The sequence below is a fragment of the Candidatus Thiodiazotropha sp. AKIB8 genome, assembly GCF_058244675.1.
In genome coordinates this window covers 57672-115342 of record NZ_JBSYOO010000051.1, presented here as the reverse complement: position 1 = coordinate 115342, position 57671 = coordinate 57672, and the positions used below count along the sequence as shown (strand labels likewise).

59 protein-coding genes (2 of these 59 cut by a window edge) are annotated in these 57671 nt (G+C 47.8%); 16 read left to right on the top strand and 43 right to left on the bottom strand.

The genetic code is table 11. The features are described from left to right. Both AC4IFB_RS18855 and alaC read right to left on the bottom strand, forming a co-directional pair. Window positions 1–209, bottom strand: partial view of a homoserine dehydrogenase gene (locus tag AC4IFB_RS18855; protein WP_490778807.1) — the 5' end (the start) only. Its footprint begins 1105 nt before the window's first position; 209 of the gene's 1314 nt are visible here — the first part of the coding sequence; the start codon lies at window positions 207–209; the stop codon falls past the left edge of the window. A gap of 32 nt (window positions 210–241) precedes the next feature. Continuing rightward, window positions 242–1432, bottom strand: a complete 1191-nt coding sequence (gene alaC, locus AC4IFB_RS18850; RefSeq protein WP_490781037.1) for an alanine transaminase — start codon at window positions 1430–1432, stop codon at window positions 242–244. 351 nt (window positions 1433–1783) lie between these two features. Between alaC and AC4IFB_RS18845 the strand changes: the two genes are divergently transcribed. Beyond that, window positions 1784–2161: an Mth938-like domain-containing protein gene (locus tag AC4IFB_RS18845; RefSeq protein ID WP_490778808.1), complete on the top strand. Its 378-nt coding sequence runs from the start codon at window positions 1784–1786 to the stop codon at window positions 2159–2161. 101 nt (window positions 2162–2262) lie between these two features. On the opposite strand, the gene AC4IFB_RS18840 is transcribed toward AC4IFB_RS18845, so the two are convergent. Further along, entirely contained in the window at window positions 2263–2817 is a 555-nt protein-coding gene (locus tag AC4IFB_RS18840) for a hypothetical protein (RefSeq protein WP_490778809.1), read from the bottom strand. Between the two features lie 128 nt (window positions 2818–2945). Continuing rightward, window positions 2946–3089 carry a hypothetical protein gene (locus AC4IFB_RS18835; RefSeq protein ID WP_490778810.1) on the bottom strand — a complete coding sequence of 48 codons (144 nt, stop codon included), beginning with the start codon at window positions 3087–3089 and terminating at the stop codon, window positions 2946–2948. A 333-nt stretch (window positions 3090–3422) separates the two neighbouring features. Here AC4IFB_RS18835 and AC4IFB_RS18830 point away from each other — a divergent pair, with 333 nt between their 5' ends. Then, window positions 3423–4118, top strand: a complete 696-nt coding sequence (locus AC4IFB_RS18830) for a hypothetical protein (RefSeq protein WP_490778811.1) — start codon at window positions 3423–3425, stop codon at window positions 4116–4118. A 21-nt stretch (window positions 4119–4139) separates the two neighbouring features. Here the strand turns inward: AC4IFB_RS18830 and ccoS are convergent, their stop codons facing one another. From ccoS to surE, 14 genes are all read right to left on the bottom strand, one after another. Further along, the gene (ccoS, locus tag AC4IFB_RS18825) at window positions 4140–4346 is read right to left on the bottom strand and encodes a cbb3-type cytochrome oxidase assembly protein CcoS (RefSeq protein ID WP_490778812.1); all 207 of its coding nucleotides are present in this window, start codon (window positions 4344–4346) and stop codon (window positions 4140–4142) included. Window positions 4347–4370: 24 nt separating this feature from the next. Next, window positions 4371–6869, bottom strand: coding sequence for a heavy metal translocating P-type ATPase (locus tag AC4IFB_RS18820; protein WP_490778813.1), 2499 nt, complete (start codon window positions 6867–6869; stop codon window positions 4371–4373). Window positions 6870–6996: 127 nt separating this feature from the next. Further along, window positions 6997–7500, bottom strand: coding sequence for a FixH family protein (locus tag AC4IFB_RS18815; RefSeq protein WP_490778814.1), 504 nt, complete (start codon window positions 7498–7500; stop codon window positions 6997–6999). Between the two features lie 85 nt (window positions 7501–7585). Then, window positions 7586–9022: a cytochrome c oxidase accessory protein CcoG gene (gene ccoG, locus AC4IFB_RS18810; protein ID WP_490780990.1), complete on the bottom strand. Its 1437-nt coding sequence runs from the start codon at window positions 9020–9022 to the stop codon at window positions 7586–7588. A gap of 591 nt (window positions 9023–9613) precedes the next feature. Then, window positions 9614–10465 (bottom strand): cytochrome-c oxidase, cbb3-type subunit III, encoded by an 852-nt coding sequence (ccoP, locus tag AC4IFB_RS18805; protein WP_490778816.1) that lies wholly within the window; start codon window positions 10463–10465, stop codon window positions 9614–9616. Beyond that, window positions 10452–10625, bottom strand: coding sequence for a cbb3-type cytochrome c oxidase subunit 3 (locus AC4IFB_RS18800; RefSeq protein ID WP_490778817.1), 174 nt, complete (start codon window positions 10623–10625; stop codon window positions 10452–10454). The genes ccoP and AC4IFB_RS18800 overlap by 14 nt, the downstream gene beginning before the upstream one ends. 38 nt (window positions 10626–10663) lie before the next feature. After that, entirely contained in the window at window positions 10664–11377 is a 714-nt protein-coding gene (gene ccoO / locus AC4IFB_RS18795) for a cytochrome-c oxidase, cbb3-type subunit II (RefSeq protein WP_490778818.1), read from the bottom strand. Window positions 11378–11396: 19 nt separating this feature from the next. Beyond that, window positions 11397–12830: a cytochrome-c oxidase, cbb3-type subunit I gene (gene ccoN, locus AC4IFB_RS18790; protein WP_490778819.1), complete on the bottom strand. Its 1434-nt coding sequence runs from the start codon at window positions 12828–12830 to the stop codon at window positions 11397–11399. Between the two features lie 457 nt (window positions 12831–13287). Beyond that, the gene (locus AC4IFB_RS18785; protein ID WP_490778820.1) at window positions 13288–14031 is read right to left on the bottom strand and encodes a helix-turn-helix domain-containing protein; all 744 of its coding nucleotides are present in this window, start codon (window positions 14029–14031) and stop codon (window positions 13288–13290) included. 5 nt (window positions 14032–14036) lie between these two features. Continuing rightward, complete coding sequence (gene rpoS / locus AC4IFB_RS18780; RefSeq protein WP_490778821.1) at window positions 14037–15041, bottom strand: RNA polymerase sigma factor RpoS; 1005 nt, start codon at window positions 15039–15041, stop codon at window positions 14037–14039. Window positions 15042–15136: 95 nt separating this feature from the next. Further along, window positions 15137–16042 (bottom strand): peptidoglycan DD-metalloendopeptidase family protein, encoded by a 906-nt coding sequence (locus AC4IFB_RS18775; RefSeq protein WP_490780989.1) that lies wholly within the window; start codon window positions 16040–16042, stop codon window positions 15137–15139. Window positions 16043–16111: 69 nt separating this feature from the next. Then, window positions 16112–16687, bottom strand: a complete 576-nt coding sequence (locus AC4IFB_RS18770) for a YqaA family protein (RefSeq protein WP_490780988.1) — start codon at window positions 16685–16687, stop codon at window positions 16112–16114. Next, window positions 16687–17325 carry a protein-L-isoaspartate(D-aspartate) O-methyltransferase gene (locus AC4IFB_RS18765; RefSeq protein ID WP_490778914.1) on the bottom strand — a complete coding sequence of 213 codons (639 nt, stop codon included), beginning with the start codon at window positions 17323–17325 and terminating at the stop codon, window positions 16687–16689. Before AC4IFB_RS18765 ends, AC4IFB_RS18770 begins: the two co-directional genes overlap by 1 nt. Before the next feature lie 23 nt (window positions 17326–17348). Beyond that, window positions 17349–18092, bottom strand: coding sequence for a 5'/3'-nucleotidase SurE (gene surE / locus AC4IFB_RS18760; RefSeq protein WP_490778824.1), 744 nt, complete (start codon window positions 18090–18092; stop codon window positions 17349–17351). 184 nt (window positions 18093–18276) lie between these two features. Between surE and AC4IFB_RS18755 the strand changes: the two genes are divergently transcribed. From AC4IFB_RS18755 to AC4IFB_RS18735, 5 genes are all read left to right on the top strand, one after another. After that, window positions 18277–18828: a Smr/MutS family protein gene (locus tag AC4IFB_RS18755; protein ID WP_490778825.1), complete on the top strand. Its 552-nt coding sequence runs from the start codon at window positions 18277–18279 to the stop codon at window positions 18826–18828. A gap of 73 nt (window positions 18829–18901) precedes the next feature. Further along, complete coding sequence (locus tag AC4IFB_RS18750; RefSeq protein WP_490780987.1) at window positions 18902–19093, top strand: hypothetical protein; 192 nt, start codon at window positions 18902–18904, stop codon at window positions 19091–19093. A 67-nt stretch (window positions 19094–19160) separates the two neighbouring features. Continuing rightward, complete coding sequence (locus tag AC4IFB_RS18745; protein ID WP_490778826.1) at window positions 19161–19715, top strand: hypothetical protein; 555 nt, start codon at window positions 19161–19163, stop codon at window positions 19713–19715. 9 nt (window positions 19716–19724) lie between these two features. Continuing rightward, window positions 19725–20768, top strand: a complete 1044-nt coding sequence (locus AC4IFB_RS18740; protein WP_490778827.1) for an AAA family ATPase — start codon at window positions 19725–19727, stop codon at window positions 20766–20768. A 62-nt stretch (window positions 20769–20830) separates the two neighbouring features. Then, the gene (locus AC4IFB_RS18735; protein WP_490778828.1) at window positions 20831–22063 is read left to right on the top strand and encodes a vWA domain-containing protein; all 1233 of its coding nucleotides are present in this window, start codon (window positions 20831–20833) and stop codon (window positions 22061–22063) included. A 245-nt stretch (window positions 22064–22308) separates the two neighbouring features. Here the strand turns inward: AC4IFB_RS18735 and AC4IFB_RS18730 are convergent, their stop codons facing one another. Next, the gene (locus tag AC4IFB_RS18730; RefSeq protein ID WP_490778829.1) at window positions 22309–22878 is read right to left on the bottom strand and encodes a Tll0287-like domain-containing protein; all 570 of its coding nucleotides are present in this window, start codon (window positions 22876–22878) and stop codon (window positions 22309–22311) included. Window positions 22879–23336: 458 nt separating this feature from the next. Here AC4IFB_RS18730 and AC4IFB_RS18725 point away from each other — a divergent pair, with 458 nt between their 5' ends. From AC4IFB_RS18725 to soxZ, 3 genes are all read left to right on the top strand, one after another. After that, window positions 23337–24764, top strand: coding sequence for a M48 family metalloprotease (locus AC4IFB_RS18725; protein ID WP_490780986.1), 1428 nt, complete (start codon window positions 23337–23339; stop codon window positions 24762–24764). Window positions 24765–25580: 816 nt separating this feature from the next. Next, window positions 25581–26057: a thiosulfate oxidation carrier protein SoxY gene (gene soxY / locus AC4IFB_RS18720; protein WP_490778831.1), complete on the top strand. Its 477-nt coding sequence runs from the start codon at window positions 25581–25583 to the stop codon at window positions 26055–26057. 46 nt (window positions 26058–26103) lie between these two features. Then, window positions 26104–26418, top strand: a complete 315-nt coding sequence (gene soxZ / locus AC4IFB_RS18715) for a thiosulfate oxidation carrier complex protein SoxZ (protein ID WP_490778832.1) — start codon at window positions 26104–26106, stop codon at window positions 26416–26418. 475 nt (window positions 26419–26893) lie between these two features. Here soxZ and AC4IFB_RS18710 read toward each other — a convergent pair whose 3' ends face one another. From AC4IFB_RS18710 to AC4IFB_RS18700, 3 genes are all read right to left on the bottom strand, one after another. Then, the gene (locus AC4IFB_RS18710; protein ID WP_490780985.1) at window positions 26894–28000 is read right to left on the bottom strand and encodes a hypothetical protein; all 1107 of its coding nucleotides are present in this window, start codon (window positions 27998–28000) and stop codon (window positions 26894–26896) included. Continuing rightward, window positions 27997–29868: a vWA domain-containing protein gene (locus AC4IFB_RS18705; protein WP_490778834.1), complete on the bottom strand. Its 1872-nt coding sequence runs from the start codon at window positions 29866–29868 to the stop codon at window positions 27997–27999. Before AC4IFB_RS18705 ends, AC4IFB_RS18710 begins: the two co-directional genes overlap by 4 nt. A gap of 203 nt (window positions 29869–30071) precedes the next feature. After that, a complete protein-coding gene (locus tag AC4IFB_RS18700; protein ID WP_490778835.1) occupies window positions 30072–30956 on the bottom strand; it encodes a lysophospholipid acyltransferase family protein in 885 nt (294 codons plus the stop codon). 160 nt (window positions 30957–31116) lie between these two features. Between AC4IFB_RS18700 and AC4IFB_RS18695 the strand changes: the two genes are divergently transcribed. The 3 genes from AC4IFB_RS18695 to AC4IFB_RS18685 all read left to right on the top strand — a co-directional run bounded on the left by AC4IFB_RS18695 (window position 31117) and on the right by AC4IFB_RS18685 (window position 33396). Then, a complete protein-coding gene (locus AC4IFB_RS18695; protein WP_490778836.1) occupies window positions 31117–31545 on the top strand; it encodes a rhodanese-like domain-containing protein in 429 nt (142 codons plus the stop codon). A gap of 424 nt (window positions 31546–31969) precedes the next feature. Further along, entirely contained in the window at window positions 31970–32374 is a 405-nt protein-coding gene (locus AC4IFB_RS18690; protein WP_490778837.1) for a hypothetical protein, read from the top strand. Window positions 32375–32409: 35 nt separating this feature from the next. Then, a complete protein-coding gene (locus AC4IFB_RS18685; protein WP_490778838.1) occupies window positions 32410–33396 on the top strand; it encodes an outer membrane lipoprotein-sorting protein in 987 nt (328 codons plus the stop codon). A gap of 403 nt (window positions 33397–33799) precedes the next feature. Here the strand turns inward: AC4IFB_RS18685 and AC4IFB_RS18680 are convergent, their stop codons facing one another. From AC4IFB_RS18680 to pepN, 5 genes are all read right to left on the bottom strand, one after another. Then, entirely contained in the window at window positions 33800–34576 is a 777-nt protein-coding gene (locus tag AC4IFB_RS18680) for an ABC transporter permease (RefSeq protein WP_490778839.1), read from the bottom strand. Further along, window positions 34573–35505 carry an ABC transporter ATP-binding protein gene (locus tag AC4IFB_RS18675; protein WP_490780984.1) on the bottom strand — a complete coding sequence of 311 codons (933 nt, stop codon included), beginning with the start codon at window positions 35503–35505 and terminating at the stop codon, window positions 34573–34575. Before AC4IFB_RS18675 ends, AC4IFB_RS18680 begins: the two co-directional genes overlap by 4 nt. A gap of 288 nt (window positions 35506–35793) precedes the next feature. Beyond that, window positions 35794–36537, bottom strand: a complete 744-nt coding sequence (locus AC4IFB_RS18670) for a ParA family protein (protein WP_490778841.1) — start codon at window positions 36535–36537, stop codon at window positions 35794–35796. Beyond that, window positions 36537–38090: a CHAD domain-containing protein gene (locus AC4IFB_RS18665; RefSeq protein ID WP_490780983.1), complete on the bottom strand. Its 1554-nt coding sequence runs from the start codon at window positions 38088–38090 to the stop codon at window positions 36537–36539. Before AC4IFB_RS18665 ends, AC4IFB_RS18670 begins: the two co-directional genes overlap by 1 nt. Window positions 38091–38373: 283 nt before the next feature. Continuing rightward, window positions 38374–41022, bottom strand: a complete 2649-nt coding sequence (pepN, locus tag AC4IFB_RS18660; RefSeq protein WP_490780982.1) for an aminopeptidase N — start codon at window positions 41020–41022, stop codon at window positions 38374–38376. A gap of 404 nt (window positions 41023–41426) precedes the next feature. Here pepN and grxC point away from each other — a divergent pair, with 404 nt between their 5' ends. Genes grxC through AC4IFB_RS18645 form a run of 3 tightly spaced genes read left to right on the top strand, consistent with a single transcriptional unit; the run spans window position 41427 to window position 42540 of the window. Beyond that, a complete protein-coding gene (gene grxC, locus AC4IFB_RS18655) occupies window positions 41427–41690 on the top strand; it encodes a glutaredoxin 3 (RefSeq protein ID WP_490778844.1) in 264 nt (87 codons plus the stop codon). Continuing rightward, window positions 41687–42088 (top strand): RNA-binding S4 domain-containing protein, encoded by a 402-nt coding sequence (locus AC4IFB_RS18650; RefSeq protein WP_490778845.1) that lies wholly within the window; start codon window positions 41687–41689, stop codon window positions 42086–42088. The genes grxC and AC4IFB_RS18650 overlap by 4 nt, the downstream gene beginning before the upstream one ends. 2 nt (window positions 42089–42090) lie before the next feature. Continuing rightward, entirely contained in the window at window positions 42091–42540 is a 450-nt protein-coding gene (locus tag AC4IFB_RS18645) for a hypothetical protein (RefSeq protein WP_490778846.1), read from the top strand. A 41-nt stretch (window positions 42541–42581) separates the two neighbouring features. Here the strand turns inward: AC4IFB_RS18645 and AC4IFB_RS18640 are convergent, their stop codons facing one another. The 16 genes from AC4IFB_RS18640 to dsrA form a co-directional block, all read right to left on the bottom strand. Continuing rightward, complete coding sequence (locus AC4IFB_RS18640; RefSeq protein WP_490780981.1) at window positions 42582–43529, bottom strand: calcium-binding protein; 948 nt, start codon at window positions 43527–43529, stop codon at window positions 42582–42584. 382 nt (window positions 43530–43911) lie between these two features. Then, window positions 43912–45015 (bottom strand): sulfur reduction protein DsrS, encoded by a 1104-nt coding sequence (locus AC4IFB_RS18635; RefSeq protein WP_490780980.1) that lies wholly within the window; start codon window positions 45013–45015, stop codon window positions 43912–43914. A gap of 43 nt (window positions 45016–45058) precedes the next feature. Next, window positions 45059–45379, bottom strand: a complete 321-nt coding sequence (locus tag AC4IFB_RS18630; RefSeq protein ID WP_490780979.1) for a HesB/IscA family protein — start codon at window positions 45377–45379, stop codon at window positions 45059–45061. Further along, window positions 45372–46787, bottom strand: coding sequence for a cobyrinic acid a,c-diamide synthase CobB (locus tag AC4IFB_RS18625; protein WP_490780978.1), 1416 nt, complete (start codon window positions 46785–46787; stop codon window positions 45372–45374). Before AC4IFB_RS18625 ends, AC4IFB_RS18630 begins: the two co-directional genes overlap by 8 nt. 166 nt (window positions 46788–46953) lie before the next feature. Continuing rightward, window positions 46954–48141 (bottom strand): NrfD/PsrC family molybdoenzyme membrane anchor subunit, encoded by a 1188-nt coding sequence (nrfD, locus tag AC4IFB_RS18620; RefSeq protein ID WP_490778851.1) that lies wholly within the window; start codon window positions 48139–48141, stop codon window positions 46954–46956. Between the two features lie 22 nt (window positions 48142–48163). After that, complete coding sequence (gene dsrO, locus AC4IFB_RS18615) at window positions 48164–48916, bottom strand: sulfate reduction electron transfer complex DsrMKJOP subunit DsrO (protein WP_490778852.1); 753 nt, start codon at window positions 48914–48916, stop codon at window positions 48164–48166. A gap of 2 nt (window positions 48917–48918) precedes the next feature. Further along, window positions 48919–49395 carry a sulfur reduction protein DsrJ gene (locus AC4IFB_RS18610; RefSeq protein WP_490778853.1) on the bottom strand — a complete coding sequence of 159 codons (477 nt, stop codon included), beginning with the start codon at window positions 49393–49395 and terminating at the stop codon, window positions 48919–48921. An 8-nt stretch (window positions 49396–49403) separates the two neighbouring features. Next, window positions 49404–51350 carry an NAD(P)-binding protein gene (locus tag AC4IFB_RS18605; RefSeq protein ID WP_490778854.1) on the bottom strand — a complete coding sequence of 649 codons (1947 nt, stop codon included), beginning with the start codon at window positions 51348–51350 and terminating at the stop codon, window positions 49404–49406. An 85-nt stretch (window positions 51351–51435) separates the two neighbouring features. Next, window positions 51436–52977 carry a sulfate reduction electron transfer complex DsrMKJOP subunit DsrK gene (gene dsrK / locus AC4IFB_RS18600; protein WP_490778855.1) on the bottom strand — a complete coding sequence of 514 codons (1542 nt, stop codon included), beginning with the start codon at window positions 52975–52977 and terminating at the stop codon, window positions 51436–51438. Window positions 52978–53005: 28 nt separating this feature from the next. Beyond that, window positions 53006–53728, bottom strand: a complete 723-nt coding sequence (locus AC4IFB_RS18595) for a respiratory nitrate reductase subunit gamma (RefSeq protein WP_490778856.1) — start codon at window positions 53726–53728, stop codon at window positions 53006–53008. 77 nt (window positions 53729–53805) lie between these two features. After that, window positions 53806–54138, bottom strand: a complete 333-nt coding sequence (locus AC4IFB_RS18590; RefSeq protein WP_490778857.1) for a TusE/DsrC/DsvC family sulfur relay protein — start codon at window positions 54136–54138, stop codon at window positions 53806–53808. Window positions 54139–54181: 43 nt separating this feature from the next. Then, on the bottom strand, window positions 54182–54487 hold the full coding sequence (tusB, locus tag AC4IFB_RS18585) for a sulfurtransferase complex subunit TusB (protein ID WP_490778858.1): 306 nt from the start codon (window positions 54485–54487) through the stop codon (window positions 54182–54184). Between the two features lie 15 nt (window positions 54488–54502). Beyond that, complete coding sequence (gene tusC / locus AC4IFB_RS18580) at window positions 54503–54913, bottom strand: sulfurtransferase complex subunit TusC (protein ID WP_490778859.1); 411 nt, start codon at window positions 54911–54913, stop codon at window positions 54503–54505. Window positions 54914–54928: 15 nt separating this feature from the next. Beyond that, complete coding sequence (tusD, locus tag AC4IFB_RS18575; RefSeq protein WP_490778860.1) at window positions 54929–55321, bottom strand: sulfurtransferase complex subunit TusD; 393 nt, start codon at window positions 55319–55321, stop codon at window positions 54929–54931. Window positions 55322–55361: 40 nt separating this feature from the next. Continuing rightward, the gene (gene dsrB, locus AC4IFB_RS18570) at window positions 55362–56432 is read right to left on the bottom strand and encodes a dissimilatory-type sulfite reductase subunit beta (RefSeq protein WP_490778861.1); all 1071 of its coding nucleotides are present in this window, start codon (window positions 56430–56432) and stop codon (window positions 55362–55364) included. 101 nt (window positions 56433–56533) lie between these two features. Next, window positions 56534–57671, bottom strand: the 3' portion of a protein-coding gene (gene dsrA, locus AC4IFB_RS18565; RefSeq protein WP_490780977.1) for a dissimilatory-type sulfite reductase subunit alpha. It continues 107 nt past the right edge of the window; 1138 of the gene's 1245 nt are visible here — the last part of the coding sequence; its start codon lies beyond the right edge, outside the window; the stop codon is at window positions 56534–56536.

Genomic DNA, 57671 nt, shown 5'->3' with positions numbered 1-57671 from the left:
TTATCCACCACGGCGAAAGCATCATCACTGATTTCAACCTGCTCAAGGCCAATCAATTGGGAGGGGTCATAGGCCTTTGCGGCTGCATGGGTAATCTGAATACCTCGTCCAGCACGACGGGCGATCTCATCTGCGTTGCGAGTCAGGACATTGAGCGTACCGCCTCCTACAGTGCCAAGCCCCAACAGACCAACTTTAACTGGATTCACGTGATTACTCCTACAGTAGAATTCTTATTGTCTCAAGATTCGATCAGTCCGTCTTTACGGAACATGTCACGAATACCTCGTACCGCTTGACGTGTACGATGCTCATTTTCAATCAGGCCAAATCGAACATGATCATCACCATGTTCACCAAAACCAACACCAGGTGATACGGCAACCTTGGCCTCGCTTAAAAGTTTCTTGGAAAACTCAAGTGAACCCATGGAACGGTAGGCCTCTGGAATTGGCGCCCAGACAAACATCGTCGCCTTTGGCTTCTCGACATACCAGCCAATGTTATTGAGCCCTTCGCAAAGTACATCCCTTCGGCTTTGATACATGCCACAGATATCCCGAACAACATCCTGTGGACCCTCCAGGGCCGCAATAGCCGCAACCTGAATCGGCGTAAAGGTACCATAATCAAGATAGGATTTTATCCGCGCAAGGGCTGCAACCAGGGTCTTATTGCCGGACATGAAGCCGACTCGCCAACCGGGCATATTGTAGCTTTTCGAAAGGGAAAAGAACTCCACCGCAATCTCATCAGCACCAGGAACCTGGAGAATCGACGGGGCAACATAACCATCGAAGACGATATCGGCATAAGCAAGATCATGTACCACCCAAATATTATATTCCTTGGCGATTTCGACTATCTTTTCAAAAAACTCCAGCTCAACACACTGGGTTGTCGGGTTTCCAGGGAAGTTGAGCACCAACATTTTAGGACGAGGCCAGGAGTCTTTAATCGACTTGACCAACTCATCGAAAAAGTTGCCCCCCGCAACCATCGGCACATGACGCACATCTGCGCCAGAGATGATGAAGCCGTAGGGGTGTATTGGATAGGCCGGGTTAGGTACAAGTACCGAATCCCCAGGCCCCATACAGGCCAAAGCCAAATGAGCCAAACCCTCTTTTGAGCCTATGGTTGCAATAACCTGGGTCTCTGGATCCAGATCGACCTGATAGCGGTTCTTATACCAGTTACTCATCGCCCGTCTTAATCTGGGGATGCCTTTTGACATGGAATAACGGTGCGTATCCTTGCGATTCGCCACCTCGCATAACTTATCTACGATATGTTGTGGCGTCGGTTGATCAGGGTTACCCATGCCAAAATCGATGATATCCTCGCCCCGCGCTCGCGCCGCCGCCTTGAGTTCATTAACAATAGCGAACACATAGGGTGGCAACCGCTTGATTCTGCGGAACTCTTCCATCTCTTGCGTGGACACGGATACCTCGTCTTTTCAATTAGGCCAAAGGGTACAAAGTTAACTGACCCACTATAAAAGATCAATTCAGGAAACCAGTACAAATGCAGGTATGGCGGATTGTAAGCGAAAAACAATCATCTATTCAGGCCAATCTGAGTAAATAGCCAGATTATTATCAGCAACGACAACTTTCAGGGCGGAAATTATCGCCCGATTTCATATTATGATAAGGAACCTTTGAGTAAGCCTGAGCCGAACAGGATCTCTATAGACGACTTGTTCAGAGGTTCCTTTAGCCGTTTCCACTCAATTTCGTCACTTTTTTGTAGTGCCCGATTAAGGTAAGGTCGGGTTATGAAATTCATACTTGATGATGCCAATAGTGGCTACGCCATTCAACACTACACGGTCAATGAGATCACAATCAATGGGAATGTATATCGCGAAAGTCTGGTACTCATGCCCGATCGAATCATCCCCCAATGGCGCCCGACCAGTTTCGATGAGTTGAAGGTGGAAGATTTCATACACATTGCAGCATTTTCACCAGAGATTATTGTCCTTGGTACTGGTTCGAAGCAGCATTTCCCATCGCAAGAGCTGCTTCTGCCGCTGATCGAAAAGCAAGTGGGTCTAGAGGTTATGGCCACAGACGCTGCTTGTCGTACCTACAATATTCTGATGTCTGAAGGCCGGCAGGTGGCTGCGGCTTTGCTGATGATCAGGGATTAAGCGGGATATTTCAGCTTGCCAGTTGCGATTTAAAGAAGTGTCAGGGGTACCAGCGACCAGGGAAGCGCAATCAAGAAGCCCTGCTGCCAAAATGTACCTGATCAAGCAGAAGGAGCATCTGCCTCATCGGTTTGCTCCATTTCATCTTCCAACACCACGATATTCTCTGGATAGGGGTATTTTTCAGCCATTCGTTTGCTCAATTTCCCCTGGGCGGCCTGATGCAGGGCATCAGATTCCATCAGAATAAGTATCAACACTGTCACCATGATTGGCAGCAGTCCAATACCACCAATCAGTGCCATAACCGCCACTTTCTGCATACCCATGTAGGCGTATCCCAACCAGCCCAGAAAAAACACCGTTAACACAGCCAACAACATATAGATAAACAACCGGCTACGCTCAGCGGCAATCTGCCAATGTGCATAGACATACCATTCATCCCGTGATTTCGACTGCTTTGCTCTCCATAGCGTATAGACAAGCATCACTAAGGAGACAACAGGCACAAGGGCCATAGGCTGCCAAAAGGAACGCACGAGTCCCAGTGCAGCCACGAACCATAAAATATGGTTACCAATCAAATTTGTCAGAAATATATCGTGAGGGAATTTGGCCTTTTGGACCAACTCATCGGAGATTTCGAATTTCATCGATAGTCAATACCCAATCTGTTACCAATAGCAGGCATCTTCCCATGATGGTTTAGATACCACAACAACGGCCTTCAACAATAAGTTCAAATACTTAAGCCCAAATACTGAAGAAAATAATTAGCTAATCAACTCTCCTCTTCACTACCCATCATCTTTTTAACCAACCATTTCTTCATCATAAACATCATTAAAAACAATAAGATACCCACTACAATCCCGATCCATGGGTTCTCTTTGAGAATTGTTATAAACCAAAGTCCACTTCCCATTGTAGAATCCTCACTTTATGAATATGGTGCCAAGAGAGTTTTAGCAAAAACCTCAGCTTGTACCCATAAACTACCTGACCTGAGAGAAGTAATCCATATGCATAAGATTCCACTATATGGAACAGGCTCAAAGCAGGTAAGATGGGCCTCAGCAATCATCCCCACAACTGATCACAATCTAAAAGCAGTCTCTACAAGGCTATCTCTTGTTAGATTGGAAATGTCAGAATGGCGTCTGGGTGATCAGGCATGGTTGTCGACCAGATCTATGAACAGGCTGGTCGACCCAATAAGCAACCAGTGCAAGAAGTAACCAAGCAGGACTGACTCTAAATGGAAAAAAAGATTATCTTTTGGGTTGTATCACTATCTGTGGTCGCTGTGGCCCTGGCTATACTATTGCCCGGTGGCCGACAGGTGGACACCAACCCAAGGCTCCCCTGGGATATTCATATATCACCACAGAATGAGATTCAGGTATTTGATTTAACGCTCAACAGAAGCTTACTACCCGAAGCGAGGGATATATTCCGGAATCAGGGAAAGTTGAATCTATTCATTGATGAGAGTGGAGAACCAGCCCTGGAGGCCTACTTTGAACGGGTCTTTTTAAGTGGTCTTAGAGCCGACTTCATTCTCGGCCTAAAAGCTGATGAGGCTCTGCTGGACAAATTGGTAGACAGGGGTTCCCGTATCAGTCGTACCTCAGACTCCACCCATAAAATAGTTTTGGACAGCGACGATATGATCCTGGCAGAAAATTTGCCAATTGAGATGATCAACTATATACCCGCCGCCAATCTGGACGAATCATTGATCAGCAGTCGTTTCGGTGAACCTGCTGATAAGATCACTGAAACTGAAACCGGGGTAACCCACTGGATTTATCCTGAACGAGGAATAACTATCGGCGTCAATCCTGAGGGTAAAGAACTCATCCAATATATGCCGCTGGATCGCATCGACAACTTAGTGGAGCAGATCAAGAACAGTAATATCGAATATGAAGCAAAGATGAATAATGGTTAGCTGAAAAAGAGGGGATCAGAGTTACTCCTGGTCTTCTGCATCCGGCATCATCTGCTTCGGCAAACCCTTTTTTTTCTGCTTCGGGGCGATATCATCATCCATCAGGATTCGATGGGCCTCCCCTTCCAGGTCATCAAACTGGCCACTGCGGGCAGCCCAAAAGAGCACGGCCACTGCAGCAAGCCCTAATATGATCATCCCTGGAATCAAGCCATAAATTACATCCATCCGTTTACTCCATCAGAGATAGTTTCAACTAATCTTAACACCTTTAAACAAGGTACGGATACGTGCGGAATTGCCGATAACAGCTAAAGAACTCAAAGGCATCGAGATCGCCGCTACCAAGGGTGTAACTACTGCAGCCATCGCCAATGGCACCATGACAATATTATAACTGATTGAGATACCTATATTTTGTCGAATCGTCAGCAGTGCCCTCCTTGAGAGTCCTATTGCTAGACGAACCCGCTCCAGCTCACTGCTCATGAGCACGATATCTGCACTCGCAATCGACACATCGGTACCAGAACCCATGGCGATGCCAACATCGGCCCGAACCAGAGCTGGTGCATCATTCACACCATCACCGACCATGGCGACACGCTGCCCTTCTGATTGCAACTGTTTGATAACCTGGTCTTTCTCTTCCGGCAACACCTCAGCGATAACATCCATACCACCAAGTCGCTCAGCAATGGCTTCAGCTGACTGACGCCGGTCACCACTAAGCAGGGTCAACTGCATCCCTTCAGCTTTTAGAGAAGCGATCAAATCTTTAGCATCGGGCCTGATCCTATCCTCTACAGCGACCAACCCAACCTCGTTGCCATTCACTGCTACACGAAACCAGCCGATACCCCGCTCATCCAGCTGATGTTCAAACATATTCAGGCGTTCAGATGATCGATAACCTTCTCTCTCCATCAATGCCGCACTGCCAATCGTAAAGTGATCTTCACCCACCCGCGCAGTCACACCAAGCCCAGGAATCGACCTGAAATCACGACAAGCATATCCAGCTTGATCTTTGGCAAACATCTCAACCCAGTTCACCACTGAATCAGCTGTAGGGTGTTCTGATTGCCGCTCTACCAGAGCCAGTTTCGCCATCAGGTCACGAACCGAGTCTGGGGGCTGTTCATCGCCTTCGTTCCACTGCTCATCATCGGTAAATACTGCAACCACTGAAAGGCCACCCTCTGTCAGGGTTCCTGTCTTATCGAAAATCACATGATTGATAGTTGAGAGTGTCTCCAATACCTCGCCATTCTTGACAAGAATGCCATATTTGGCACCTAGACCAGAGGCCACAGCAATCGACATAGGGGTTGCTAAACCAAATGCACAGGGACAGGTGATAATTAATACCGACGTCGCAGCCAATAGCGCTACTTCAAAATCACTATTGAACCAATATAGAAAGGTTAATGTCGCCAAGGCTAATGTTACAGCAACAAACCAGGGAACAATCTGATCAGCGAGACACTGGATGGGTGCTTTCGAGCTCTGAGCCTCTTCAACCAGACTGATAATCCGGCCAAGGGCCGTATTTTTCAATAATCCGGTCACTTCCACCTGTAATGCACCATGTCCATTAATCGTGCCGGCAGATACATGATCCCCAACTGTTTTATTGATCGCCAGTGACTCTCCAGTAAGCATCGCCTCATCGATAGTCGTCAGACCCTCTACGACAACCCCATCTACAGGCACACGCTCACCAGGCTTAATCAATACCCGCTCGCCGAGGGTAATGGCTCGAATGGGTACCACCTCTTCAGCACCGCCTGGTTCCAGACGTGTCGCGACTCGGGGTTGAAGATCGAGCAGACGCTGGGTGGCCGCCACAGCTTGCCGTTTCGACATTGCCTCAAGATAGCGACCAACAAGAATGACAAAAAGGAAATTGACCACTGTATCGTAGTAAACCTCACCCACTGTAGTGCCACTGAGGGTGATATAGAGCGAGTAGAGATAGGTGATTGAAGCACCGATAGCGATCGGCAGATCCATACCAAGATGTAAATTGCGCAACCCAGACCAGGCACCTCTGAAAAAGGGATACCCTGAATAGAGGAGTACTGGTGTAGCCAGGGCAAAACCAATCCAGTGGAACAGACTTCGAAACTCTCCTTGATTTGCACCGGCATAGAGTGCAATTGAGATCCACATCAGATTCATCATGCCAAATGCGGCGAAAGCCATTCTATAGAGTAGATGGCGATTCTGTTTCTTCAGGGTTCCCTCTGCAGCTTCAGGATCGTATGGCACTGCTGCATATCCAATCTGTCCCAAACGTTGAATGATTTGCGATAAGCTGATTGCACTGTTATGCCACTTAACATGCAGACGCTTTCCAGATAGATTGACCTGGGCGGAGACGATACCTGGTACAGGGTTCAAGGTGTGCTCGATCAACCAGACGCAAGCCGCGCAATGTATCCCTTCAATCAGGAGATGAATATCCCTCTCCTCCGCCAGTTCACCTACAAACTCGGCCTGCACATCATCCAGGTCATAGAGTGCCAACTCTGTGGGAATATCGGGTGGTGGAGCGAGATTAGCGCCTTCAGGTGTACGCTGGTAGAAACCTTCCAATCCAGCATCATAGATCGCTTCGCATACGGCTTTACAACCAAGACAACAGAAATGTTGGGTTTCACCCTCGATTTCACCGGTAACATCATCTTCCGGGGGAATGGGAAGCTGGCAATGGAAACAGCCTTCAGAGGCGTCTACGTGTGACACGGATTCTCCTGTAAAGAGGTGAAAATCGCTTTCCGGTTTAGCTGAAAACCATCAACCTCATCAGAATGACAGGTATCCTTGGCACAATCTCGAACATGGGTCTGACCTGCATCTCAAGCGTCCCAGACTAAGGCACCCAATCGATGCCTACACCGATCCTTTTAGGCACCTGGTATTCGTCCTCTCCATTGCGAATACTGACCAGCGTATCCCAAGCGCCTTTGAGGGGGAAACTGACCGTTGCCTCATACATTCCAGGGCCAACACGCTGCATGGGTACGGAGAAATCCTGGTCGGCATCAGAAGGGCGATACGCGTGGAAGGTAACTTCATCGCGGTCAATTGGCTCACCCTCTTTATCAGTCACACTATATTGGCAGAGCACAGGTTCGCCTATCCCAATCTTCGAGGGCAGCTTAACCTTCATTTTCCACTGGGGATCCCTTGCCTTACGCTTGAGCATGTTCTTCTCATAATCCTGCCCACGCTCATAGAAGTCATCCACAACCAGACCAGGATTGTTATCGATTGCCAGGTAAATCATGATCATATTCATGGTAAAGAAGATGACCACCATTGCCACCCAGGCAATGACCCAGGGACTTCTCCAAGCTGATTTTTTGTCTGTCATGGCGATAACTTATTTCGACTTCATTAAAAATGAAAAGGGCGGACATCTCTGTCCGCCCTAAGAATAGACCTTATTTTATCAATCTCTAACGCCGGGGGCCAATAAAAACACTCACACGTTTGTTTTCAAGCACCTCACCATCATACTCGCCCTGAACTTTGAAGGTAATTGGTAAGGTCTCCTTGGTTAGCAAGGTTTGAGGAACCCGCACAAAGACCGTGCGTGCAGTGACTTTACCGTGACGCGCATTGGTCACAACATCCTCATCCACAAATACCAACCCTTCTGGCCCCTCAGCGCTGAGGGTAACCGGGACATCCTGGGTCATTTTATTGAGAATTTTTACAGTATATTTATTCTGAATACTGCCATCACTCTGCAATACAAACAGGGGTTGCCGATCATGTATTACCTTGATCTCCAGTGGCGCCAGAGAGGTTAATCCATACGCAATACCTGCGAGTGCCAGACTCATTATTGCAGTGTAGACCCAGACACGAGGCCTTTTGTACAAGGGTACCGGTTTTTGCTGTGCCTCCAGTGATTCATAGGACTCATAACGAATTAAGCCCTTTGGCCGCCCGATCTTCTCCATGACCTCATCACAGGCATCGATACAGAGGGAGCACATGATACAGCCCTCCTGCTGCCCATGACGGATGTCAACGCCAGTCGGGCAGACCGCAATACACTGCTTGCAATCGACGCAATCACCTGTGGTTCTATCCTCTTCAGCCTCTCCTTTTTTGATGCGACCTCTTGGCTCACCCCTATGAAAATCATAAGAGGGCACCATGGTGGTCTTATCGATCATTACCCCTTGAATTCGAGCATAGGGGCAGAGCCAGAAGCAGGCCTGCTCGCGCATATATCCTGCCAGGACATAGGTCCCTGCTGTGAACAGTGCAATGGTGCCATAGGCAACTGAACTAGCCTGCAGAGTAAAAATATCACGCCACAGGTCAAAAACATCATAAAACCAGGCAACGAAGCTTACGCCGGTTAGTGCGGAAATCAGTAGCCAGACCAAGTGCTTAGTTACTTTGATTCTGACTTTGGTGGCACTCATTGGCGCTTTTTCAAGCTTGCGACGTTTTATTGGCGAGCCTTCCAGTTTCTCCTCCAGCCAGGTAAAAACATCTGTCCAGACAGTTTGAAAGCAGAAGAAGCCACAATAAACACGCCCGGCAAGTGCGGTGGCCACAGCCAATAGCAAGGCGAAAAAAAGCAGTGTCAGCGACAGCATCCAGAAATCCTGAGGAAGAATAGTTACACCCAGGATATGGAACTGACGGTTCGGAATATCAAAAAGGATAGCTTGACGATCTCCCCATTGAGCATAAGGACCGACAAAAAAGATAATCCAGAAAGAGGCGGCTAACCATTTAATATTGCGCCAATAACCACCCATGCGCTTGGCATGTATAGTCTCTTCACCTGTATTCAGATTCCAATGTGCCGATTCAGCGTATAGATCATCCACAACATTTTGCTTGGATGCGGTCGTCTCACTTGCGCTCAATTGCTCAACTCCTCTGAATCAGTGGGGGTAATTTAGAAAACCATGATATAGGTCACGTTGCTTACTAGCCAATGCGATTTATCAATACATTAAGGCCAATTAAACGACAGAAAGTTGCCATTTTACAGGCTTAACCGAGTTCTAAAAACAGATAAACAGACGCAGAATAGTACACTGATTTTCTGGAAGATGTTTAAGAATAGCCCTATCGAAGCAGGATAAGCAGTTTTTCAATGCTTATGAAGAAGCAGCATGAAAGCAGTGCTGAATCCCCCATAATTCATAGAGTTAAATAGAATATATCAGCACAAAAATCACAATTTGTTTCAGAAATAGAAAAGGGGGAGTATTAACCCCCCCTTCTCTAATAATCGCTTGTCAGCTTAGCTGTTGTGTTTTTCAGCATCACTTTTAATCAGCTTATTAACCTTAAAGCCCAAGTAGACAATGATTACAACGCAAATCACCACGCTAATAATGGAACCCCAAAATACTGCGTCTCCGTTCATAGCAATCCCCTTATTTTATAACCGTGCAAGAGCTCCCTTCTCACACGGCAATGATGAAAAAATGCTTCTACCAGAAGGCTGTTTATTGACCACCACCGAAACGGTGAACATATACAGCAATCTTTTTGATGTCATCTTCAGATAAGCGACCACCAAAAGCCGGCATCTCAGCATTACGAGTTTTTGGCTCAGTGGCATCATTCACGCCATATGCAATGGTGTATTTGATGCTATCTTTCAAGGTCTCACCTTCAGCTGGCATAAAACGATAGATACCATCAGTCAGGTTTGCTGAACCGAGTACAGCCATACCCTTACCGTCCATGCCGTGACAAGCGATACAACCTTTCTGAGTGAAATTTGCATCAGAGGTTGGATTACCTGCCATGATGGCTTCAGCCAAACTATCAACTTCAGCATCGGAGAGGATCTTGCCGTGAGCGGTCATGATCCCCTTGCGACCCATAGTGATGGTCTGTTGAATAGTCTCGATGGCACCGCCGTAAAGCCAATCATCGTCAGCCAACACTGGGTAGCCTGGGCCACCTTGTCCACCACCGCCATGACATGCCGCACAGTTGTCACCAAACAGCACCTTCGCAGAAGCTATGGTGTATTGAGTCAGAGCAGGTGTCGCCAGAATCTCTTTTGCCGACATGCCCTTGATCTGGGTTTCGAACTCGGCTCGAACTGCTTCGACCTCGTCTACACCAGCCTTATACTCATCCATCTGACTCCAACCCATGACACCCTGTGTAGGCTCTTGACCTACAGGCCACATTGGATAGAGCACACCGTAGGCTATCCACCAGATCACAGAAGCCCAGAAGGCAATCATCCACCACCGTGGTGGCGGGTTACTAAGCTCCCGGAGGTTATCGTCCCATATATGTCCGGTATTGTTCTCACCCGGAAAAGGATTATTGTCCGCCATTTTTGTCTCCGCTATCAATTGCATCATCGTCCATTGGAATAAAGCGGTTCTTCTCCAGCTTTTCCCGATTTTTTGGACGTAGCGCGTAGAAATATACGACTACCATTAGTAAGAAGGTGACCACCGTCATGATCATTCCGATCCAGTCGTTGGTGGTCATAGCCTCCCAATTAGTTTGAAAGTACTCTTTCATAACTATTACTGACGGTAGACCTTGTTCTCGTCTAGAGCCGCCATGGTGCCTAAAACCTGTAAATAGGCGACCATTGCATCTTCCTCAGTCTTGCCTGCCAACTCAGCATTAGCGCTGGCAATATCCTCTTCGGTGTAAGGAACACCAATGAGTTGCATGACTTGAAAGCGTCTTGCCATATCCTTGCCTTCAACTGTATTTTCAGCCAGCCAAGGGTAGTTAGGCATAACGGACTCAGGAACAACCGAACGCGGTGCACGTAGATGCTTGCGGTGCCAGTCGTCAGAGTACTTACCGCCGAGACGAGCAAAGTCAGGACCGGTACGTTTGGAACCCCACTGGAAAGGATGATCGTACATAGACTCCGAAGCCAGAGAGTAGTGACCATAACGTTCCTTCTCATCACGGAAAGGACGTACCATCTGAGAGTGGCAGGTGTAGCAGCCTTCCCTTTGGTAGATGTCACGACCAGCCAGTTCCAAAGCAGTATATGGACGCATGCCATCACCTGGTTTATGGTCCTGCAGGGTCTGTCCTGCTTGACGTTGCCAGATCAGCTCAGGAGCAGTGTTATGCTCGAACGTGTTCTTCATAGTGAAGAGTGGGACGATTTCCACCAAGCCACCTACAGAGAGGGCCAAGGCCAGAATAATCAGGAGAAGCCAGATGTTTTTCTCCATCTTCTCCTGAAAGCTTACAGATTGGTTATCATTCGCCATTTTGCGAAACCCCCTTAGATTAAGCTGTAGCCGCAGCGGTGCGGGCTTGTTGCAGACTACCTTCGCTGGACGCTTTCACGACTGTCATGATGACATTGATCAGCATCAGCACGGCACCGAGCAAGAAGATCATGCCGCCTACTGCACGCATTGCGTAGTAGGGATGCATCGCTTCAACAGATTCCGCGAAAGTGTAGGCCAGAGTTCCGTACTCATCGTAAGCACGCCACATCAGACCTTGCATGATGCCGGATACCCACATGGCTACGACGTAGACGACCGCACCGATGGTTGCTGTCCAGAAGTGAGCATTGATCAGCTTCATGGACCACATTTCGGTATGGAAGGTACGCATCATCATATGGTAGATAGCACCGATAGCAACCATGGCAACCCAACCCAGCGCACCAGAGTGCACATGACCAACTGTCCAGTCAGTGTAGTGAGAGAGGGCGTTAACAGTCTTCAGTGACATGACCGGACCTTCAAAGGTGGACATGGCGTAGAAGGCCAGAGACATGATCATGAAACGCAGGATGTAGTCGGTACGTAGTTTGTCCCAAGCACCTGAGAGGGTCATCATACCGTTAACCGCGCCACCCCAGGATGGGATAATCATCGCCAGAGATACAGCAGCACCCAGTGAACCAGTCCAATCTGGCAGTGCGGTGTATTGCAGATGATGAGCACCAAGCCATACATAACCGAACATCAGAGCCCAGAAGTGGATAACTGATAGACGATAGGAGTAGACGGGACGTCCAGCCTGCTTAGGTACGAAGTAGTACATGATACCCAGGAAGCCAGCTGTCAGGTAGAAACCTACAGCATTGTGGCCCCACCACCATTGAACCATCGCGTCTTGGACACCGGCGAAGACTGAGTATGATTTAAACAGATCAACAGGAACAGCCAAACTATTGACAACGTGCAAGTAGGTGATCATCACCATCATACCCAGGAAGAACCAGTTGGATACATAGATGTGGGATGACTTTCTGGTAGCGAGCGTCATGATGAAGTTGAAAGAGTAAGCCAGCCAGACGACAGCAATCGCCAGATCTATTGGCCACTCCAGTTCAGCATATTCTTTACCAGAAGTAAGACCAAGAGGAAGTGTAACCACCGCAGAAACGATAATCAGATTCCAACCAAAGAAGACAAACCAAGCAAGCTTGTCACTCCAGAGTCTCACGCCGCAGGTTCGCTGGACACTATAGTACGATGTCGCCATCAACGCACATCCACCAAATGCAAAAATTACAGCATTGGTATGAAGCGGACGAAGACGACCAAAAGTTATGTATGGAATATCAAAATTCAAAATCGGCCATGCCAATTGGGATGCGATTATCACACCCACTAATGCGCCTACTACAAGGTAGACAACGGCCATGACGGTAAACCAGCGCACAACATCAAAGTTGTATTTTTGCTCGGCTGCGGCGTCCATGTACCCCCCTTAAACAAATAATTGAACGAAACTTAAAAGACAACATTTTTGGGAATGTCCCAAAAATACAACTGTGTGAAATGACACAATTGCAGCGTGACATATATCACTCTTAATTGGATCAGATGTCAATACGAAAAAGCCTATAAGTCGGCAAGACGCATCTCACGTAACCTATTGTTTAATTAAAATAATATGGGCATATCCTAGAAATTGACTCAGATCAAAGAAAACGGAATTAAACAAATTTACCTAGACAGAGCTGAAACCTGCAACAACAGTTGCTGACAAAGAAGTTTAAAAAGTAATTGGAATAAAAAAGACAGAGCAAAACAGTCGGATTTATTTATTGATAATCACTCTCAATAAAACATTTTATTGATGGGCGCATTCAATCTGCTTCTAATAATTTAAACGGCGGAAGAGTATCGTCAAAAATATATAGAGTTGGGTATTTTCAACGTAAGGTTGTGACCTTCTCCAACTCCTCTGGATTGAGAACCCTTAGCATATGTTTTCTCAAGCCTATCAATCCGAAATTCTGAAACTTGGTCAATACACGACTCACAGTTTCTCTCGCTAATCCAAGATAACTGGCAATATCACTTCGCGACATGCTCAATGGAAGCTGATATTGAGGCATACCCCGTAGCCCGGAGCGCTTAGACAGGCTCAGTATAAAAGCAGCTATGCGTTGCTCTGCATTCTGTTGAATCAATGAGGTTGTCACCAGATGATTCACAACAACCTCCTGACCCAGCATGCGAATCAGTGCAGCTTGAAGCTTTTCCGTATCTTGACCGAAATGGAGTAGACGATTCACCTCTAATTTACAGACGCTACTCTCTTCCAATGCCCTCACAGCATATGAGTAGGCGTGATTGGCAATCCCTTCCGTACCAATCAAGTCCCCAGGCAGGAAAAAGCCAACCACTCTCTCCCTGCCTGAGAGATCCACACTTACCGCTTTGAATGCTCCGGATTTGATTGCAAATAGTGCGAAAAAGGGTTGGCCAGGTCGAAACAGTAGTGCACCGCGCTGAATCGGCTGGCGGCGCATGAGTATTGCTTCGGTTTGACAAAGCTCGTGCTTGCCGTAACCAAGCACTTCACAGAGTGGATCGAGGCCACAATCACGACAGGCAACCTCCAGGGCAGTTTTGTCATCCGCTCCAGCAGGTTCGCAGCATGACTGAACCATTGCTTCTACTTGAATATAGACTCAACGGAAAAACCATCCCGCTCGAGAATATCCCTTAAGCGGCGCAAAGCATCCATCTGTATCTGCCTGACCCGCTCCCGAGTAACTCCCAACTCGTTGGCAACCTGTTCCAGGGTGGAATTCTCATAGCCATGAAGACCGAATCGGCGCTCTACCACCTCTCTCTGCTTATCATTCAATTTGCTCAACCAACGGTCTAAATTGGCATTCAGACCATCATTCTGGATATCCACTGTGGGATCCAGATTCTTTTCATCTGCGATGGTGTCGAGTAAAGGCTTGTCAGCATCCTTACCGAATGGGGTATCCACTGAAGTGACACGCTCATTCAACCCAAGCATGCGTTTTACTTCGTCAATTGGACGATCCAGCAGATCAGCTATCTCTTCTGAACTCGGTTCGTGATCCAGGGTTTGGGCAAGTTTGCGGGCAGCCCTGAGATAGACGTTGATCTCCTTAACCACATGAATCGGCAGTCGAATGGTTCTGGTCTGATTCATTATGGCTCTTTCGATCGTCTGGCGAATCCACCATGTTGCATAGGTGGAGAAACGAAAGCCACGTTCCGGATCGAACTTCTCTACCGCTCTGATCAGGCCTAGATTTCCCTCTTCAATAAGATCCAGAAGCGCCAGACCACGGTTCATGTAACGTCTGGCAATCTTAACCACCAGGCGTAAATTACTCTCGATCATTCGTTGCCTGGCAGCTTGATCCCCTTTTTGAGCCAGTCTGGCGAAATAGACCTCCTCCTCAGCTGTTAGCAGCTTGGAGATACCGATCTCATTGAGATAGAGCCGGGTTGCATCCATCTGAGCATCACTGGCTTCAGCGCTCTTGGCTTTAATAGGTGCAGGGACATCAGGTTTCTCAACAACAGCCTCGGTCTCATCCTCCTCTTCAGGTAGGACGATATCAGTATCAACATCTTCCAGAACAGTATCGCTACCGCTCTCAGGTTCGTCCGATTCTTCAGGACTATTGCTCATCTCTCATCTCCATCGGTCAAATCATGCCTTCTGCGCTATTAACTTGCACCGTCGTACCCAGTTCAAACGCTAAGCAAGTCCACCTGTATAGTTATCTATTTTCTTGGTAACAGCGGCAGAGGATTTATCGGCTTCCCCTGTTTTCGAATCTCGAAGTGCAACACGGGTTGTCCTCCGCTGTTTGGTGAACCCATGTGTGCCACTATATCGCCTTTGGCGATTTTATCACCCTCTTTTACCAGCAGTTTTCGATTGTACCCATAGGCACTGAGGTAGTTCTGGTCATGTTTGACGATTACAAGGTTCCCATAACCCACCAAGCCACCGCCTGCATAGACTACTCTTCCTGACTCAGCCGCTTTAATCGGCTGACCCAGTCGCCCACTGATCCAGACTCCTTTTCTATTCTGATCTGAATTTGAAAAAGTTTGTGTCACTCTCCCCATGGTCGGCCAGGACCAGTCTAACTTGACCCTATTTTTCCGATGTGTGACTACAGTTTTCCTGGCAGGCGCCGGTTTGCTCTTAGTTTCTGTTTTTTGCGGCTGCTTTGGCGGTGTTTTTTTACCAGGGAGTGCGGGCTTCTTGCTTTTAGTAACTTTTACCACCGGTTTGGTAGCTGGTTGTTTTGGTCTCTTTGCAGATCGTGTTTCCGGCGGCTTTAAACGCAAGCGCTGTCCAGGATAGATTGCATACTTAGGGGCTCTAATCCCATTCCATGCCGCCAGCTGCTCATGCTCCAGATAGTAGCGCCAGGAGATGGAGTAAAGTGTATCCCCAGGCTGCACCAGATAGTAAGTCCGGGAAGACCTATGCCGCTGAGGCATTGATTGTTTTTTAGTGCTTAAGGCTGCTGACCGGTCTTGCGGATGGGTATTGATGCCCCGACTGTAAACTGGCGCGCTACCACTGGAAGAGCAGCCAATAAGAAGCATCAGCAAACTGAAGATCAGCGCGTGGAATGGAAAGATCAGATCAATCAATCCGAATCTGCTTTGCATAAGCAACCTAAAAGTTTGTCGCAAGACAGACTATCAGCCTCAATACCCTACCCATTCAGGATGACTCTGTCATTTCAAAAAAATGAACAATAAAACAAACGCCACTACCATAATCCAGCCCAGTCGATCTACATAGCGATGCAGCGCCCTCTCCATCCGCGCACCTCCCCAGGCCATCAGTGCAGCTACCAGGAAAAAGCGCGCGCCTCTACCGATACTGGATGCGATGAGAAAGGGCACCAGCGCCATAGCAACAACCCCGGCTGTAATGGTAAATATCTTGTAGGGGATAGGTGAAAACCCAGCGAGTAAAACTGCCCAGATCCCCCAACGCCCAAACCAATCCTTTGCGGCGAGATAGCCCTCCCAATAACCCCAATCCTGGAGTAGTGGTTCAACGAAATCGAAAGCAAAAACGCCGATAAAGTAACCAAACACACCGCCAATGACAGATGCCAGGGTAGTCAACCCTGCAAAAAACCAGGCTCTGGATGGCTCAGCCATACTCATTGGCGCCAGCATCACATCCGGTGGTATCGGAAAAAAAGAGGATTCGGCAAAGCTTAATCCAGCAAGATAGCGAGGTGCATTGGGATGCCTGGACCACACCATGGCCCGGGCATAGAGCGCTGAGAAGAGACGCACTAGATCATTCCTCCGACCAGAGGTACAAAATTTGCTGATTCCAACTCTTGCTTCTGAAAACCATCCTTTGTACGGATTATCCGAATCATTACTTGTCCCTGGTTGCTTTTAACTGGAATGATCAAACGCCCCCCAACAGCCAGCTGTTCAAGCAGACTCTGAGGCAATACTTCAGCTGCGGCCGTTACGATTATTCCATCATATGGAGAGTATTCCGGAAGACCAATCCCGCCATCGCTGTGTTTGAGACGGATATTTCTTATACCAAGTTCCCGAAATCTGATGCGGGCCTGCTCAAGTAAGGCTGATATTCTCTCAACACTATGAACACGCCGAACCAGTTGTGCCAGGATTGCACATTGATAACCGGACCCTGTACCAACTTCCAGCACCGTTTCGAGTGGCCCACCCTGTAATAAGGCTTCTGTCATCCGGGCAACGGTATAGGGTTGCGAAATAGTCTGACCATGGCCGATGGGGAGCGCCGTCTCTTCATATGCCCGACTGGCCAGCGCTTCATCCACGAAAAGATGTCGCGGCATATTGCGCACTGCCTCCAATACAGCCGTATTACGAATCCCCTTACTGCGCAATCTTTGCACAAGCCGCTCCCGAGTCCGTTGGGAAGTCATGCCGATTCCCTGGTGCTCTCGACGAATATTCATTGATTGAGCCACTCATCAACCTTTTCCAGCACACTATGCCGGGTGAGATCCACCTGTAATGGTGTCACTGAAACATAATCCTGACGCACTGCATGAAAGTCGGTTCCAGGCCCTGCATCCTGCTCTGCACCTGCTGGCCCGACCCAATAGATTGTTCGACCCCTGGGATCCTGACTCTTTATCACCGGCTCTGCTTTGTGCCGATGTCCAAGCCTGGTAGAGACGATACCCCGAATCTCTGAGTGGGGAATATCGGGTACATTCACATTCAAAATCACATTCTCATTCAGTGGCTCACTAAGCAGTTTTCTGACCAGGGTTTCAGCTACCCGTGCGCCGGTTTCAAAATAGCTGGGATTGTGTGAATTCATTGAAATGGCTATCGCCGGCAATCCCAGGAATCGTCCTTCAGTCGCCGCAGCAACAGTACCTGAGTAGAGCACATCATCCCCCATGTTGGGCCCTGCATTTATGCCCGATACAACCAGATCCGGCTCCTGCTCAAGCAAGCCGGTAATGGCCAAATGGACGCAATCGGTAGGTGTCCCGTCGACACGGATAAAACCATTCTCCATGGTCTGTACACGAAGCGGATTGACCAAGGTCAGAGAGTTACTTGCGCCGCTGCGGTCCTGATCAGGCGCAACCACCACAATCTCCCCAACTGTGGATAGCTGTTTGGCCAGCATCACCAACCCAGGTGCCTGGTAGCCATCGTCGTTACTCAGAAGGATATTCATAGGGGGCACAATATACTGGAAATAGCCGTCAGGCTCACCCTCCAAATCGACCTCTCTCAAACACGAGGATTGAGATTCCTCTCAACTGCTCCTAACATGCTCCTGTGTTGTGTCGTATCCAGATCAGTGAGACCAGCAATCACTATGCGAGACTACACTTGAGGAAAAATTGAGCAACGGCAAAATGAGCAAGCAGAGTGACAAACCGGATGACAAAGCCCTCTTTGTTGAAGAGTTAGGTGATGCCACACCACTGAAAGAATCCCGTATAGCCCCCTATCGGCGTCGATTGCCACCCAGGCCGTTGAATCTGCCAGTGGGTGATGAGGACGAATTACTCCAGGATCAATACTCAGACCAGGAGATTGAGACTGGCGATGAACTCTATTTCTCCAGACCAGGGGTACAAAACCGTCTCATGCATGATCTGCGTAGGGGCTATCTGGAGATTGGTGCCGAACTGGATCTGCATGGTCTGACCGTGCGCTATGCCAGAGCAGACCTGAACGATTTCCTGAAAAAATGTCAGCAGATGCGTATCCGCTGTGTGAGAATCATTCATGGAAAGGGTTATGGATCGGAAGGACGTCAACCTGTACTTAAGCACAAACTCAATGTCTGGCTGCGCCAAAGAGAAGATGTACTCGCATTCACCTCAGCCACACGACGGGATGGCGGGACAGGTGCAGCCTATGTTCTACTTCGGAATCCGGATAAAAGTTCACATAATTACTAGTGTGGTGTAACGTACAAACTGTACCAATCAGCGAGACGCTAAGCCGTTAGCTGCTAGGCGCGGGGTGCCGGGAATGGCGCGCCCTTTCCAAGCCAGGCTTGGATCTCATGATGCAAAAAAGTTGCCTGTCAGCATGGCTGATTATGATCCGGGCATTGAAATTCCACTTAACCTGAGTAAAATACTTGGTTATTACTCCCTGAATCCTGGGATTCAGCTAATTAAGCAGTACAAGTTTCATCAACACCAGATAGCGCCTCCCTAAGACTCGCAACTTGACTGCCCCCAACCTGAAAAGGCTGGGTACTATAGATATATAGGAGAAACTGACATTGGCAATAAGAATCAAGAGTCAGTGGCACGACGAGGATAGCGTTCGTTCCCCCGACGAAATTGGTGGTGCCATCGCATTTATTGCATGGCGTATCGCATTAGATAAAGCGATAACACTTCATGGCAAAAACTTTGTATATCACAATGATCAAGAACGGATTGCTGTGATTGCTGAATATCTGACTTATGAAGTCCAGATTGCTGATCGATTGATACACCGAATGGATGATGATAACCGGGTCGCCATAATTACCGCACTGGTAATGAAACTGGCCGATCACTATCGTGATAATGCAGCAGACCTGCTTGGCAACGATGACCACGCCAACCATTTTATCTCCCTGTTCAACGAACGCTCTACAGAATATGCAGAGTTCAACTTCAGCGAGGAGGGGCCCAGTTATCCATTTTTTCGCCATCTTGGTTTCCAGATCCAACAAGTAATGGGAGACGACGAACATGACAATCGCTGGGTGATCGATCAGGTGATGGATGTGGATGGGCCCGAAGTCTACAAACAGCTCTCCCGTGCGATCAGAAATCTCTTTGATTAGGAATACATCATGCGCCCAGCCCAACTGCTTACCATTCTTGAGCAAGAGTTCATCAGCACTCGCGCAGGTCACCATACCCCGGTCATGCTCTGGGGCCCCCCTGGAGTCGGCAAGTCCGACATGGTACGTGAAGTAGCCGAGAGTCATCAGGCACCGGTAATCGACATCCGCCTATCACAAATGGAGCCAAGTGACTTAAGAGGCATCCCTTTTCGTAGTAATGACAGGGTTGAATGGGCGATCCCCTCGATATTGCCTGCCGAAACTCGTCATGGGACCCAAGGTATCCTCTTCCTGGACGAAATCACATCTGCCCCCCCAACCGTCTCTGCTGCGGCTTATCAGCTGATTCTCGACCGTCGATTGGGTGAATATCAGGTACCTGACGGCTGGGCTATCTTCGCAGCCGGCAATCGGCAAGGGGACCGGGGTGTCACCTACAGCATGCCGGCGCCACTGGCCAACCGATTTTCCCATTTTGAGGTAGAGACAAATCTAGATGACTGGGTTGCCTGGGCCTATCGCAACCATATTGATGAACGGATTATTGCGTTTCTCCGCTTTCGGCCAGAACTGCTATTCGACTTCGACCCTGCTCACAATCCGGTCGCATTCCCTTCACCCCGATCCTGGGAGTTTGCCCACCGGGCACTGCAGAAGTTCACCACTCACCCGCAACTGCTCCAAGGGGCGCTGCAAGCCTGTGTTGGACCAGCAGCGGGTATCGAACTGCATGCGTTCGTCAACAGCCTGGATAAGATGCCTGATCTGGATGCAATACTGCGTGGCGAGGAGGTGCCGACACCCGCTGAAATCGATTTGCAATATGCAGTCGCTTCCGCACTGGTTGGACGAGCTATCCGAGCCCATGAAGCAGGCAATGGCCAAGAGGTACATGGACGGATTCTTGAGTATGCCGGTCGTTTTCCTCAACGTGAGATGGGGGTGATGTTGGTATCTGACATGCACCGGGCTGTCGGTGAGGCACTCTTTAATGTTCCCCAGTTTAATGATTGGGCCCAGGCAGTCTCAGATGTCATGTTGTATGAATAAGATTTAAACACAAAGATGAACAACTTCCTCAGAACTCCCCAGCTTCAGGGATCGCTAAACTGATGGATCAAGAAGAGATAGAGACCAAACTGGCTGCAGCTCGCACCAAACTGATTCTCGACAAGCCCTTTCTGGGAGCATTGGTGATGCGACTGCCGATGCAGGAGGCCAATCCTGACTGGTGTCCAACTACTGCTACTGATGCAAAGACCTTCTACTACAATCCACACTACATCGACCAATTGAGTCTGGATGAAACCCAATTCATGCTTGCTCACGAGGCGCTTCACTGTGCCCTCTCCCACTTCGCCAGACGTCAGCATCGCACCAAACTACACTGGGATATGGCCTGCGACTACGCAATCAACCCGCTACTAACTGGTGATGGCCTGAAACCCCCGCCTGGCTCATTGATGATGCCTCAATTCACTGGCATGACTGCTGAGGAGATATATCCCTGCCTGGATGAAAAGAACGATGATGAACCCCTGGACAATCATATCTACGATCAGGACAACACCAAGGGATCTGGCAGTGGCACCACAGAAAAGGATATGGCCAAAAACAACCAGCAGAGTGATACAGACCAGGAGGGAGACGAGCACAACAATCCGGAAAGCGGATCAGGCAATAGCTCTTCACAGCCACCACCACTGACACCGGATGAAGCAGAAACCCTGAGTATCCAGTGGCAGCAACGTATGGCAGGTGCAGCCCAGCAGGCGATGCAAGTCGGCAAGCTGGATGGCGCCATGGCCCGAATGGTAGACCACCTGCTGCAACCCCAACTGCCCTGGAGATTACTACTGGCCCGCTATATGACCGCATTGGCCAGGGATGACTTCAGCTATATGAGACCTTCACGCCGGGAGGGTGAGTTTATCCTGCCGAGTCTGCGCAGTAATCAGCTTGAACTGGTGGTCGCTCTTGATACCAGTGGATCGATAGATGACGAAGAGATGGGGGAGTTTCTTGCTGAGATCAACGCCTTGAAAGGACAGATGCGCGCCAGAGTTACATTGCTCGCATGCGATTCGACGATTGCAGAGGAAGCCCCATGGATCTATGAATCCTGGGATGAATTCCAACTTCCAGAGAAGATAACAGGTGGTGGCGGAACCAGTTTCAAGCCCGTATTCGAGTGGGTGGAAAAGCAGACATTGAGCCCAGATCTACTGGTCTACTTCACCGATGCAGAGGGCGCCTTTCCGGCACTTGAACCAAACTATCCGGTAATCTGGCTGGTAAAAGGTAAAGAGAAGACACCTTGGGGACAGCGAATCCAGCTGAACTAAAGATGTGGGTAGTGCAGTTGGTGGGGCTTCGCCCCACCCTTTATATCGACAGGTAGGGTGGGGCCATGCCCCACCAAATCGCGCTGGAAATTCATAAAAACCACCTGCAACCTTCCGCAGATCCTTAACTATCACCGTAGCTGACTTTGCAGGGCAATCAGGTAGGTTTAAAAATTGTCAGCCACAAATAGCTGGTAAAAAAACCTGTAGTCAGGGCGCAGATAGTGTGCGCCCTGAAAGTCTGATTAGAGTGACTTCTTCAAGGTGAAAGCACCACGAAGGTCACCGGGCTTGTAACCAACAGCTTCATCAGCTGGATAGAGTTCCTTCAGTTTTGCACTGACTGGCTCTGCAAGTTCAGCACCATGACATTTAGTACAAACCTCAGCAGTGGGAATGGCTTTCATCATACGAAATACCTTACGACCCTGCTCCTCAACCACTTCAGCTTTAAGTAGTTTCATGGGGTCCTCCCCAGCAGCTTTACGCGCTTCAAATTCTTTCAGTACAGCAGTTTCCCATGCATCTGCGCGATTGTCGGGATTACGTGTTTTAAGACTGGTTCTACCCACACGCCAACCACTCATTTGAGAATGTGCCTCAGATAATTGCGGAGCAACAGTATTACAGGTTGAGATCGTAGGCACAGGCCCCTTCTCTTTCATACCCTTTACCAGCTCTCCTTTGAGGTCACCAAAATAGGCCTTTATCACACCTTTGCCTTCATTGATGTTGGCCTTCATGGCCTCATCAGCCTGCAATCCCCCACTCATCACTACGGAAGTCAGAAACAAAACTACGCTCTTCTTCATCATGGAACTCCATTAAATAGCATCCAGTTTATTAACCGGACAAGAGAGTGAATCTACACCTCCCCCACCCGGCCGGTTGGTCGTGAGGCGGTAGATTAAAGCAAATAGCAGGAAAGGCCAACCTCCTAATTATCAACCAATTATTGAGTTTTCGGTAAAACCTAACAATTCATCTTGGAGATACTGATTAACCAATTAATCGGAGGAAATGTTTGTTTAAACTTTTGCTTACTATCGCCGGATCTGATTAAGCGCTAGTATGGATGGCACACAACATCTGCAGCCTTAATTGAGACTGCATGACTTAAGGATGTAAGTATCATGATACTTATCTCCAGGTTACTATTAACCCGGCGACTAAGTCATGGGCCGGAACTATTCTTCACTCTTTGGGATCTGTTAAAGGCATGATCAATACACGGACAAATATCCCAATAGTCATTCTCTTGCTGGTTATAGGTATGCTTATGCCTACAGCCAACGCCTTCAGCGATGAAGAAGCAATAAAATTGCCCGAACTGGGTTCTCCATCAGATCAATACCTGACCCCGGCAGATGAGATAAGACTCGGCAGAGAGTTCATGTTGAGTGTGAGAAAGTCGACTCCGGTTATGGATGACCCGCTGGTATCTGAATATATCCAGTCACTGGGACAAAAGCTGCTCAAAGAGAGCGAAGCTATTGGTCAGGATTTCGACTTTTTTGTCATTGAACAGCCAGAAATCAACGCATTTGCTGGACCTGGTGGCCATATAGGTGTCTATAGCGGCCTTATTCTAGCCACACAGAGTGAAAGCGAACTGGCATCTGTCATTGCCCATGAAATTGCCCATGTCACTCAAAAGCACCTGCTACGGGCATTTGATGCAGCGAATCAAATGAGCGGAAAAACCGCTGCTCTGCTGCTGGCTGCCATACTGGTTGGCGCTGCCGGCTCTCCAGATGCTGGTATTGCCATGGCGACTGGCGTTCAGGCTAGCGCCATACAGGAGCAGATAAACTTCACCAGAAGCAACGAAGAAGAGGCCGACACAGTAGGCATCAAGATTCTCGCCAAATCAAACTATGACCCCAGAGCAATGCCGGTGTTTTTTGAACGACTGACCCATGCCAGTCGACTCTATGAATCGGGAATACCTGAAATCCTCCGCACCCATCCGGTCACCACCAATCGTATCGCTGATGCCCTGGGACGAGCAGAAACCTATCCTTACAAACAGTACCCTGGTGAACTGAATTACTTCTTGACCAGAGAGACTCTGCGAGTCAGATCTTTCAAAGAGCCTGCTGAGGCAGTAAAACACTTTGCCACCGGCTTGCACGAAGGACGACACTTGAACCAGGAGGCTCATCAATATGGTTACGCACTGGCCCTATCGGCCAACCATAAGCACGAAAAAGCTGAGCAGATAATCGAAAAAATGCTACAGAAAAGGCCTGAGCAAGCTGAATATGTATTAGCTTCAGCCAAATTTGCAAAGGAGCTGAAAAAGCCCAAGAAGGCCTTGAAGATTCTAGATACTTATTACAGTCTGATGCCAGAAAACTATCCTATTTCAATTACCTACATTGAAGCGCTGACTGAAAATGGTGATCTTGCCAAGGCACGACAGGTGACTCAGCAAATACTATCAATGCGTGAGTCTGATCCCAGACTCTATCGCTTACTGAGTAAAATTGAACAGTTGGATGGGCGCAAGGCCGAGTCTCATCGTATGCTGGCTGAGGCCTATGTGGCCTCAGGTGAGTTCCAGCCAGCAATCCAGCAGCTGGAAATAGCCTTAAAAGAGGTGGATCCACCGGATTTCTATGAGACATCCAAGATTGAATCCCGTATGAAGAGACTACGTAACCTGGTAAAAGAGCAACAGAAAAAAGATCACCGTTGATCTGAGGATAGCGCTGGCGTCACTGATCAACCTCTTGCCACCAAAGCCCACCGATTCAGGCTTGCATACCAGCCAGACTGTTGCTGTTCCCCTCAAGGCGGATAAAGCATCCCTGAGGTGAGCTCTACTCATCTACAATCCACCAGCCCCAGATCACTTAAGAAGCTGCTTAAATACTGCTCACTGTTTGATTTTTTACACAGCCACCCCACGCTGCAGGTGATCTAAGGAGTAGAGCCCGGTCCCTTACCTAGTACACCAAGCAACCTGAATTCAGGTAAACCCCAACCCAGCACGGAGCAAACCCAACTTCGCCATACTCCTAACATCACAAAGCACTAATATTTCAAATTTTTTTACTTGATATCGCCCACTGTTTCGGTATTCTTACGATCTACCTGTAAAGGTATTGTGTGTCGGCAAAAATGTTTAAATAATAAAAAGCCGGCATAAATCATCCTCAGTATCTAATTTACAATGGAGGATTTGGTGCATAGCTATCGCAACTTTTTATGATAAAAGTTGTTCTAATGCCACTGACAAGCATTAATGATCGGCAGGAATCCCATGCCAAATGGTATGGCCCAAGCGACAAACCGACTCTAATTTCTGCAATGACAATAAAACCTTTGGTGGAAAAAATTAAATACATCGGCTTTTATGCACATAACCCTGGGATTTGTGATTAAACATGGTCGGGGAGCTACCCAGACCCAAATTTGTCACAAAAGACCAAAACCATGAAATTGACCAACCACTTCAGTTTCATAAAAAAAAACATCAATCACTAACCTTTCTCAGTCTTGGAGAGAATGAATGAGCAATGAAATGAAACGCAGGATCTTCCTTAAAAGATCACTCGCAGCAGGTACGGTAGGCGTTGCTGCCGCTACCGGCCTTTTGGCTCCTCAGCAGGTGCTTGCAGCTTGGAACAAGGCCGCTTTCGAATCAAAGGAGCTACCAGCCGCTTTGGATGCACTGCTGGGCAGTTCCGAGATGTCTGAGTCTGCTGACATCAAGGTAAAGGCACCGGATATCGCAGAGAACGGTGCTGTAGTACCGATCACTGTAGATGCAAGCATTGAAGGTGTCGAGTCTATCGCGATCATTGCTTCCAACAACCCAGTACCTCTGGTCGCTAATTTCGTGATGGGCACAGGAGCATCAGGTTTCGTCTCTACCCGTATCAAGATGGGTAAAACCGGTGATGTTATTGGTGTTGTCAAAGCGGGCGGTAAGCTCCACAGCGCCAAGAAAGAAGTCAAAGTCACCATCGGTGGTTGCGGCGGATAAGCCCAACAAATCCCGTCAAGCATATAACGAACACGAGGAATAGAGCATGGCTAAATCGATAAAGATCCGCGCCAAAGAGAAAGGTGGTGTAACCACCGTCAAGGCCCTGATGACCCATCCAATGGAGACTGGTGGCCGTAAAGATAAAAAGACCGGAAAAGCAATCCCCGCTCACTTCATTGAAGCAGTAGTGTGCAAGCACAAAGGCAATACCGTCATGACAGCTGAATGGAGTGGCGGCATCTCTAAGAACCCCTACATCTCCTTTAAATTCAGCGGCGCCGCTAAAGGTGATGAAATCGAACTATCCTGGACTGACAACACTGGTAAGAGTGACAGCATGTCAAGCAAGATCAAATAATGATCAACTGCAGTCAGGCTTAATGCTGACACTGATCCAGTAAGAGTAAAAAAGGGCGCACATGCGCCCTTTTTTTATAACGAGGTTAAAACGCTTATCCCAATACCGACCATCAACAAAGGCGCGATCAACTATATGAATCGCATGCTTAACACGAAGCCAAACATTGGCAGCTAGTGTACCTCCTTTCTGGTTATCCTCAGCACCCTCACTGTTTTTCACCCCATACTCGCTATAGCTAATTGCCTTTACAACACATCGTATCGCTGGTTTATATAGCGTTAATATTCTTTTAGGGTCCACTTGGTGGGGCATGGCCCCACCCTACATCTTACCCGGACAGGTAGGGTGGGGCCCTGCCCCACCAAAGCGTGCTGAAATGGCATAAAAAACCACTTCGTTTGATTTTTAGATGTGGCTAATCAAGCGCCGCAGTGATTCCGGAAGGACTCGACCTGAGGCTCCTGTATAACGATCAAGCGTCCTTCTTCTCCTCATCAGGAGATGACTCTTCCTCCAAAAGCTTTGCCCACTCCTCTTCCAACGAGCCAGGCTCAAAGTCTGATGATTGTTCAACATCAACATCGGCCACATCAGGAATATCGATATCAATGTTGCTCAGGTCATCCATCATCGATTCACCAACTTGCTCTGACTCCGCAGCTGATTCAGCAGAAGGTGCCGATTCAGATTCAGGTTCCTTTGCTTCTTCTGCTAATTCACTTTCATGAATCATGTCATCAGCAATTTCCATCACTTCATCGATAATCTCTGATACCTCTTCATCAACAGCAGCTGAAGTATCTCCGACTGATGCAATGAGTTCATCCACTTCATCCGCAGATGAATCTTCCTCGTCTGATAGAGATGACTCAGTTAATTCCTGATCTGTCATATCAGGGATGAACATATCATCATCGACACTATCATCTTCTATGGGTGGTGGTATCTCTGGCTCAACCTCTGCTGTTGCCTCTACTTCTGCATCTGCTTCTATTTCTATCGACTCAGGAACCTGATTTTCCTGTGTCTGACTTGCCACATTCTTAAACTCTTCTGCGCCATCGGAAAACATGGTGGAATACTCATTCAGCATCCTACCCATAGTATCCATGGTGACTTTTAATTCTTCAGAAAGTCGTTCATTTTCAGCCTTCAGATGATCAAGTTCGTCACCACCCCCCTCCACGGGGCTTCCACTTTCGCTTACAAGCCCTCCGAGAGACTGATAGCCCAGCACCAGATTTTCCACATCCACATCTATCTGCTGTAGTGAGACTTGATCATCTTTCAGAAAACCATTCAGCATATTCTGATATAGGATCATTTCAGTCTGCACAATGCCATGCAGAGTTTGATCCAGTTGGGGACTTTGCAAATGATAGCCATCAGCCAACAGAGTTTTTAGGCGCTCAGTTCGCTTAGACTTATCTGCCTGTACTCTCTCTGCCAAGTGGTTCGCAGCCTTGCGTATGCGTCCTTTACGTAACAGTGTAAATAGCACTAACAATCCACTGATGATAACTAGCCCAACCAGGATCTCTGCAATAATCAGCGCTGTTAAAGAACTGATTTCGATCATGACTCTTTCTCCGGCTCAGCATCAGTGGCATCTGTACCTGACGGCTCATCGACAAGACTGATTTTATTACCTTGATTCGATCGACGCATCCACCAAAAAATTCCACCTGCCAAAGCAATCAACACCAGATTTATTACCCCGAACCATATTGCTGCACCTACCCAATCCACGCCCTCATCCTCTTCCTCAGTCTGAGTCTCTTCTGGTTCAGCTTCCACTGCGGGTTCCGCTTCAGCTGCGGGCTGAGGTTCCGGTTCTGGAGGAGGTATCGGTGCTGGTGCCGGTTCTGGTTCCGCTACAAAAGGTTTAACCCCTTCGACCTCAACTGGACTGTCAATATAATCAACGATCGCACCCTCAACACTTCTGGCTGCTGCTTTCAGAGTGACCTTTCGTGGCCCTGAAAAACTCATTAGATCTATCACCCCTGTGAAGGATGCACCCGATCCAGACCGTTGCAGGTTCAAGGGAGTCTCAGTTCCAGTTTCATCCTCCAGCCAGGCTTCAAGCTTTAGAGTACCGGGATCAATCAATTTATCGTCAGGGATCAACTGCAGATCCAGCAGTTGTCCATTGTCTCGAGGTTTCAGGTTCAATTCGACTGGCGGTACGACTTGGTAGGTTATTCGCCTTTCGCGTATAAATGTCGCTCCTCTGGCATTAATGATCAGCTCACCCATTCCACTCTGCAGCGCTTCGCCACCAAAGGTCATAGTGAAAATACCATCGTCCGCTTTTTCATCCGAGTCACGCCCATCATCTGTGAAAGGCCTTGCTTCAGATCTACCCATGATATCTTTTTTGCTCGAAGAAACATTCACCATATGCAGGAATTCCTGCTTTGTTATCTTTTTACCATGATCGGTAAAGCTCACCTGATAGGGGAGAGAAACACCATGAATCAAACGGTTGGGTAGTTCAGTGGAAAGCATCTTGAGGTCAGTGACAACCATTACTCTGTTATCCGGATCCACTTCTGCCCGAATACGCCACTCACCCGCTTTTGGATCAGCGATAGTCAGCATGTCGTAACCCTCATCACGATGCCAACTGACGTTTTTCGGGGCACTGTCAGCTTTAAATGGCTGACCTTCAGGGGGTATGACTTCTGTCGGTTGAGCTCCGGGTTTATGGAAAACCAGTAGTGTGGCCTCCGTGATACTGGGATCTATAGTGAACTTGTTGTCTTTCAAAGGTACTGAATCGGGCTTACCCACCTTCTCGAATATTCTTAGGAATACCTTCTGTAACTCATCTGCTGTTTCTGTCTGCTCATACCATCCTCCGGTTTGATCAGCCAGTTCTCTCATCAATTCGTGATCAGCGTTTTTAGACAGCGCGATAGTATGTACTGTGACCTGATGCTGTTTCAGTCGGGGCAGGATCTTTTTAAGAATACGTTGCTTTGAAGCGCTATTTTTCGTCTTATCCCTGGAAATATCCACCATGCCGTCAGTCAGCAGGATCACACTACGCCGATAGGGCCCAGGGGGGCCACTCCAGTCCTCTGTCGACCTTTTCAATGCATCTTCAATATTGGTGCGCTGACCGGGAGATCCGATCGATTTCGAGCTTTTCCTGGCCTTACTCTTCCATGCCTTATCTACCTGACCCAGAGGAATCTGCATGTTGACATATTGACCAAAGGTCCAAACCCCGGCACGGGTTTCAGATGACAGCAGACCCACCAGCAGCCGTAGTGCAGGACGCCGTAGATTTTTTGGGTCATTTTTCTTCATGCTGCCCGAAACATCAATCAGAATACGCACATCAGCTTTTTCTGCAGATGTTGCTGCCACTGCCGGCCCGATAGAGACTAAAACAGCTACTACAGCAATAAGAACAATATTGGCAATTCCTTTCATCATTCTGAAGCAACCCCGTTAAATAACCTGTCGAGATGGGATGAAAATGCTATAGAAGTAGATAGAAACTATCACTTCCAGTGCAACACCCCACCGTCAGGCTAATCATATGATCCCGACACTACAGGCAATTAAGCACAACGCCTTACCAGTTTAACGGCTAACCAGGATAGCTCTTTAATTCCTATCAATGGAGAAGATCTAAGTTACTTTTTCTTATAGGGAGAGGATTTGCCTTCAGGCTGCTTTGAAAATCGCTTGTAGGACCACTGATATTGACTCGGAAACATCCTAATCAGCATTTCAACACCCTGATTCATAGCCACGGCAGCACGATAGGTATCTTCATCAGCAATCCCTTCTGGAGCAGGTAGATAATGAATTTTGTAACCCCCCCCTTTTTCAAGACGCTCAGCGCAGGCCAAAACCACTTTCGCCCCAGTTTTTCTTGCCAATCTGTTTGCCAGCAGCATAGTCAGTGCAGGATTATCGAAGAAAGGTGCAAATAGAGCGCCCTTATCAGATTTTGGTTGCTGATCAGGGAGAATACCGGTGATCCCTCCAGCCTTTAAGGTCTGCAGAATACGCTTTACCCCGCTATTGTCCGTTGGCACAAGCTCTGCCCCACTCCGCTCTCTGGCCTGTTTCACCACATTGTCAAAAGCTGTCTTTCTAGGCGGTCGATAGAGGTTGGTCACCCTTCCCCGGCGCTGCAGCTCCAATCCTACAATCTCCCAGCAGCCAATATGTGGTGAGAGTACAATCAAGCCCTGCCCTTCCTGCCTCTCAAAATTTGACGCTCCATTGACCTCACGAATTAATCCTATCACCTCATCTGCAGGTCTGAACCAGATTGCACTCATCTCCAAAAGAGTGCAGCCCAGTTGTTGCATTGCCTGACCAAGTAGTGAGCGTATCTGTTCATCTCCCATAGTCGGAAAACAGAGACGCAGATTAATCTCAGTTACCTCCCTCTCCCGGTTGGGAACCAGCGTATACAATTTTCCAAGTAGACGTCCAAGACTGTGCAGCCAGGATAGTGGCAGGTGATGCAGGGAATACCAGAGTTTGAACAGTAACCGCTCTTTCATGAATGTGAATTGTACACAAAAACAGAGTGCCCTCTCAGAAAACTGGCGACAGCAGCGCCAATGATGCAGTCCATCTTGGCATGAAGAGTGCAAAAGATTGTGTTCATTGATAAAACATCTAACATGTGAATAGTAACCGTGATCCCTATAGGAGGAGAGAATGAGCGACTCAAAATTACATAACCTGTCACCTCAGCAGGCCTGGCAAATGATACATGACGACCCGCGATCAGTGCTGGTGGACATACGTTCCACGATGGAATTCCTGTTTGTTGGCCACCCTACAGGCGCAGTTCATGTACCTTGGATTGATGAGCCGGACTGGACGGTCAATCCACACTTCGTTACTGAGATCCGAAAGCTCCTGCTTGGTGGCAGCATTTGCACGATAGACGAAGGCTGCGCCCCGGTAATTCTAATCTGTCGCAGTGGTAAACGCTCACTGGAGGCAGGCAAAGCATTGCTGGATGCAGAATTTATCCGTGTCTTTCATGTTGATGAAGGCTTCGAGGGTGATTTGGATGAAGATCACCGCCGTAGTAGTTTGGGCGGATGGCGCTTCCACGGACTTCCGTGGGAACAATGCTGAATTGAGAAGCCTGGTGTTTATAAACCCAAGGCCCATAAAAACCCTAAAATATCGACCTGTTCACCTATTCGTTCTATTCCGTATGGAAAAATAGTGAGTTAGACTATCCTTTGTTGTTGTACTGTATATAAATAATTCAAGCTGTTCAGTATATTTCGATTAGATAAGTGGTCAATCCTGATGACCTTTTTATAATGGATTGCACATAGTTCGTCTATGCTATGCAGATAAACTATGGATCGTACAATGAAGCTGGTGATTGACTGCCTGGTGGCAGCAACCTGTTACAGGGATTAGTAACGCAGATCACCAGCACTACTGATTATGCCAGCGACGATCAGTCTTTTTGGTGGAATGAAATAAAATGAGTATGGTAATCACAGGCCTAAGCGGTCCGGCACATAGGAACACAAGGAGGTATCCAGTGCGGCAGACAACAAAGTGTCACTATTTTTTTCAATCTCTAGCGCTATTGCTCTGTTTGAGTTTTTTCGATCAGCTCAATGCCAGCGAGCATGATTATCTGCAAGCAATCAAAGCGGACTATGAAGAGTTCTCCAGCGGAGTCTTCGACCCGCCCTCCGACTCCCCCTGGATCAGCGTTCAAGGCAACAGCACCGATAACAACATCCCCTCATATGAAAATCTTGAGGATTTTTCTGCCTTTTTGAAAAAAGAGTCTCCAGGTAGTTTCATCTTCTACAACAAACTACCAGAGAGTTACAAAAGCCGACTACATCAGGAATACTTGAAAACAGGGAATCTGGAAGAGATTAAAAAGAACATCTTTAAATATTCCAGTGAAGTAAAAAAACAGAACCAGAAATAGATGGCTGACCACCTATGTACCTGCATCGAGTTCATATGAGAAGACTAAATAAAAATGTCATGCAATTGGGCTACTTTCTAGCACTGATCATCTGTTTTCAATCAACAGCTATCTTTGCTGCGGTAGACACAACCCTCCCACTTCCCCCTATCGGTGAAACCCCTAGCGCAGACGAGATCGCAAAACAGGTCTATTTCGCTAACCATTTCTTTACTTTCAGAAACTTTTCCATCGAACGCAGAGGTCGCACCATGACCGTTTTAATCAATCGTTCATCAAATGGAAAGGTACATGCGACTGCATTGGAGCGCCATCTTAATAACAACTATGAAATCTCTCCAGATCAGGCGATTCGATCAAGGGATTTGGCAATTTTTCATTCTGGAAAATTAAGAGGAACCGGCATGCTCATTACTGAGTATACCGATGAGAAAAAAAACAAAGATTATATGGTCTGGCTTCCTGCTTTGAGAAAGATCAGACGTTTTTCGCAACCCCAACATGATGATGCCTGGGGAGGTAGTGCCTTTACCTTCGGTGATGTTACATTGAGAAAACCTGAAGATGAAACTCACGAACTGATTGGTAAGAAAAAGCTGCAAACCTGTCTAGGCACCATTGAAGAGCTTGAAGGTAAGCATTATCGATACGTGGGTGAATTACCAACCCGTAGTTGCCGTCATATTGATAAGGAAGTCTATGGACTCAAAAGCACTACAAAATTCAAATCCTGGTGGTATGACTACCGAATCAGCTATGTAGACACCAGCAGCTTTGCTGACTACCGAACCTTATACTTCAAGAATGGCGAATTGATAAAGGTTATCGATCGGGATTGGGGGCTAGTCAATAAGGAGGATGGTGGTGATCCCAGAGCTCTGTTTTGGAAATACTGGTATGGACTCGATCTAAGAACAGGACAGGAGAGCTGGGCGGTCATCCCTCAGAAAGTGGTTGAGTATAATAAAATTCGCCGAAACTCCTTTTGGACCGAGAAAACATTACGTAAGATCAAGCGTTGATAAACCATCGATTGAATCTGTGAGGAGTATGTTTAAGGGCACCTCTATTAATCTGGCAACTATTGTGAATATCCAGCGTGATTTGGTGGGGCTGGGCCCCACCCTACCTGTCGATTTAAGGTGTTGTGAATATCCAGCGTGATTTGGTGGGGCAGGGCCCCACCCTACCTGTCGATTTAAGGTGTAGTGGATTTTCAGCGTGATTTGGTGGGGCAGGGCCCCACCCTACCTGTCGATTAAGGTGTCGGGTGGGGCCCTGCCCCACCAACTGCACTCGAAAAGAAAAGTGACACTTAGAAGAGTTTAAGTGGATATCTACCAGGCACTACCCGCATATTACTAATCAGGAAATATTGTGTCGTTTATGGATCATAGAGTGGAAAGATTGTTCCCTTACTGTAAATCACTCCTTGATCCCCACACCTCTGGCTAATAGCCTTAAACTAAACCAGGTCAACAGCATAATAAACAAAATAATGATTCCAAGTGCCAGGCGTACATCGATGTCAGAAACGCCAAGAATCCCATAGCGAAAAGTATTGATCATATACAATACCGGATTCAACAAAGAGGCATGTTGCCAAAACTCTGGCAACAACTCTATCGAATAGAATACCCCTCCGAGATAAGTCAGAGGAATCAAAACAAAAGTTGGCACAATCGAGATATCATCAAAACTCTTTGCATAGACTGCATTGATAAAGCCGGCAAGTGAGAAAAGCACTGAAGTCAGAACAAAAACCAGAAAGGTCAAACCGTAACTGTTAATACGAAGATCAGTAAATAGCAGGGAGACCGCTGTAACAACTATACCCACAAGCAATCCTCTGGCCATCCCCCCGGTTACATATCCTGCCAACACAATCCAGCTTGGCACTGGCGCGATCAACAACTCCTCAATATAGTGCTGCAATTTAGTGCTGAAGAATGAAGATACTACATTTGCATAAGAGTTCTGGATCACTGACATCAATATCAAACCCGGAACAATGAATTCGATATAGCTGTACCCCTCCATCATTCCAATACGTTCACCAATAAGTTTTCCAAAGATGATGAAATAGAGTGTTGTAGTTATCGCAGGAGGAAGAATGGTCTGAACCCATATACGGCTAAACCTGAGAATCTCTTTGGTGACGATGGTCTGATATGCGATACGCTTGATATGGCTGGAGGTCATACGTTCTGTTCCGGCTTTTTAGACTGATTAACAAGATCGACAAAAAGTTGTTCGAGTCGATTCTGTTTATTCCGCATACTGATGACATCAATGCCCTGCTGAGTAAGAAGCTCAAACAAGCCATTCATGCTCTGTTCCCGCTGAACGGCAACCTCTAGTGTTTTTTCATCGATCAGTTGCAGTTCATAGCCAGGCAGATCTGGCGCATCATCGAGTGCTCTACTCATATCCAGCAGGAATTGCTCTGTATTCAGCTGACTGAGCAGACTCGACATACTGGTCTGTTCAACAATCTTACCATGATCAATTATTGCTATATTGCGACATAAGCTTTCAGCCTCTTCAAGATAGTGGGTGGTTAAGATTATTGTCGTTCCCTGGCGATTGATTTCACGCATGAACTGCCACATGGAACGACGTATTTCAATATCGACACCCGCAGTCGGTTCATCCAGTATCAGAAGTCTTGGCTGGTGCACTAATGCTCTGGCAATCATCAGGCGACGCTTCATACCCCCCGACAACCAGCGTGCCTGTGTATCTCGCTTCTCCCACAGGTCGAGTTGTCTCAGCTTCTCTTCAGCGCGATCGAATGCCTCTGTTCGTGGTATGCCATAGTAGCCAGCCTGATTCACAAGAATCTCGATCACCGGTTCCCACATATTAAAATTAAACTCTTGTGGTACGAGTCCTATCAAGGATTTGGCTTGCTCTTTGTTCTTATCCAGATCATTGCCGTATACCGCCACTCGACCTTCAGTTTTATTGGTCAATGAGGCGATGATACTGATCGCAGTGGATTTACCGGCACCGTTTGGCCCCAGCAGGGCAAAAAAGTCCCCCTCCTCGACATTGAGATTAATACCACTCAATGCTTCGAAACCACTGCGATAGGTTTTATATAGATTTTCGATTATGAGTGCAGACACAACATTTCAAATATGGTTGGTGATATAGAAGCGTATGGCTATCATACCCCTATTCTACGGGCACTTCCCAAGGAACCCCTGATTAATTCAGGGAGGTTTGCATAGTGAGATCAAAGGCAGTGGATCGAAAGCCAAAAGGGCAAAGATTACCCACTACACATGAAAGACTTAAATTGAGGTCAATATGGGTGAAGTAAAAAAAATTTCACTACTTTAAACAGGTGATTGAAGCAACCAGCTTATAGAGCCTGTTAACACTAATCGAATAGGCCCTAGAACAGCAGCAATTTAACCCAGCCGTCGCTGTACTTCCATCCATAATGCCTGATAGGAACTGGCTGCCATGCACTTTGGAGCGAAGGCCTGTACCGGCATACGGTGCAAGCCCATCTTTTCAACATCACTGGCATAGGGAATCTGAGCCTTCAGCAACTCACCATGTGTATCAGGAAGATTCTTCATTACATCCAGGTGCATGCGTTTACGACGATCCACCATGGAGAAGAAAGGCATTAACTCCAAACCCGTAATACGATGACCTTCAAGGAAATCCAATAGCTGTTGATAGGTACGCAGAGAGAGCGTGGTAGGAATCAGTGGAAGCAGCAGTCCCTCCGCAGCCCGAAAGATATTTTCTGACACCAGGGAGATACTGGGTGGACAATCCAAAAACACATAATCGTAAGCTTGAGAGAGAGGTCGCAGTAACTTCAACAGCTGTTTGGTTGGATTTTTGGCCTCTTCCAGGCGTAGATCCATATTACGATATGAGAAGTCTGCAGGCAGCATATCCAGATTTTCAAAATCTGTCGCCTTCACCACTTCATCGAGATCCAGCTTACCTTTTATCAGACGCTTATTGCTCCCTTTTACTTTTGGTTTTATACGAAAATAGTAGGTCGCTGCTGCCTGAGGATCGAGATCCCAGATCAGGGTACGGTATCCCTGCATTGCAGCCAAATAGGCTAAATTGACAGCTGTGGCGGTCTTTCCAACCCCACCTTTAATATTGTAAACGCCAAGAATGTGCATCAAGCCCCTCCGAACAACTGACGAAAGGCCTTTTGATTATCCTCGCTGCTAAAAGCGGAGAATAGGTTAGTAAACTCCTCTCTTGCCCTGGCCTGCCTTTCAAATAATCTACCGACCAGAACACCCATCGCCATCAATGCGCTGGCAGGCGCACCCTCTTTGAGCATCTCACTGCCAAGTACCTCCAGGGATTGAGCCTGAACCTCCAAATCCTGAAACTCTCCTAAATTATCAAGAATCACCTTAAGTGACCTGATCAACTCCCTTATAGCAGGCTTCGGATAGAGACTCTGAAAAAACTCCATCAGATAGCGCAGTTTCTTACAATCCTTTCGCAATTCGTGAAGATACTCGGCTGGGCTATCTGGATCGATGGCAAGACCATCCTTCAGCACCCGAGCATATAGCTTACTGATTCTTTTATCTGCAAGCTTAGCCGTGGGCTTTTCTGCATGAGGAGCGCTTTGAGTGTTATTCGATGGTGTTGTCAACCACTCACGCCAAGACTTGATCAACTTACGAAAATGGGGTGAGTTGAGCTTCTTCACCAACTTTGCCTGCTCCACTTTATGATGCGCCACTAAATAGGTGTAGAAGGGATCAAGGTCTGCCTGGAGTGGTTGTGGAAGACTGGCTCGATATTGGTCATATTTTAGTAGGTAGACATCCAGGTCTCTCGTTGGGCCTGTAATTTGACCGACCCAACCAAACCCCTTTTTGAAGGGCTCTAACTCTTGAGGATCAAATACCCCTTTGATCTGGCTCATTGCTGAACGTGTGCGGCGTGTTGCCACACGTAAATCATGAAGAAACTCACTGTCGAGATCAGCTTTTGTGCCTGCAATGTTGGCTTCCAGTGTATCGAGGAGGTCCAGCATGATCTGTCTGGCAGCAACATCCGACCGTGCATCCTGATCCAGCCGGTAGTTCAATTTGGAGCTATAGTCACCAGGCTTGATAGCAACCTCCGACAGTGCATCCTGATAGAGGCTATGATCACAGTTTTGCAGCTTCATTGACTGAAGGCGTTGCTGCAGATCCTCAAAATAGGACTCATAGCCTTTGAGAGGCTTCAAAACCAGGCGCCCTTCCAACGGGCCGGTCTGCTTGCGGTTAATGGATCTGAAACTATTTTGTTCCAATACTACCCTGACGACAGTCTTCTCCTCACTATCGAGAAGCGCAAGGGTCTGCTGCTGCTGTATCACATGGACTTTAGGTTGAACCACCCGCATTTCAAGCACATCAGCAACCTGATCAGCCAACCCCCCGGGAGGAAGCTGTTTGGCGAAGCCCGGTGTCTGTTCGATAATCTGACAGAGTGGCGCCCTATTTCCTTTCAGATAATGCCAGCAAAGACGACGTAGAGAGCCATGCTCCTCTACCAACTCCGCCCCTGCCTGCCAGACTCTCCAATCGAAACTGTCGTAGTAGGTCAATTTAAGTTTCGTGGGCGCCTCTTCCCGCAATCCATTCGATTCGGTGAAGATACGCTTCAACTTCTCCAGATCGAGGTCATCAGGAAGTAAATAAGATACCGATTGCAGCGCCATATTGTCTTCTCTAAAACAAAACCATAAAGATTACCCGACCCACCACAGAGAAACAATTGCCAAATCAGGTATCAGTTTGATCATAGACGAAAAAACATCTTTCGTATTGATCATGCTCAATCGAGATATGCCGATAAAAACAGCTATTTCCAGAAAGCTGTTTGGTGAATCCGCTATCCCGCTGCCATGCCAAGGTAAAGGTGCTTCGCCTGGAATGGTGTGCCCTTTTCAATAGGGGCTGACACATTAGCGGGGCTCCCTTTAGACGGGTCAGGAATATTGATTACTCATCAGCAACACTCTTGCTGGCAATCTCAAATACATCACGAGAGATATCAGACTGTGCCAGCACCCGTTCAAATGCCTGGCGCATGAGTATCTGTCGTGATTCGTCATAGCGGCGCCAACGGCTCATTATGCGTAGAAGACGTGCTGCTATTTGGGGATTCAAGCTATCCAGCGCAATCACCTGATCAGCCAAAAAGTCATAACCGGATCCATCAGCAGCATGAAATGCAGAGAGGTTTATACTACAAAAAGCACCGATCAGGCTACGCACCTTGTTCGGATTACGAATCGAGAAGGCAGGATGATCCATTAGACGTTTTACATGGGATAGGGTTCCTGGCAGAGAGGATCCCGCCTGCACAGTGAACCATTTATCCATAACCAACGGGTCTTCCCGCCACTTCGCTTCAAAAAGAGAGAGCGCTTTCTCCCGATCGGGTATATCGCGATCAACCAAACAATTCAATGCCGCCATCACATCGGTCATGTTATCTGCAGATTCAAATTGATCCATGCAAATGGCATCAATTTCCGGATCATCAAGACACATCAGGTAGTTTAGCGCAAGATTTTTCAGCCTCCTGCGTCCCATTGAGCTGGATCTGATATCGTAAAGATCGGTTTGATTGCGCTTGTAGACGAGTAACAGCTCATCCCCCAGTTGTTGCGCCAAAGTACGCTTCAGCCACTCTCTAGCCTGGTGAATCGCCTCCACATCGACCAGATCCATATGATCTCCGATAGTCGACTCCGACGGCAGGCTGAGCAATTCACTCAGCAATGCCTTGTCTGCATGCTCATCAATCAATGCCAGACGGTAAGCTTCAGCAAATCCATCATCGAGACTAAAAGTATCACCTTGCTGAGCTGCCGATACCAGCTTCAGCAGGGTACGCTTGGCAAGGGTTTGAGCTGCATCCCAGCGATTGAAATCATCTGACTCCTTGGCCATCAGGAACATCAACTCCTTATCGCTGTAGTCATACTCAAGTTTTACTGGTGCAGAAAAGCCGCGCAGCAACGAGGGTACTGGCTGTTCAGGTAGATCGTAAAAGCTGAAAGTCTGAGATGTTTGGGAGAGCTCTACAACCAACTGTTTATGTAGCGCCGGCTTATCAACACTCTGTTTTAGTTGGAGAGTCTGACCTTCACTATCCAATAGCGCCAGGGCAATCGGAATATGGAAGGGCTGTTTACTCTTCTGTCCAGGGGTCTCAGGTGTCTGTTGGGTAAATGTCAGCTGATAGACACGCTTGGCTTTATCGTAATCGGCCGCGACACGTACCACAGGAGTGCCTGACTGACTGTACCAAAGGCGAAACTGATCAAGCTGACGACCACTCGCCTCCTCCATACATTTTACAAAATCATCTGTAGTTACCGCTTCGCCATCATGTCTTGCAAAATAGAGATCTGTTGCCCTTCGATAAGTTTCAGCGCCGAGCAGGTTCGCCTGCATACGTACCACTTCCGCCCCTTTTTCATATACAGTAACTGTGTAGAAATTATTAATTTCTATATAGCTCTCAGGACGAACCGGATGCGCCATCGGCCCCGCATCCTCGGCAAACTGATGGCTGCGCAATAAGCGTACATCATCAATGCGTTTCACCCCGCGGGATCCCATATCGGCTGAAAACTCCTGATCCCGATAGACAGTAAGTCCCTCTTTCAGACTGAGTTGAAACCAATCCCGACAGGTGATGCGATTACCTGTCCAGTTGTGAAAATATTCATGGGCGATAACGCCTTCGATATTCTGGAAGTCGCTATCGGTTGCTGTATCGGGGCGGGCAAGAACGAATTTTGAATTAAAGATATTAAGTCCTTTATTCTCCATTGCTCCCATATTGAAATCATTCACCGCTACAATCATGAAGATATCCAGATCGTATTCTCTGCCATAGTTCGCCTCATCCCAGGCCATGGCATGTTTTAGTGAAGTCATTGCATGATCGCATTTGTCGATGTTTTCCGGTTCGACATAGATACGCAGATCAACTGAACGTCCAGAACTTGTTGTATAGCTATCTTGTTGAAACTTAAGATCACCGGCAACCAAAGCAAACAGATAACAGGGTTTGGGAAAAGGGTCTTGCCAACGAACCATGTGGCGTCCATCAGCCAGATCCTGTTGCTCTACACAGTTCCCATTGGAGAGCAGTACAGGATAAGCCGCTTTGTCAGCGACTATAGTGGTGACAAATCCTGCCATGACATCAGGTCGGTCAGGAAAATAGGTTATACGTCTGAAACCTTCCGCCTCGCATTGGGTACAGTACATCTTCCCAGACTGATAGAGACCTTCCAACGCGGTATTTTCTCGAGGCTTGATTTCAACCTGTGTTGAAAGTGTAAAACGTTGCCCCACACCTGCAATGGTAAGTGTATGCTCATCAACTTCATACTCATCACCACTCAACTCCCGGTTATCGATAGTGAGCTTTAACAGCTTCAACTGTTCACCATCGAGCACCAAATCAGGATTCTGATCAACACAAGCAGGATTCCTGCGCATTTGCAGATGACTTGATACCAGGGTCTTATCCTCCTGAAGATCAAACTCGAGTTCCACCTGATCAACCAGGTATTCCGGCGGGTGATAGTCTTTTAGATAGATGGTCTTGGCGTTATCTGTTCGCATCGAGGTTCCTTATACTCAGCCAGGAGTCGCTGGCGACTCCAGGGATATGTTTTGATCGCTTTTTGACAGTCTAAATGTGACCTGCGATGAGATGCAATGATCACTCAGGGAAACCAACCGTATTGTTCCAATACTGGAGAGCATAGGGTATCACCACAAATAGATCGCACATCCAAAGCCAAACAGTCATAGGCCTGTCAGATAGAGATGAGATAGCGGGTTGCGAACGCCATGACAACCCGATAGATTTCATGGCATATATCTATCTTGACCATCCAGGCAAATCGACTATCCACAGGTAGAAGTATCAGGTTCCTGCTGTTAGGATATAAATCCACTATAAAATTATATTTTTTATCGCCATTACAATCAGTTAGCATTACAGAGTATTAAGGAGCCCATTAATGCCACAAGTCGTCATGTACTCTACCGCTATCTGTCCCTACTGCGTTCGCGCCAAACACCTGTTGGAAAACAAAGGTGTGGTTTATGAAGAGATTCGCATCGATCACAATCAAGAGATCATGCAGGAGATGATGCGTCGCAGCAATCGACATACGGTGCCACAAATCTTCATCGATGATTTCCATGTCGGTGGCTATGATGACCTGGCCTCAATGGAGATTTCCGGCCGCCTCAACCAGCTGCTTGGCATAGAGGACGAATGACCCAGGAACAGATAGAAAAGGTGCGGTTGGATAAATGGCTCTGGGCCGCGCGTTTTTTCAAAACCCGCCAGATTGCAGCAGAGGCAATCAATGGAGGAAAAGTCCATCTCAATGGCCAGAGAACCAAGCCGGGTAAAGAGGTAACGATTGGTAGCCACTTGAGAATCCACAAGGGTTCTCTGGAGTGGGATATTAAGGTCAGTGTACCGGCCAATCGCAGAAGACCAGCCTCCGAAGCCTGTCATTTCTATGAAGAGACAACGGAAAGTATAACCAAGCGGGAAAAAACTATCGAAGCACAGCGATTGGAACGCAGCTGTGCGCCTCAGCCAGCCCAGGGAAAGCCCACAAAGCGGAATAGGCGTATGATTCACAGATTCATCAATAAATCAGGTTAACAATGGATCAGGATGCTTTCCGTCGCACCTATCGGGAGATGAATGAGCGCCTCTGTGCTTTTGAAAAGAGTTTGCTCTCCCGCAAGTGCGATTGCAGCCAGTCAAAAAAGATCTGCATTGCAGAACGGGAGGGGGTTCACTGCTGTTCAGATGACGCCAATTCCCAATGTATTGAACTACTGGAAAAACTGCGCCATCAGGCACGCTTTGCCTTGAAATCAAATAACGATAATGAGGTCTTGCCGCATGGCAAGGCGATGCGCCTGCAGGTTGGCGGATTACGCGGACTCTACTCAGCACTCTTTCCTGATGAATCAATACCTGAATGTATTGAAGATGTCTTTGGCCTCATCAATCAGGCTAAAATAGAGTTTCGAGGTTTGGATGCTCTGCCCTTTCAAACCCTGATACAGCATGTTTCAGCTTATAAGGGTAGACGCCGGATCAGGTAGTGATAAGGACTGGAACCACAAGGCGCCAGTCCATGAAAAAATTACTTGGGTGAAATCATATTTAGCGGAAAACTATTAGCTCCGAGAGAGGGTCCTCCACCACTAAACAATCCCAATGGATCGAACGGGTTAAAGCCGCTACCTGAGCTGTCATTACTGCCTTTTAAAACCTGGTCTGCATCAGGATTCTCAATGATGGTAGTGTTGTCTCCATCGCTGACACAATATGTACGATCACCAGCTTGACCACCGGCATCCACGTAACCATCGTCAGGATTTCGAGTTAGGAGATCGTTACCAAATCCACCCCACATATTGTCCCGGCCCGCATTACCTGTGATGTAGTCATCTCCACAACCACCAACAAGATTATCGTTACCGGCACCACCATTGAGATTATCGTTTCCAGCACTACCCCAGATATTATCGTCGCCACGTCCACCAAAGACCAGATCATCGCCTTCGTTACCTACCAGGGTATCATTGCCATCTTGTCCATAGATCCTGTCATTACCCGATCCACCCCAGATACTATCATCTCCCTTACCACCGGCAAGGCAATCATCCCCACCACCACCAATCAAGGTGTCATTGCCATCTCCGCCGCGAATGGCTTCATCGCCAGAACCACCACGTATTACATCATCACCACAACCACCATTCAGGGTGATGTTTTTCTCCGGGCCACATAACTGTTGACCTGTTACGCTGATATTGTCGTTGCCATCCCCTCCGTTGATAACCAGGTTTTGTGCCTCTTCAGCAGTAAAATGAAAAGATTTACCGTTGATATCGACGTCGACAGAACCATCGGGGTTGATGTGTGCATTAATATTATCGTCTTTACCGCTGCCAGTGATTTCGGTTCTGCCGTTTTTACTTGAGATATGTGCGCCATCGCATGTAAAAAAATCCCTTCCGGAATCAGGCAATATACAACCGCCACGATGACAGGCTAAACCTTCCGGACTTCCTTGTACGCCATTCATAAAATCTACTCCTTTAAATTATTCCGCTAGTCACTTAGCGGACTAGCAAATACTAGTGAAAAACAGTACCCGTCTGGGTAAATAATATAGATCTGAAAACTAGTTTGAGTGTTGGAGATCAATTGAAATTAAAACAGATTAATGTCAGCAAATCAGTAGGTGATTACCCTAGGCCTGTTAACACTAATCGAATAGGCCTTATTAACCCGGCGACTAAGTATGTCGTCTTCAGGGTTAATAGCTTGTGGGTCGAGCGAGAAATCAGACAACGATCAAGCGGATCACCAGGCCCCATAACTACATGATTGCCAGATAAGGGATATACTGAAAAATTGTTTTGGGGAGTTACCAGACAATTCTACGAAGATAGAGAAACAGTTGTTTAATCCATCAACTGCAATAATTGCTCTTTGAGGGGATCGAAAACTGGCGCCAGCTTTTTTCGCATCAGACTTCCGATTGAATCTGTTTTTGAGAATACCGGACGTACAGCACCATATCCCAAGCCGGATAGCAGAAAGAAGGTGCGAAACTCCGCTTCTCTTTTGTCGTTTACAGCACAGCAGGCGGTTAAATGTTCATCTTGCAGGGAGTGCGCCTCAAGCTGTAACTCTTCCAGTGTTAGATCCGGATCCCCTTGCGGGCGTAACGAGGAGAAGTAGTCTTGCAATACATCCAACAACATTGTGACTACATCCTGGTTCGCAGGCTTTTCCATTACCTTTAGCGCTGTAGCGATAAATCCCTGCCCTTGTGAAGTGCTGACTCGCTGCATCATCAACGCATAAGGATTGCCTGATTCGGCCAGAGATCGCCATGAGAGAGACTCTTCATCACTTATTACTCTCGCGACTGGTGGTTGTGGGAGCTGATCCGGAATAGTAGCGAGAAATCCAAGGTAGTATGTCGGTTTTCTAGCGCAGCGCTTCCACAATTCATGACACTCCTTTTCGCTGATAAGCCCAGGTTGAAGCACCAATCTAAGGCTCTCTACGATAGTCAGAGGTTCGGTCTCAAACGGTAGATATTCAATCAAAAATCTGGCCAGTTCAGGCCCGATATCACCCTCTATTACATGCTGATTCTGAAGCATACGTCTGGCATTATCTGGCTCCTGAGAGGTCCACCAGGCTCTTCTTGCCACCTCATTGGTCAATCCTTTGGCAGAGGTGACAGCGACCACAGCTTCCGGTTCGCCAAGCAGCAGTAACTGTTCCAGGTTGTCATCCCGGGTCTGTCCCATACGACTCCAGCGTTTGAGATAGACCGGATACCCTCCTGGCGAGCCTAAAGCATGCCCGGAGAGGGTCTCTCTTACCTTTCGAAGATAGAGATCCTCCCTGCAATTTGGATTGAGTGTGAGGGTAGTCTCACCCTTTTCAGTGAGCGCATGGAGGGTAAATGCGGATTCATCAATGCGTATGGCTTGCGGCTTGTTGGCAAGCAATACGTTCAGACGTAAGGCATCTTCACTAGAAAGATCCATAGATTATGGCAGCTTCGAACTGCGGCACAGAAGGCCGCTAGTTCTATTGCACAGGCTCTGTTGGCGGTGAGTAATTGCTATCCTTAGGGTTCATAAATATAAACTGACTCTCACCATCATTCAGTTCGGCAAAGTCCATGATTGTTTCATCTAACAGTGGGAAGTATTCAGGAGACATAATGATATTGATGCCTTCCGAATCAAACTGAATATCCTCTTCACTTGCGTCATCGAAGCCCATCAGGTAGTCGAAACTGCCATCGTCTTTACGCTGTGCCGCAAAACGAAGTGCCATACCTTCAGTACCGCCCATTTTTGCCGCCTGTAATATCTGTTCCGCTGCTCGAGGTGTAATTTTAAACATCGGTCACCTTTAATTTGCTGCTTGCGTTTTTTCTGCTCGCGACCAGCGCCACAAAACGCGCCACCCAGTCGTTGCCGCCTACACTACGTCTATGGGTATAGCTTGCCAGTAGATTCTTGTAGACGTAACCATCATTATTGCCATTAATACCGTAGCCCCGTTCCACTTTATAGGCGAAATCTTCCTTGTTCGCTTCCAACCCAACTAACGATGAGTAGTGAAATTCATGGGCATATATTGTCTCTTGTTGGTGATCCCCCAATTTAGGCCAAGGGGTTCTTCCTGTCTCACTCAAACGCACATAGCCTCTCCCTTGGGGCTTTTCATGCATCACCGTATCAGCCGGTATCACACCTGCCATTCTACATTTTTTCCCCTGCCAGGTAAGACTTCTGGTCAAATATATCAATCCACCACATTCCGCATAGACTGGACCTTCATTCTCAATGAATTTGGCAATCGCCTGTTGCATGCAGGTATTGTTTTGGATTGCATCCATGGTAGTTTCCGGAAAGCCACCACCTAGAAATATTCCATCAACATCAGGTAGTTCCGAACCTTTCAAGGTATTAAATTCTATCAATTCGACACCCAATGCCCTGAATCTGTCGAGGTCATCGGGATAGTAGAATCCAAATGCTTCATCCCTTGCAAGACCGATTTTCAAACCACTATATCTGCGACCAGAATTCAATGGAGATTGTGTGGGAGGGGACTCTGCTTGTTCTGAGAGATCTGCAATATCAATAAAGCGGTCTAGATCCACCTGATCGTTTACTGCTTTTGCCAACCTGTTGATCAGTTTTTCAGAACTCTGCTGCTCATTACTGGGAATCAGCCCCAAATGGCGCTCAACAATCTGCAAACCGCTATCTGCCTGAACAGATCCCAGCACGGGAATATCCGTATAGTGCTCTACCACCTGTATTAGTTTTGACTGATGCCGACTGCCGCCTACCTGGTTTAATATCACGCCCGCAATCCGGGTTTCTGAATCAAATGCCTGATACCCCAACAAGAGTGGCGCTATACCACGGGTCATACCCTTACAGTTGATCACCAACACCACGGGTGTCCCCAGGTGAACCGCCATAGCTGCGTTACTATTTGAACCCTCTAAATCCACACCATCAAATAGACCTTTATTGCCTTCAATCAGCGCCAGGTCACTACCCTGAAGTTGTTGCGCATAACTGCTGAGGATTTCATCTCTGCTCTGAGTGTAGAAATCGAGGTTATAGCACGCCTTCCCTGCAGCAGCTGATAACCAAAGAGGATCAATATAATCTGGTCCTTTCTTGAAAGGCTGGACTCTCATTCCGCGATCAACCAAGGCGCGAACAAGCCCTATCGAGAGCGTTGTCTTACCCGATGATTTATGTGCGGCAGAGATATATATTGCAGGCACTGTTGATCTACATCTTATTCAAAGCTGGGAATATCCTACCCTGTAACGAAAAAATCCACCACCGAAGCACTCGATGATGGATTTTTTGTTGGCCTCTTATGATGATTGCAACAGGCCATGAATAGGATGTGAAATTAGGCCTACATCCATGAATTTTCAGTATGACTTAATCTTCCAGGGTCTCTGGAAAGACCTTGAATACCCGCGCGCCCACTGCAACCATTGCCAGGGCAACCGCGATTCCGGCAACGCCCAAGGCCGCCTCAGGTAGAGTAGGCACATAGCTCATTACCTGACCATCGAAGAAACCACTCTCCACAACTTCTTTGCCAGGAAAGAGATTCATAGGATAGGCCTGCCCACCGATCACAATGACATAGATCTGAAAAAATCCACCAATCAGTACAGCAATCGACGCTGCAGCAATCGCCCAGCGAGATTTTTCAAATGCAGGAGAGTAGATCAGGAAAAGCGGTATGATACTGCCAATAAAGATCTGTCCAATCCAAAACATCTGGGTATAAACACCGCCATCCAGAAGGATGAAGCGTTCAATACCATGATGCTGAGTAATATAGAGATTGGTCAGGTTATAGGCCAGTGTGAAGTAGAGTACCGCACCTACAAATACACCCAACAGGTTTTTCAGTTTAGCGAGACGAAAATCGCCAAGCTCACGATCACCCCAGACATATGCGGCGATCAAAGTGATGATAAAGAATGCCAAACCATAACTGAACGACATGATGACGAACATTGGCGCCATAATCGCAGCATCGTAGGCCTCGCGAGCAACCAGAAAACCGAAAATCGATCCGGTACCAGTAGTCAGTGCGATACGCCAGAAGAAAGCTGCGAAACCAACAGTTCGTTTATATTTACTTACTGTGCGATCCATCATGGTCCACAAATAGACACCAACAATCGCAAAAAATCCGGAGTATAGAATTACGTTCCAGGCGAAAATCGATTTAAAGTTGTACTCAGTCATCGCCACAATCAGACGATCGGGACGACCCAGATCAAGTACCAAAACCATTAAACCGCCAGCCAGTAATCCGATTGCCAGCAGAGCAGAGTAGCGGCCCAGCGGCTTATACAGCGGCCCACCAAATACAGATCCTATCGAAGCTACATTAAGTGCACCGGAAGCGGCTACTATCAGGAAGATAGCGAACACATGAGGCAGTCCCCAAACTATTTGGTTGGACATGCCGGTCACCCAGTGGCCGTTATGCTCCATGTAGAAGGCAGCGCCAAGGCCAATGGCGATTATAGTGCCCAGCAAAGCCAGGCCCGACCAGAAACGCACTGGTGTGCCGCAGTAGAGTTCGCGGTAATACATCTTACTCATTTGAATCCTAGCTCCCCTCAGATCACAGGTTGAGATAGCGCACGCCGGTATTCAACTCGAGGTCGGCCCGGATCTGTACTGAGTTAGTGGATTTGAGCTTCTTACTGATCTCACTGTCCGGATCTTTTAAATCACCGAAAATGATGGCAGCGTGGCCCTCTTTATCACAAGCTTCCTGACAGGCTGTCTGCATCACACCACTATCGACGCGATGAACACAGAGTGTGCAGGATTCAACACATCCTTTGCCTCGAGGTGCATTGACTGATTGGTCAGACAGAGCCTCATGAACGAAGGATCGTGCTTTGTAAGGACAGGCCATCATGCAGTAACGACAACCAATACAACGATGGCGATCTACCAGAACGATACCATCCACGCGCTTGAATGAAGCATTGGTCGGACAGACATCGACACAGGGTGGATGTTCGCAGTGCTGGCACATCATGACCATACGGCTTTCATTACCGGTCAGCTTGTCTTTCAATTTTACCGGACGAATCCAGACAGCGTCTGTATCAGGTCGGTCATGCCCTTCCAGGCCATGCTCATCGTTACAGGCATCGACACAGGCAGAGCAACCGTCAGCACACTTGTTGCTGTCGATCAGCATTCCCCAACGGTGTTCTGCTTTGGCCCCAGCAGATCTCTCATCACTGACGGATGCTGCATGAAGAATCACACCAGGCGCGATTGTCATCGCACCAGTTGCTGCTATGGCACCACCGATCATTTTACGGCGATCCAAATTCGGCTGGTCACACTTATTACTCATAATCAGTCTCTCTGAGTCCCAGCTGGCAGTTTAATATCAAGACCAGCATGCGGATCTGATTCACCTGTGTGATGTCCTAGTTTTGCACCCTTGGCTTTATCATCAGGGGTAGTTCTATGGCACTGAAAACAGGCTGGGGACACCGCAACATAACCATGACACACTTGACAGAATTCACCCTCATCGGTAACAGGAACTGATTCTCCCTGTGCATTCTTTGAAGCATGACAATCTATACATTCGGATAGACTGTATTCGAGACCCCGTACACCATCTCTAACGGTATCGTCTCTGCCATGCTTGAGGAAATCCATGTGATTTCTGCGTATCAAATCCGTTGGCGCCACACAGCTTTTAAGTGAAGCAGCTTTCGAATTTTCGGCTATTAACCCACTCTCTGCAAAGGCATGCATGGCAGGTGCAAAAAGCACCGCCAGCAAAACCAAGAGAGCGCTGTTGCTGATGAGAGAACTACGCATCTCAGCTCCTATTCACCTAGCCCCATTTGGATATAACCAGTTGGGCAGACATCAGTACATACATGACAGCCGATACATTTATTGTAATCAGTATCGACATAACGGCCAGTTGTAGTTTCGTTACGCTTGACGCGGAATACAGCATCCTGCGGGCAGAAGACAACACAGTTGTCACACTCGAAGCACATACCACAACTCATGCATCGTTTTGCCTCATCCTGAGCCTGTTCCTGATTCAGGCCACTCATACGCTCCTTGAAGTGATGCAAAACTTCCTCAGAGGAAGGAACATCTTCAGAACGCAACAGTCTAGGCGTAAAAGCGAAGTGCCCAAGGAAAAGATCATTCGCAGGTACAACTTCCTGACGTGAACGATCCTCGTAGTTGTGCACTGCAAATTTTGCAGAATTGGTGCCACGCATATCGTCTTCTTTCTTGTCAAAAGACTCTGGCGACATATTGGCTTCTTTCAGCTTATCCAACAGGTCGAAGTGGTGTACATCGACTTTCGGACGTTTTGCCATAGTCTTCTTGGTCAGATAGGCATCGATGCTTTCACAAGCGATTGAAGCCTGACCGATAGCGGTGGTCAGCAGATGAGGACGAATAATATCGCCCGCTACAAAGTGACCCTCTTTACCTGGAACCTGGTAGAACTTGTCCGCATCGATCAGGTTACGGTCATTGGCCAAATCTTCCAGCCCATCCATATCTGCACTCTGGCCGATAGCGGAGACGATCAGGTCGGCTTCCAGCACACGCTCGGTTCCCTCGGTGGGGATTGGAGTCATGCCGTCCATGGTGCAGTCACATACTTTAAGTCCAGTGGCGCGACCATCATCACCAAGAATCACTTCCAGAGGCATTACACCATCCAGAATCTCGCAGCCTTCGTGCAGCGCGTCATGAATCTCATGTTGAGCCGCAAACATCTTGTCTTTGGTAAACAGTGAGGTCAGGGTCGCAGCTGCGGGCTCAGCACCTTCAGCAAGCGCATCATCCTGACTCATGGTGACATCCAGAACGATATCTTCAGGATTGCCTGCCGCAGTGTTGGTACCGAGACGACGGGCGACTGAGATGACATCGATAGAGGTATCACCACCACCGATACAGACCACACTCTTGGCAGTAACTTTCATACGGCCTTCATTGAAAGCCTTCAGGAAAGCAACACCGGAAACGCAGTTTGCTGTACCTGCCCAACCATCTATTGGCAGATCACGGCCATTCTGACATCCAAGTGCCCAGAGAATCGCATCATGCTCTTTCTCAATCTCAGCAACAGGCACGTCAGAACCAATTTTTACGCCGGTTCTGGCTTCAACACCCATATCGAGAATTCGTTGAATCTCAGCCTGCAGCTTATCGCGAGGTATACGATAGTTGGGGATACCATAACGCATCATGCCGCCAAGTTCGGGATCCTTTTCGAATACCGTAACAGCGTGACCCAATTTGCGAAGCTGGAAGGCTGCCGCCATACCTGCAGGACCACCACCGATTACTGCAACCTTCTTACCGGTATCAGCACCAGGGGTGAATTTGAAGCCTTTCTCAATTGCAGTGTCACCGATGTACTGCTCAACCGAGTTGATGCCGACAAAATCTTCAACCTCATTTCGGTTACAGCCATCCTGACATGGCGCCGGGCATACCCGACCCATCATTGATGGGAATGGGTTGGCCTCTGCAGCACGTTCGAAAGCGTACTGCTCCCAATCCATACCTTCAGAAGGCTTCTCCTGCTCACGCACAATAGCCAGCCAGCCACGGATATCATGACCGGAGGGACAACCTCCCTGACAGGGTGGTGTGCGATTGATATAGGTAGGGCACTTATAGGAGGTATCTTCACGGAAGATCTTCTCACCCCAATCATCCCACTCGTTTTCGCCATCTTCATAACGGCGCCAAGTAATCTGGTTTTTCATCTCTTCACTAGGAGTTGACATATTCAGTCTCCTTATAGAACTTATCTTGGTCGTGCCCTACACAATGCAGGGATCTATGTTGCGCTAGTATTTGTATATTTGTGGTCTATTCGTCATCATCATCTTCGCCATAGCCTGGGGCTTCCTCAGGTGGCGTTTTTCTGTTCATAACAATGGCATTACTTACCAATTGGTGAACACTGACGATCTGAAACATGTCCATCCCGTAATAAGGAAACACCTTGGTGAACTGGCTTTTACAGATTGCACAGATTGCAGCCAAGTGAGTTACCCCCTTCTCTTCCATGATATTCTTGAAGGCTGTCATACGAGGTTTGGCCCCTTTGACTCGCACTTCCATCAGATCATCGGTCAACAGGCCACCACCACCACCGCAGCAGAAAGTGCGTTCATGGATGGTATCCCACTCCATGTCGTGATAGTTGTTTACCACTGCCTTGATAACCTTACGGGGAATCTCGAACTGTCCACCAGGCTTGTCGCCCATACGTGAAGCTCGAGCCACGTTGCATGAATCATGAAAGGTAATCGACATTTCGTCATTTTCAGACTTGTCGAATTCCAAAGTACCCTGCTCTATCTCGTTAAGAGTAAACTCACAGATGTGCTGTGGTACTGGATAGTCAGGATCAAGAAAATCGAATGGTCCAGCCAGTGTATTCAGAAAACTGTATGCAATGCGCCAAGCATGGCCACACTCTCCGAATACAATGCGTTTGACACCTAATTCCAGCGCTGCCTCGCGTATTCTCAGGGATACCCGACGCATATTCTCGTAGCTGCCGATGAACATCCCGAAGTTACCAGCCTCCGAGGCTTTGGTACTCAGAGTCCAGCTTACGCCAGCTTCATGGAAGACTTTGCCGTAGCCAATAAGGCCATCCACGTGAGGTTCAGCAAAAAAGTCTGCTGATGGTGTAACCAGCAGGATATCAGCGCCTTTAACATCAAGTGGGTACTTAACCGCCACATCCGTCTCTTCCCAGACATCTTCCTCAAGACCTTCGAGGGTGTCTTCGATGGCGGGTCCTGGCAAGCCAAGGTTATTACCGATCTTATGTACTTTAGCAATAATTTCGTTGCAGTATTTCTGACCCACACCAATGGAATCGAGTATCTCTCGAGCCGCCATGGATATCTCTGCGGTATCTATGCCGTAGGGACAGAAAACAGAACAGCGTCGACATTGCGAACACTGGTGAAAGTAGCTGTACCAGTCATCAATAACTTCATCAGTTAAATCTGCTGCGCCAACTAATTTCGGAAAATACTTTCCAGCAAAGGTGAAGTAGCGACGATAGACTTTACGCAGCAGATCCTGACGACCTACTGGCATATTCTTCGGATCCTGGGTACCAATAAAATAGTGGCACTTGTCGGTACAAGAACCACACTTCACACAGGCATCCATGAATACCTGGAATGAGCGATAGCGACTCAGCAGGTCACCCATCTTATCGATGGCGACCTCTTTCCAGTTCTCTAGCTTTTCACCAGGAAATCCCAAGGGTTCCTGATGGTCAGGCTTGGCCACAAAGCATGTTATATGCTTCATGGTATCCTCTACCAGCTCAGGAACCTCGATAAATTCACTCAGTTCCGGTGTTTCAAACTTAGCACCAGCCATTTGTAACCCTCATCGGCCAAGCGACAACTTAAGACTCTTCAAACTTTTTCGCCCATTCAACCAGGTGACGTCGCTCGCGCGGATTATCAACTTGATTTCGTGTTGGGCTGAAAAAGATACCAGGGATGTGTAACAACTTGCTGAACGGCAGCAAAATCATCAACACAGCAACCAGTGAGAGATGTATCAATAGGATAGGATCCATCGGGAGGTCGCCCCCACTCAAGGTCCAGAAGCCTGTAAAAAACTGTTTAACCGCGACCACATCTGTGTGCACTACAAATGTCATCGTAGCACCACTCATACCAATAACAATCAGTATTAGCAGCCAGAGATAATCAGAAGGTGATGAAATGTAGCGAACACGATCCACAAAAATTCTACGAATCAAGAGTCCAGCCAATCCAGCAACCATCGCAAATGCAGCATACTTCCCAAACGGCTGTATCAGCTCTATAGGAAGCCATACCGGTTCAATAAAGTAGCGCAGATGCCTGAGTAAAACGAGGAACAATCCGAAGTGGAACAACCAGGAAAAAACCCAGGTCCACTTTGTGCTCTTGAACAGACTCTCAAAGAGTACAACTTCACGAAACAGTCGAAAAACAACTCCGGTCTGGGTCACAGGTGCCGGCGTTGTAGGAATCTTTAATGGTGCAGGTGTCTTGGCATACTGGACGATTTTTCTCGCCAGACCAATTACCAGAACGATGGTCGCTACGATAAACAGCAACGCGTAGACAGATGACATGTTCCTGCGTTCCTCAAAAGTTGATCAGATCACTGGTGGGTGGATAAAATATCCACCCACCACGTGCACTTGGTTTCTTAGATACAGCCAGTCGGTTTAGGCAGACCAGCGAAACGGCAAGCCTGCTTACCAGGACCATAAGGAAACAGAGAGTAGAGGTACTTGGAGTTACCCTTTTCCTTACCCAGTTTTTTACCTACAGCTTTGGTCAGAACGCGAACGGCCGGAGCAATCTGATACTCTTCATAGTACTCACGCAGGAAGTTGATGATTTCCCAGTGTTCACTAGTCAGTTCGAGGTCATCTTCTTTTGCCATAACTTCGGCAACAGCAGGCTCCCACTCACCTAAGTTGGTCAGGTAACCTTCTTCATCAGTCTCGAAGGACTTACCATTTGCTTCGATAGCCATATTTTCTCTCCAAATAACGTTACAGAGTTGTTCAGTAAACTAATCAGACCCAAGCTTGCACTTTGTCGTTCTCTGCAGCCAGAGCAACAAACTTGGGATAGTCCACGATTTCGATACCATCAATGACCTTATCTTCTGAGACGCCGCGCGCCTTAAGGTCTGGGCCAAGCACATAAAAACTGACACCGCTTTTAGCAGAAACTTTGTCAGCTATAGATGAACCCTTGATAGCACCATAGATAGCGTCTTCATACAGCAGGACGGAACTGCCATCTTTGGCATACGTCAAACAACTGTCCATGGAAGACTTCTCAAAAGGTGATTTATTGACTGTGTGTAGTGTGCTCATACTCTTTACTCCTACTTAGAAGCTGAACAAGATATCTTGTTCATCCATGATGTCCGCAAGTTCAGCACGGCTCACCACTTTGATTGAGTCCTTTTCAGCCCAATCATCGTCTTCATCTTCATAGGTGAGAGGCATCAAATCATCCAGAGTCAAACCACGCTCCTCCAGTGACTCTTTCTCAACGTAAAGTTTAGTTACGTCGTAGTCACCCAGAGCCTGATAGGTTGGGGAGAAATTCTTCATCTCAACATCAGAAGTATCCTGCCCTTTTACCAGTTGAAACACACCGTCATCGAGGAAGGCCAAATGGACATCCTGATCAAATGCAGCCCCAATCAACACAACTTCCAGTGACTCCCAGGCATAGATAGTGCCATAGGGTGCACGGCGGTTGATGTACATGAATTTTTTTATCTGTTCAGACATCTTCAACCTCTACAGTTAGTCACCGAAAACTACCAGCCGATCTGACTGGACGCCCGCTTCGATCAATTGACCGAGACCGGAAATACGAAAGTTGTCAGCAATATTCTGCGCATCTTTTCCATTGCGCTGCATTTCGCCTTCATCAACGATCCCACGACGTTGGGCTGCTGCGACACAGACCACCATGTCGAGATCGTATTTTTTCGCTAACTCGCTCCAACGGTTGACGATGTTACGATCGTCCTGGGGCGGAGTAGTGAGATTTGTACCGTTGTTCACGCCGTCGTGATAGAAGAAGACACGCATTATTTCGTGCCCTGATTCCAACACTGCCTTTGTAAACTGGTACGCAGAGTCCGTTGCTTGATGCTGGTACGGACCTTCATTTACCTGAATCGCAAATTTCATCAGAATGACCTTCCTGTTACTTATTCAATGCCAACCGTTATTAGAAACGGATATGTGCAGAAGCATTGAGGTTTTCACGACCACCACGCCAGTTATCAATGTGATACTTGGTGAATGGAAGACCAGTCTTTTCGAAGAACTTAGGCCAGCCAATGCGATCAGCCCACTCTCCAATACGCTCCCAATCTTTGGCGTCTGCCTTATAAGCACTAAGGATCTGTTTGACGACCTCAGAAACTTCAGGCCAGCGAGGAGGATTATTAGGTACACCTGCAGCAACCAGCTTATGGAAAGTTGGTTTGGAACGCGCGTTGGAGTTCTTACCACCTACCCAGATTGCAAACTTGGAGTGCTCAGGATCATTGATCTGCATTGGAGGACAAGGCGGAAAGCAAGCACCGCAACAGATACACTTCTTCTCGTCCACTTCAAGAGAAGGTTTACCATTTACCATGGCAGGACGGATAGCAGCTACCGGGCATCGCGCTACAACTGAAGGACGCTCACAGACGTTTGCAACCTGAGTGTGATCGATCTTAGGTGGCTTGGTATGCTGTATATTGATCGCGATATCACCCTGGCCACCGCAGTTGATCTGGCAGCAGGAGGTGGTGATACGTACACGGTTAGGCATCTCTTCTTTAGTGAACTCATCATAGAGATCATCCATCAGCGCCTTTACAGCACCAGATGCATCAGTACCTGGGATATCGCAGTGCAACCAACCCTGGGTATGAGAGATCATGGAGACAGAGGGTCCAGTACCACCGATAGGAAAGCCTTCAGCATTCAGCTTTTCGATCAAAGGCTCTACTTTAGCGGCATCACTGACCATAAATTCGATGTTGGAACGAATAGTGAAGCGAACATATCCTTCAGCAAATTCGTCAGCAATATCCATCAGCTTGCGGATCGTGTAGAGATCCATCTGACGCTGAGTACCGGCACGCACTGTCCAGATGCCATCGCCACTCTTGGCAACGTGATGAAGAACACCAGGACGCAGGCGTTCATGCCAAGCCCACTGGCCATAGTTCTTCTTCAGGACGGGGTGCAAGTAGGGCTCCATCTCTGGAACACCACTCTCGATCGGCATACGAGGTTCCGACATACCTACCTCCAAAAAAATAGGGTAATTGATTCGTTTTTAGGGGCATCCGGGCGAACCCGGTGCCCCCCATGCAACCTGCTGTCAGTCAGCAGTAAACAGAATTATTGCGCAGCTTTACGCTCAGCCCACTTGGCCGCTTCTTCATCCCAACCGTCCATACGGACATAAGGATTCATACGCGGACGCTCGATCATATTAGGATCGATCTCCAGGCCTACGCCTTCAAGGAAGTTGACCAGACCGATTCGTTCGATCATCTCACCTGTACGCTCATGTTCGAGTGCGTTTTCAGCAAAGAAATCGAGAATCTCAGTAGCCAGCTCACCCAGCTCTTCGAAGTCATCATCAGACTCAAGCTTCATGAAAGGTACGATTACAGTGCCCATCAGATCGCCGATCTTCAGAGTACGCTTACCACCGCACAGCAGGGATACGCCTTTATCGTCACCAGGAGAGAGCGCTTTGGTCATTACATTAATACAGTGCATGCAACGTACGCAGGAGGGGTTGTCCACAGCCAGGGTATCATCATCATTCAAAGACAATGCCTGAGTTGGGCAACGGGTGATAACGTTATCGATGACGTACTTGCGGCCCTTTTCGCCAACGAATTTCTTAACTTCGTCCTGATCGACTTTCATATCGTCGCGCCAGGTACCAATAGTAGCCAGGTCAGCGCGCTGAACAGAGTTCATACAGTCGTTAGGACATCCGGATACCTTATATTTAAACTTATAAGGCAGTGCAGGACGGTGCATATCGTCAAGGGCGTTGTTGACCAGCATGCGCATGGTACGGCCCTCATCGAAGCAGGAGTTTTCACAGCGAGCAGCGCCCACACAGGACATACCTGTACGTACAGCTGGACCAGCACCACCAAGATCAAAACCCATCTCGTTGATCTCGTCAAACGCAGGTTGTACGTTGTCGGTAGAGCAACCCTGGAACATGATATCGCCTGACTGACCGTGGAATGCAATCAGACCAGAGCCATACTTTTCCCAGATATCACAGAATTTGCGAATGGTATTAGTATCGTAATGCATGCCTGGAGGAGGCATAACACGAAGGGTGTGGAACTCTGCACAAGCAGGAAACACAGCTTCGCCATCATCATTTTTCAGCTCGGTAAAACGGGGAATGATACCACCGCCGTAGCCGATAACGCCCACGGTGCCACCTTTCCAGTAGCCTTTGCGGGTTTCGTAGGAAGTCTCTAGCTGACCCATCAGGTCAACC

Coding starts and splice junctions, on each gene's coding strand:
- alaC (WP_490781037.1), bottom strand. CDS start 1,432: ATGGAAGAGTTCCGCAGAATCAAGCGGTTGCCACCCTATGTGTTCGCT.
- AC4IFB_RS18845 (WP_490778808.1), top strand. CDS start 1,784: ATGAAATTCATACTTGATGATGCCAATAGTGGCTACGCCATTCAACAC.
- AC4IFB_RS18840 (WP_490778809.1), bottom strand. CDS start 2,817: ATGAAATTCGAAATCTCCGATGAGTTGGTCCAAAAGGCCAAATTCCCT.
- AC4IFB_RS18835 (WP_490778810.1), bottom strand. CDS start 3,089: ATGGGAAGTGGACTTTGGTTTATAACAATTCTCAAAGAGAACCCATGG.
- AC4IFB_RS18830 (WP_490778811.1), top strand. CDS start 3,423: ATGGAAAAAAAGATTATCTTTTGGGTTGTATCACTATCTGTGGTCGCT.
- ccoS (WP_490778812.1), bottom strand. CDS start 4,346: ATGGATGTAATTTATGGCTTGATTCCAGGGATGATCATATTAGGGCTT.
- AC4IFB_RS18815 (WP_490778814.1), bottom strand. CDS start 7,500: ATGACAGACAAAAAATCAGCTTGGAGAAGTCCCTGGGTCATTGCCTGG.
- ccoP (WP_490778816.1), bottom strand. CDS start 10,465: ATGGCGGACAATAATCCTTTTCCGGGTGAGAACAATACCGGACATATA.
- AC4IFB_RS18800 (WP_490778817.1), bottom strand. CDS start 10,625: ATGACCACCAACGACTGGATCGGAATGATCATGACGGTGGTCACCTTC.
- ccoO (WP_490778818.1), bottom strand. CDS start 11,377: ATGGCGAATGATAACCAATCTGTAAGCTTTCAGGAGAAGATGGAGAAA.
- ccoN (WP_490778819.1), bottom strand. CDS start 12,830: ATGGACGCCGCAGCCGAGCAAAAATACAACTTTGATGTTGTGCGCTGG.
- AC4IFB_RS18785 (WP_490778820.1), bottom strand. CDS start 14,031: ATGGTTCAGTCATGCTGCGAACCTGCTGGAGCGGATGACAAAACTGCC.
- rpoS (WP_490778821.1), bottom strand. CDS start 15,041: ATGAGCAATAGTCCTGAAGAATCGGACGAACCTGAGAGCGGTAGCGAT.
- AC4IFB_RS18775 (WP_490780989.1), bottom strand. CDS start 16,042: ATGCAAAGCAGATTCGGATTGATTGATCTGATCTTTCCATTCCACGCG.
- surE (WP_490778824.1), bottom strand. CDS start 18,092: ATGAATATCCTTCTGAGTAACGACGATGGCTACCAGGCACCTGGGTTG.
- AC4IFB_RS18755 (WP_490778825.1), top strand. CDS start 18,277: ATGAGCAAGCAGAGTGACAAACCGGATGACAAAGCCCTCTTTGTTGAA.
- AC4IFB_RS18750 (WP_490780987.1), top strand. CDS start 18,902: ATGGCGCGCCCTTTCCAAGCCAGGCTTGGATCTCATGATGCAAAAAAG.
- AC4IFB_RS18740 (WP_490778827.1), top strand. CDS start 19,725: ATGCGCCCAGCCCAACTGCTTACCATTCTTGAGCAAGAGTTCATCAGC.
- AC4IFB_RS18735 (WP_490778828.1), top strand. CDS start 20,831: ATGGATCAAGAAGAGATAGAGACCAAACTGGCTGCAGCTCGCACCAAA.
- AC4IFB_RS18730 (WP_490778829.1), bottom strand. CDS start 22,878: ATGATGAAGAAGAGCGTAGTTTTGTTTCTGACTTCCGTAGTGATGAGT.
- AC4IFB_RS18725 (WP_490780986.1), top strand. CDS start 23,337: ATGCTTATGCCTACAGCCAACGCCTTCAGCGATGAAGAAGCAATAAAA.
- soxY (WP_490778831.1), top strand. CDS start 25,581: ATGAGCAATGAAATGAAACGCAGGATCTTCCTTAAAAGATCACTCGCA.
- soxZ (WP_490778832.1), top strand. CDS start 26,104: ATGGCTAAATCGATAAAGATCCGCGCCAAAGAGAAAGGTGGTGTAACC.
- AC4IFB_RS18710 (WP_490780985.1), bottom strand. CDS start 28,000: ATGATCGAAATCAGTTCTTTAACAGCGCTGATTATTGCAGAGATCCTG.
- AC4IFB_RS18705 (WP_490778834.1), bottom strand. CDS start 29,868: ATGATGAAAGGAATTGCCAATATTGTTCTTATTGCTGTAGTAGCTGTT.
- AC4IFB_RS18700 (WP_490778835.1), bottom strand. CDS start 30,956: ATGAAAGAGCGGTTACTGTTCAAACTCTGGTATTCCCTGCATCACCTG.
- AC4IFB_RS18695 (WP_490778836.1), top strand. CDS start 31,117: ATGAGCGACTCAAAATTACATAACCTGTCACCTCAGCAGGCCTGGCAA.
- AC4IFB_RS18685 (WP_490778838.1), top strand. CDS start 32,410: ATGAGAAGACTAAATAAAAATGTCATGCAATTGGGCTACTTTCTAGCA.
- AC4IFB_RS18680 (WP_490778839.1), bottom strand. CDS start 34,576: ATGACCTCCAGCCATATCAAGCGTATCGCATATCAGACCATCGTCACC.
- AC4IFB_RS18670 (WP_490778841.1), bottom strand. CDS start 36,537: ATGCACATTCTTGGCGTTTACAATATTAAAGGTGGGGTTGGAAAGACC.
- AC4IFB_RS18665 (WP_490780983.1), bottom strand. CDS start 38,090: ATGGCGCTGCAATCGGTATCTTATTTACTTCCTGATGACCTCGATCTG.
- pepN (WP_490780982.1), bottom strand. CDS start 41,022: ATGCGAACAGATAACGCCAAGACCATCTATCTAAAAGACTATCACCCG.
- grxC (WP_490778844.1), top strand. CDS start 41,427: ATGCCACAAGTCGTCATGTACTCTACCGCTATCTGTCCCTACTGCGTT.
- AC4IFB_RS18650 (WP_490778845.1), top strand. CDS start 41,687: ATGACCCAGGAACAGATAGAAAAGGTGCGGTTGGATAAATGGCTCTGG.
- AC4IFB_RS18645 (WP_490778846.1), top strand. CDS start 42,091: ATGGATCAGGATGCTTTCCGTCGCACCTATCGGGAGATGAATGAGCGC.
- AC4IFB_RS18640 (WP_490780981.1), bottom strand. CDS start 43,529: ATGAATGGCGTACAAGGAAGTCCGGAAGGTTTAGCCTGTCATCGTGGC.
- AC4IFB_RS18635 (WP_490780980.1), bottom strand. CDS start 45,015: ATGGATCTTTCTAGTGAAGATGCCTTACGTCTGAACGTATTGCTTGCC.
- AC4IFB_RS18630 (WP_490780979.1), bottom strand. CDS start 45,379: ATGTTTAAAATTACACCTCGAGCAGCGGAACAGATATTACAGGCGGCA.
- nrfD (WP_490778851.1), bottom strand. CDS start 48,141: ATGAGTAAGATGTATTACCGCGAACTCTACTGCGGCACACCAGTGCGT.
- dsrO (WP_490778852.1), bottom strand. CDS start 48,916: ATGAGTAATAAGTGTGACCAGCCGAATTTGGATCGCCGTAAAATGATC.
- AC4IFB_RS18610 (WP_490778853.1), bottom strand. CDS start 49,395: ATGCGTAGTTCTCTCATCAGCAACAGCGCTCTCTTGGTTTTGCTGGCG.
- AC4IFB_RS18605 (WP_490778854.1), bottom strand. CDS start 51,350: ATGTCAACTCCTAGTGAAGAGATGAAAAACCAGATTACTTGGCGCCGT.
- dsrK (WP_490778855.1), bottom strand. CDS start 52,977: ATGGCTGGTGCTAAGTTTGAAACACCGGAACTGAGTGAATTTATCGAG.
- AC4IFB_RS18595 (WP_490778856.1), bottom strand. CDS start 53,728: ATGTCATCTGTCTACGCGTTGCTGTTTATCGTAGCGACCATCGTTCTG.
- AC4IFB_RS18590 (WP_490778857.1), bottom strand. CDS start 54,138: ATGGCTATCGAAGCAAATGGTAAGTCCTTCGAGACTGATGAAGAAGGT.
- tusB (WP_490778858.1), bottom strand. CDS start 54,487: ATGAGCACACTACACACAGTCAATAAATCACCTTTTGAGAAGTCTTCC.
- tusC (WP_490778859.1), bottom strand. CDS start 54,913: ATGTCTGAACAGATAAAAAAATTCATGTACATCAACCGCCGTGCACCC.
- tusD (WP_490778860.1), bottom strand. CDS start 55,321: ATGAAATTTGCGATTCAGGTAAATGAAGGTCCGTACCAGCATCAAGCA.
- dsrB (WP_490778861.1), bottom strand. CDS start 56,432: ATGTCGGAACCTCGTATGCCGATCGAGAGTGGTGTTCCAGAGATGGAG.